Origin of the sequence: Sulfuricella sp. (assembly GCF_035531155.1) — a bacterium.
GTDB lineage: Bacteria > Pseudomonadota > Gammaproteobacteria > Burkholderiales > Sulfuricellaceae > Sulfuricella.
The window spans coordinates 57,672-114,819 of sequence record NZ_DATKTK010000055.1; the positions used below are offsets into that span (position 1 = coordinate 57,672).

Sequence of the window (57,148 nt, forward strand, 5' to 3'; positions counted from 1 at the left end):
CAGGATAAGAAAGCCGGAAAATCCAAAATTGAAGTTCATGATCATCCTCCTTTTGCTGCAATGGGTGTAACCACAAGAATCAGCCCGTCCCGACTGGCAACACGGACGCGCATCCCGGGCGCCAGAGGGGCCGCACTCCGCACCTGCCAGAGTTCGCTATGGACCTTGGCCCAGCAGTAGCCGCCGGTGCATTCGTGCACCTCGCCTTCGCTGCCGATCAGCTCCTCGCTGCCGCTTACCACGGGGCGCTTTCGCGACTTGAGCGCAAGCCCGCCGATGGCGGCAATCAGGATTGCGCTAAAAACGCCCAGGATGATGATCAGCGGAAGCGGCACGCCGAAACCCGGCACATCAGTATTGATCAGGATTAGCGCACCGATAACAAATGCGGCGATCCCGCCTAATCCTAATGCACCAAAACTGGGAACGAAGGCCTCGGCCACCATGAAAGCGATGCCGAGCAGGATCAGCCCGAGTCCGGCATAGTTCACCGGCAGCAGGTGCAGGGCATACATCCCCAGCAGCAGGCAGATGGCGCCGATCACCCCCGGCGCGATCAGGCCGGGGCTGGAAAACTCGAAGATCAGGCCATAAACGCCGATCATCATCAGGATCAGCGCCATGCCGGGATCGGTGATCACGGAAAGGATCCTGGAGCGCCAATCCGGCTCGTAGTTGATGTGCGGAACGGCGGTGGTGGCAAGGGTAACCTCGCCGACCTGCAGCTTGATTTTCTTGCCATCCAGCTGTTTCAGCAAGTGCGCCAGATCGTCTGCGACATAGTCCACCACCCCGAGTTTCAGCGCCTCGCTGGCAGACAGGCTGGCGGCCCCGCGCACCGCCTGCTCCGCCCATCCGGCATTGCGTCCGCGCAACTGGGCAAGGCCGCGGATGTAGGCGGAAGCATCGTTAACCACTTTCTCTTTCATCGCGTCCCTGGATTCTTCGGCAGGCGTGCCGGCTTTATCATTGCCAGGCTTTTGCGGCGTGGGCAGAATGCCGTCACCGCCGATGGAAACAGGCGTGGCAGCGCCAAGGTTGGTGCCGGGCGCCATCGCAGCGATATGGCTGGCGTAAAGGATATAGGTGCCGGCACTGGCGGCGCGCGCGCCGCCGGGCGCGACATAGCTTGCCACCGGCACCGGGGATGCCAGGATCGCCTTGATGATGTCGCGCATCGAAACATCCAGCCCGCCCGGCGTATCCATGCGCAGCACCACCAGTTGGGCGCCCTCCCTGGACGCGAGCTCGATGCCCCGCACCACATAGTCGGCGCTGGCCGGGCCGACTGCGCCGTCCAGCGTAAGCAGCAGGACCGGCGCGCCGAACCCCCTCGCCGGAACAAGCACCAGCGCCAGCAGCAATCCGAACAGGCAAACGGCTTTACCAGATCGCACAGAGAACCTCCCCATGAATGCCTGAATCACAGACCGCGGGAAACCCCGTGGCTCAACGGTAAGTAAAGCACAACAAAGGCCGGTCTGCTTCCGGTCATCCCGGGAACCACAGAATCAGGTTCATCTCCACCGGAATATGGGCTTCCGCATGCCAGGGAATGACGCGCGGAGTAAAATCGGACACGGGGCGAACGGTTACAATCGGGCAACTGAAGACATAGCCATGAGTAGCGCCAGGAATACCGGAACGGCATTCCATCACCTGCATTGCGGCCATATCGCCTTCAGCCGGTTCGGCATACAACTGCACCTGCACCGATTCTGGTGGAATCTCACCCAGGTAGACCTGCAGGGAAAACGACCAGCCGTCCGGCAGCTCATGAATTTCCAGATTCGACATGTGCACCTTGTGCCAATGCCGCCGGACAAAAGACGCCCAGTCGGCAAGCTCTTTTGCCAGGCGCCCGCCTTCGGCAGTGCGCCGCCTGAACGCCGCAGAAGCCGGCAGATAGGCATCATGCACATATTCCTGCAACATGCGGTTGCTGCTGAACTGCGGCGCGAGCCGGGACATGCTGGCGCGCATGCGGACCACCCACTCGCGCGGTATGCCTTGCGCGTCGCGGCGGTAAAACATCGGCACGATTTCCTGCTCCAGCAGGCGGTAAAGCTGCTCGGCTTCAATCTCATCCCAGCCGGGCTCGGCATGTTCCTGACCGTCGCCCAGCGACCAGCCCACCTCTGGAGCACAGTTACAGGCCTCAGCCCACCAGCCGTCCCGTTCGGAAAGGTTGAGGCCGCCGTTGACCAGCACCTTCATGCCGGAAGTGCCGCTGGCCTCCCACGGGCGGCGCGGGGTGTTGATCCACACATCGACGCCCTGCACCAGTTCCTGTGCAAGCACCATGTCGTAATCCTCCAGGAACACGGCATGAGCGCGCACATCCGGACGGCTCACGAACTCTGCCCACGCCTGGATGAAACGTTTGCCGTTTTCATCCTGAGGGTGGGCTTTGCCTGCCACAATCAGCTGCACCGGGCGCGCCCGGTCGTTGAGCAGACGCGCCAGCCGGTCGGGATCGGTAAGCAGCAGGTTGGGCCGCTTGTATTCGGCAAAGCGCCGGGCAAAGCCCAGGGTCAGGGTATTCGGATCAAGAATGTTTTCCGCCTGGGCAAGCGTCTCCCGGCTGGCACCACGCTGCCCCATCTGGAGGGCGAACCGCCGGCGCGCATAGCGCACCAGATCATGGCGCTCCTCGCCGCAAAATGTCCACAAGGCCTCATCGCTCAAGTCCTGGATCGCTCCCGTCAGCGTTTCCAGCGACCCCCGCCAGCGCTCCTTGCCGCTGGCCGTGGTCCAGATCTCGTCTGCCCAGGGAGAATCCCACGAGGGTACGTGCACCCCGTTGGTGACATGGCCAACCGGCACCTCCCGCTCTGGCCAGCGCGGATACAGCCTCTGGAAAATCCGGCGGCTGACTTCGCCATGCAACCGGCTGACGCCGTTGATCATGCCGCAGGTGCGCGCCGCCAGGAAAGCCATGTTGAAGGGTTCGTTGCCGTCATCCGGATGCTCGCGCCCCAGCGCCAGCATCTCGCGCGGCGCAACGCCAAGATCGGCGGCATAATGGCTGCCATACTCCATCAGCAGGGCCGGCGGGAAAGTGTCGAAGGCGGCGGCCACCGGGGTATGGGTGGTAAACACATTGCCGGCACGCGTCGCCCAGATTGCCTGCCACAGATCGGTCTTGTTTTTCTGCATGTAACTGCGCGCCCGCTCCAGAGTCACCAGTGCGGCATGGCCCTCGTTGAGGTGACACACGTCAGGGCGCAAACCGAGCGTCTCCAGCGCCCGCCAGCCGCCAATCCCGAGCACGATTTCCTGCACCAGGCGCATCTCGACACCGCCGCCGTAGAGCTTGCCGGTGATGCCCCGGTCGGCCGGGCTGTTCATCGGATCATTGCTGTCCAGCAGGAACAGCGCCACCCGCCCCACCTGAACCTGCCACACGCGCAGCACCACCACCCGACCTGAAAGCTGGATCGGCACGCCCAGCCAGCCGCCGTTTTCATCGCGCACCGGCGCGATAGGCATGCTGGTTGGGGTGTTGCAGGGGTAAACTTCGAGCTGCCTGCCGCGAGCATCCAGCATCTGGCGGAAATAGCCCTCCTGGTACAGCAGGCCCACGGCGACAAGAGGAACGCCCAGGTCGCTTGCAGTCTTCAGATAGTCGCCCGCAAGCACGCCAAGGCCGCCGGAGTAAAGCGGCAGCGCCTCCGTCAGGCCGTATTCCATACTGAAATAAGCAATCAGGGTGTCATTGTCGGGATAGGTTGCGCCGAACCACTCCGTACCCGTGAGATAGTCGCGCCGCGCCTGGGTCAGACGCTCCAGCTCGGCACAAAAGTCCGGGTTCAGCGCCAACTGCTCCAGGCGCCGCTGGGAAACGCTCTGCAAGATCAGCCAAGGGTTCCCGGTGCGTGCCCAGACTGCCGGGTCGATCTCCTGCCACAGGTGATCCGCGGCATGGCTCCAAGCCCAGCGCAGGTCAAGTCCGAGATCGACCAGCGTCTCCACACCTTGGGGCAGCGACCTCAAAAACGGATGAATTGCAGGCATATCTATTTTCTATCCGAAGAAACTGAACCCACAAGCACCGCTGGTGCACGATGAATATTCGCAAACCCGGTTTCATCACGCACCCCGCCAAAAAACCGGCTTCCAGGCCTGATCGGAGTCAGCGTTGCAGGTCCTTGAGTTTCTCCTCATATTCCTCTTTGCCGATTTCGCTGCGCGCATAACGCTGCCGCAGCAATTCCACGGCCTTGTCCACGCGCGGCTCCCTAGCGCTGCCTTTTGAAGCCAATAGAAACAGCCAGCGCAGCAGAAAGAACACCCCGGCAATGATCAAACCCCACCACAGAATCATGAAGGCCCAGCCGAAGCCGTGGTATCCCCACCAGCCGAAATGGTCCATCATACCGGGGCCATATCCGTATCCGTAACCTTGTCCGCCCATTTCTCTGCTCCTGAATTTGCAAGTGCCTGGGTTTGGTCGAGCCGGCCAGCCTACAGCCAGCCCATTTCCTCATTCATCCATCATCCAGCCCGGACCGTAACTCCGCAGCCTTTCCTTCTGCTCCTTGGTGAGCACCGCCTCCATGCGGTTGCTGGCGTCAACCGACAATTCCACCATCTGGCGGCGCAGGTCGCTGATTTGCTTGTACTGGTTTCCGATGGCCGCCGGATCGCGCTTGTCCGCGGCGTAAAGTCCGCGTAGCGTGGCATACTCGCCCTGCATCTTGGTCATCAGATCCCAGCGCTTTTTGTGCGACTCTTCGTAAATTGCGGAGATTTTCTTCTGCTGATCCTCTTTCAGGTCGGGCAGCCACATTGGCCCATAGCCCCGCATCATTCCCGGACCTCTCATTCCATATCCGTGGCCCATCATGTCTGGCCCCATCATGCCCGGCCCCATCATGCCGGAGCCCCAATCCGGGCAGCCACCCTGCCATTTCCCTTTGTCGTCCGCGACGGCGACGAACGACGCAAGCGAGATCAAACCCGTCATCAACCATACAGTCAGCTTGTTCATCTTCATTTCGTGTCTCCTCAATGATTATTGCCCGGAAGGGGATTCGCAAAAACACTTGCGCCCCGCTTAACCGCCCGGCACGATACGTTGAAACCCGGCGCCTTACTGCAATATCCGGCTGCTTCCTGATCGCAGGAACGAATTTTCAGTATAGTCAAGATCAGCATGTCAGCAAGAAAGCAGCCCGGCATGCAACAGGCTCTTCCAACCCATGCGGTAGAATATGAGGTTTTCAGGGCAATCCATGACACCCATTTCGTGGCTTTCCAGACTCCCGGTCAGCTTTCAGGCCATTCTTCTGGCACTGGCGCCATACCCGGTGCTGGCCGGGAACGACGAGCCCAGCCTGTGTGCGGACAATCCGCCCGACATCACGGCGCTCGCACGGCACCCCGAGCTCTACAACTTCTACTTCGAAAACGATCTGTTCAACGGCACCGACAGCGGTTACACCAATGGCGTGAAGTTTTCCTGGGTCTCGGCCAACCTCAAGGACTACACCCGCGACCCCTGCCTGCCGCGCTGGATCAGGCAGCTGAACCGGCTCTTCGAAAACCTGCATCCGGGCAAATACACCTCGCGCAACATGGTGGTCACGGCCGGGCAGTCGATGTTCACCCCGCGCGACCCCAGCCATACCGACCTCATTCCCGGCGACCGCCCTTATGCCGGCTGGCTCTACCTGGGGCTCGGCTACAACGCCCGCGATGCACTGCGAATGGACACCGTCGAGGTCAACCTCGGCGTGGTCGGACCGGCCGCACACTGGCGCGGCAAACCCAGAACTTCGTCCACGACCTGCGCGGCATCCCCAGTTTCAAGGGCTGGAGCAACCAGCTCAACAACGAACTCGGTTTCCAGCTTGTCGCCGAGCGCAAGAACAGAGTCTGGAACGAAAGCAGGCCGGGCCTGCAGTTCGACGCCATCACTCATTACGGCGCCAGCCTCGGCAATATCCGCACCTACCTCAACACCGGCCTGGAGCTGCGCGCCGGCAACCGCATCCCGAACGATTTCGGCACCTCGCCGATACGCCCCGCCGGCGACAGCAACGCCCCGCTTGAAGGTCCGGTCGCCCGCCGTTTTGCCGATGGCGGGCTGCACGCCTTTATCTCAGCCGATGTCCGCGCCGTCGCCCATGATATTTTCCTCGACGGCAACACCTTCTCCGACAGCCACAGAGTCGATAAAAAACACTTCGTGGGCGACCTCGCCAGCGGCATCGCCTGGCAATGGCAGGGCGGGAAAATCACCTATGCGCGCTACGTCCGCAGCAAGGAATTCGAAACCCAGGAAAACGCGCACGTCTTCGGCTCAATCACGCTCAGCCTTGAGTATTGAGGGGTAATGTTCCATAAATGAGATAGGCGGCTTTATTATTGAATTGACTGGATTCTTGAAATCTTGCCCGGTGCAATAAAAGCCGGCGGCAAAAGGGTTGCGATGAGCATAGACATCTTTCGCATCATCAGATGGAAACCCGGCCCCTGGGGCCGGGCAGCATTGTATGTCTGCACCCTGGCCGCCGTCCTCGGCGCGATCTGGGTGCATTACCAACTTGGCCAGCACTACCAGATCTACATGTTCTTCCTGCTGCCGGTCATCATCGTGAGTTGGTTCGGGGGCGGAAAGGCAGGCAACCTGTTCAGCCTGCTCAGCGTGATCGGCTGGCTGGTGGCGGATTTGAGCATGCGGCGCGGCAATCCCTTCTGGGCGGAACTGTTCAACGACTTTGTCCGCCTCAGCGTGCTCCTGATCGTGGTCCTGATAGCCAGCCGCCTGCGCATCGCACTCGACCGTGAGCACGAAATGGCGCGGAAGGACACCCTCACCGGCCTCGCCAACAGGCGCGCCTTCTACGAGATGGGCGAGATCGAGGCGGAACGTTCCCGGCGCTACAACCGCCCTTTCACCGCCCTGTTCATCGACCTCGACAACTTCAAGGCCGTCAACGATACCAAGGGTCATGACGAAGGCGACCGCCTGCTGAAAACCGTCGCGAAGGTTCTCCATTCCCGCCTGCGCACCACCGACATCTGCGGGCGGCTGGGCGGCGACGAGTTCGTCGTGCTGCTACCGGAAACCGGCGAAAAGGCCGCCGCGATTTTTGCCGCCGAACTGCGTGCCCGCCTGATAGAGGCCATGGAAAAGCACGGCTGGCCGGTCACCTTCAGCATCGGCGTCGCCACCTTCCACACCACGCCCGAAAGCCTCGACCAGCTGATCGAGAGGGCCGACGCGCTGATGTACCTCGTCAAGCAGGGCGGCAAGAACGCCATCCGGCAAGAAGTGTATTGACGAAAAAATGACGGGCGGCTGGCCCCGAATTACTTTGCCATATCCTGCTTGGGCTTCCAAAGCGCAATGGCCGCACCGGCAGGGTCGACAATCACGCTGAACCAGCCGTAACCGCCCACTTCCGTGGCATCCCGCACCACCGTGGCTCCAAGCTCGCGCGCCTTTTTGGTGGAAGCCGCAATATCGTCCACAGCCACATAGGCCAGCCAGCCAGGCGGCACCGCCGGATCGGGGTTCGTAAACATCCCCCCTCCGGTGCCCTCGCCCACGTTGATCATCGTATAGGTGCCGCCACCCGCCATAGGCTCGTCGATCAGCTTCCAGTCAAAGAGCTTGGAATAAAAATCCTTGGACCTGGCAAGGTCCTTGGTTTGCAGTTCAATATGTACAAATGGGTTAGCCATGGCTGCACCTCCGTCAATCGAAACAGGTTGTCCAAATATCTGCGCTCCCTGAGCCTGAGTATAGTTCAGAATAAAAATCAGGCTGACGGAGCGGGAGTGCCTGTAACCATAGTGAAACTAAGGTTTGTTTCCCTGTTTATTGAACTGCCACATGATTTGCCTTGTATGCCATGTGGGAATCGGATAACCTGCATGACATCAAAAGGTTAACAAGACATATTGTGTGTCCGTATTATCAAGACAGTCCGGACAAATATGTCGTATGAATAACTGCCAGACCCACCCCGAAAACGTGATCACTACGAGACATATCGAAACATGATGAAAAAGCCTGAAGACATTGCAGAGAGACTTCTTGGCGTGCCCTATGAATCATTAGACGAGCGCACCAAGAAGGTTGCACGTCATGTTGCTGAACGAAAGCACATTGCAAGAAACACTGCAAAGGAATTTGATGCAAAGACAACTATGGGTCAGCAAGCAGCGGATGCGGTTGCGACTTTCGGGGGCTCCTGGACATTCATAACTATCTTTGCTGCAATCCTGGTCGTCTGGATTAGTTTGAATTCGTACATCCTTGTTAAGTACGACAAGAGTTTTGATGCCTACCCTTATATTTTACTCAACCTGTTTCTCTCAATGCTGGCAGCCATTCAGGCACCCATAATCTTGATGTCGCAAAACAGGCAGGCAGAAAAAGACCGGCTCAATGCGGAACATGATTATGAAGTCAATCTGAAGGCCGAACTCGAAATCATGCTGCTACACGAGAAAGTGGACTTGTTGAGAGAAGGCCAGTGGGGCGAACTATTGGCAATCCAGAAGGAACAGCTAGAGTTACTGGGGGATTTGATAGAGAAGAAAATCGTATAGGTTAGCTTGGACACATTGAATGTCCACTTCAGAACGTTTCCACCCCTAACAGCCCCCATCCTCTCTCACCCATAGCCCCTCGCCTCGCCTCCCATGTATAATTGCCGGTTTTGACCCACGAGCAACGATCATCATGGAAGCCGAACAACTCAACGCCATCGCCAACCGGCTCGAAAACCTTTCCGTACGGGCCACCGACCTGCGGAGGTATCTTTGACTACGATACCAAACAGGAGCGCCTGACTGAAGTCGTCCAGCTGCTGGAAAACCCGGCGGTCTGGGATGACGCCAAGCGCGCCCAGGAACTGGGCAAGGAGCGGCGCGTCCTGGAAGGGATCGTCGAGACGCTGACGAAGCTCGACCAGAGCCTGCGCGACAGCGCCGACCTGTTCGAGATGGCGAAGGAAGAAGGCGACGACGCCACGCTCGAGAGCGTCGCGGCGGACGCGGAAGCGCTGGAGAAAACCGTGGCGGAAATGGAATTCCGCCGCATGTTCTCCCACCCGATGGACCCCAACAACTGCTTCATCGACATCCAGTCCGGCTCCGGCGGCACCGAGGCGCAGGACTGGGCCTCGATGCTGATGCGGATGTACGTGCGCTACTGCGAGCGCAAGGGCTTCAAGGTGGAAATCCTGGAGGAATCCGCAGGCGAGGTGGCAGGACTCAAAAGCGCTACACTCAAAATCAGCGGCGACTACGCTTTCGGCTACCTGCGCACCGAAACCGGCGTCCACCGCCTCGTGCGCAAATCCCCGTTCGACTCCGGCAACCGCCGCCACACCTCGTTCTCCAGCGTGTTCGTCTACCCCGAGGTGGACGATTCCATCGAGGTCGAAATCAACCCGTCCGACCTGCGCATCGACACCTTCCGCGCATCTGGCGCGGGCGGCCAGCACATCAACAAGACCGACTCGGCGATCCGCATCACCCACCTGCCGACCAACGTCGTGGTGCAGTGCCAGAACGACCGCTCGCAGCACAAGAACCGCGCCGAAGCCATGTCCATGCTGAAGGCGCGCCTCTACGAGCTGGAACTGCGCAAGCGCAACGAGGAAAAGCAGGCGATGGAGGACACCAAGACCGATATCGGCTGGGGCCACCAGATCCGCTCCTATGTGCTGGACCAGTCGCGCATCAAGGATTTGCGCACCAATTACGAGGTCGGCAACACCCAGGGCGTGCTCGACGGCGACCTCCTCGACGACTTCATCAGCGCCAGTTTGAAACAGGGAGTTTGACCAAATGAATGAACAAGAAAACGCATCCCTCCCCCAGGATGAAAACCAGCTCATCGCCGAGCGCCGCGACAAGCTGAAGAAGCTGCGCGAGCAAGGCGTCGCCTTCCCCAACGACTTTGACCGCACGGATACGGCGGGTGAATTGCTGGCTACTCATGGCGACAAGGACAAAGAAGCGCTGGAAGCGGAAAACGTCAGCGTCGCCGTCGCCGGCCGCATGATGCTCAAGCGCGTGATGGGCAAGGCCAGCTTCGCCACGGTGCAGGACATGAGCGGCCGCATCCAGTTCTACATCAACGATGAAGGCGTCAGCGCCGCCACCCACGAGGCTTTCAAGCACTGGGACATGGGCGACATCATCGCCGCCAAAGGCACCCTGTTCAAGACCAACAAGGGCGAGTTGTCGGTGCGCGTATCCGAACTGCGCCTGCTGACCAAATCCCTGCGTCCGCTGCCGGAGAAATTCCACGGCCTCACCGACCAGGAAGCGAAATACCGCCAGCGCTACCTCGACCTGATCACCAACGAGGAAACCCGCAAGACCTTTCTGGTGCGCTCGAAAATCATCCAGACGATCCGCAACTTCCTGGTGGAGCGCGGCTATCTGGAAGTAGAAACACCGATGATGCACCCCATCCCCGGCGGCGCCTCGGCCAAGCCCTTCACCACCCACCATAACGCGCTGGACATGGAACTGTTCCTGCGCATCGCGCCGGAGCTTTACCTCAAGCGGCTGGTGGTGGGCGGTTTCGAGAAGGTGTTCGAGATCAACCGCAACTTCAGAAACGAGGGCCTCTCCACCCGCCACAATCCCGAATTCACCATGATCGAGTTCTACGAGGCGTACCGGGATTATCGCTACATGATGGACCTGACCGAGCAAATGTTCCGCGAGACGGCCAAGGCGGTGCTCGGCCACGCCGTGGTGCCCTATCAGGGCCATACCATCAACCTGGCCCAGCCCTTCGACCGCCTCACCATCACCCAGTCGATCCACAAGTACCATCCGGGGCGCTTCAGCGACGAGCAGCTCCATGACCGCGCCTTCCTCAAGGCGCAGTTGGAGAAAATGGGCGCCGACCATCACCCCACCGATGGCGTCGGCGGGCTGCAATTGAGCCTGTTCGAGGAGACCACCGAGCAACTGCTGATCCAGCCGACCTTCATCATCGACTATCCGGCCGAAGTCTCGCCACTGGCGCGCAGCAATGATGCCGCCCCCGGCATCACCGAACGCTTCGAACTGTTCATCGTCGGTCGCGAGATCGCCAACGGCTTCTCCGAGCTGAACGATCCGGAAGACCAGGCAGAGCGCTTCATGGCGCAGGTGCGCCAGAAGGAGGCGGGCGACGCCGAGGCGATGCACTACGACGCCGACTACATCCGCGCCCTGGAATTCGGCCTGCCGCCCACCGCCGGCGAGGGCATCGGCATCGACCGCCTGGTCATGCTGCTGACCGACAGCCCGAGCATCCGCGACGTCATCCTGTTCCCGCAGATGCGGCCGGAAGACTGATTTTAAGTCGCAACAGGCTATCAGGGCGTCCTTCTGGGCGCCCTTTTTATTACCGACATTTAATAGCCAGGCATCGCTAACAAACGTTATCTCCTTACAGCGCCAATAAAGCTGCTTGCTTGTCGACACCCATTCGACTATTCATAAATAGTCGGCGCACTGATATTTACTACTACCCGGAGAATTTCGTCATGTCAGAACCCACCAGCAAAACCAGTCCCTTCGTCATCGCCGCATCCATCGCGGTGATCATCGCCAGCATCGTAGGGGTCGGCGCCATGACCGGCCTGATTCCAGGCCGGGGATCAATGCCCGAAGTTCCCGCCGTGACTGCGACCAGCCAGACTGCGGGAATGGCCGCATCTCCGACTCAGCCAACGACCAGCCCTGAGACCAAGCCAATCGCGGAGGACAAAGCGGCTGTGTCACAACCAGAGCCTGCCGCCAAACCCGCCGCTAAAACCGTTGCTAAAAAACCCGCAGCAAAATCCACTTCGGCCCAACGCTCTGAAATGGCCGAGAATAAAGCCCCCGTGAACGTCTGCGGCAACTGCGGCGTCATTACCGCCATCCGCACTGTCGAGCAGGCTGGCGAAGGCAGCGGCCTGGGTGCGATTGCAGGCGGCGTAGTGGGTGGGCTACTGGGACACCAGGTCGGCGGAGGCACCGGAAAGGATATCGCCACTATCGCCGGCGCTGTTGGCGGCGGCTATGCCGGCCACCAGATCGAGAAGAAGGTCAAAACCACCAAGCACTACGAAATCACCGTACGCATGGATAATGGCAGCCACCGCACCATGGTGCAGGAAGCCGAACCGGCATTTGCCATCGGCGAAAAGGTGAAGATCATCGATGGCGCATTGGTGGGCAACTGATTTCTCATCAGAGAGGCGCGGCGGAATTTATTGGATAGGGTAGAATCCAATTGAAATGTCCGCCCCCTTCCCCCAGCATATTGAATTTCCGATCGTCGGCATGACCTGCGCCGCCTGCTCGGCGCGCCTCGAAAAGAACCTCAACAAACTTCCCGGCGTAAAAGCCGCGGTCAATCTCGCCAGCGAAAAAACCCGCATCGAATTCGACCCAGCGCTGGCCTCGCCCGCCGAACTGGTGAAAACCATCCAGAAAACCGGGTTTTCCGTGCCGGATCAAGAGCTGGTGCTGGAGTTGGAAGGCATGACCTGCGCCGCCTGCGCCGCTCGGATCGAAAAGGTGCTGAACAAGATCGACGGCGTCAGCGCCACGGTCAATTTCGCCACGGAAAAGGCCCGAATACGCGTCGCACCGGGCGCGGCCACGCTGGAAACGCTGGTCGCCGCAGTGGCCAAGGCCGGCTACGGCGCTCACGAATCGATCGGCACCCGCCGCGCGGAGGAAAAGCAGCGGCGTGCCGCCGCGTACCGGAAAGAACTGCGCGTATTCTGGATTGCCGCAGTGCTTACGCTACCGCTGGTGGCCCAGATGAGCGTGATGTTTCTCGGTTACCACGAAGATATTCTGCCGCGCTGGCTGCAATGGCTGCTCGCCACGCCGGTGCAGTTCTGGGCGGGCAAACGCTTCTACGTTGGTGCCTGGCACGCCTTGCGCGGCGGCGGCGCAAACATGGACGTGCTGGTGGCACTCGGCACCAGCATGGCGTACCTCCTCAGCGCCGTTGTCACCCTGTTCGGCCTGGATCAGCACGTGTATTTCGAGGCCGGTGCTGCCGTCATCACCCTGGTGCTGATGGGCAAGCTACTGGAGGCGCGCGCCAAGGCGGGCACCTCGGCGGCGATCGAGGAACTCGTCAAACTCCAGCCGAAAACCGCTCGAATCGAGCGCGATGGCGAAATCATCGAGGTCGATGCCGCCAGCCTCAAGGTCGACGATGTGTTCGTCGTCCGCTCCGGCGAGAACATCCCGGTCGACGGCGAGGTGATCGAAGGCCGCTCCAGCGTGGTGGAAGCCATGCTCACCGGCGAAAGCCTGCCGGTCGCCAAGGATATGGGCGCGAAAGTATTCGCCGCCACACAGAATCAGGAAGGCATGCTGAAGTGCCGAGCCACCGGCGTGGGCGCCCATACCGTGCTGGCCGGAATCATCCGCCTGGTGGAACAGGCACAGGGCTCCAAGGCGCCGATCCAACGCCTGGCGGACGTCATTTCCGGCGTTTTCGTGCCGGTTGTGGTGGTCATCAGCCTGTTTACCTTCGGCCTGTGGTGGAGCCTCTCCGGCGAATTCACCGCAGCGCTGATCAACGCCGTGGCAGTGCTGGTCATCGCCTGCCCCTGCGCCTTGGGACTTGCCACCCCCACCGCGATCATGGTGGGCACAGGAAACGGTGCGAAAGCGGGCATCCTGATCAGGAACGCTGGAGCGCTGGAACAAGCAGAGAAAATCCGCATTCTGGTCGTGGACAAAACCGGCACCCTGACCGAAGGCCGCCCCGTGGTCACCGACATCATTCCGGCAGGAAACACCAGTGTTGAAGAAGTACTCCGCCTCGCCGCCACCCTGGAACAGGGATCGGAGCATCCCCTGGCGAAGGCGGTAACCGACCGCGCCGCCGGGGCGGGAATTACGCCGGGAGCCATCACCGGATTCGCCGCCGTGACCGGCAAGGGCGTGCAGGGCGAGATCGACGGGCGGCTCTACTTGCTAGGCTCCCCCGCCTTCCTCATAGCTCAGGGGAGAATAACCAGCGAGGCCACTGTCGCTCGTCTACAGCAACAAGGCAAAACTGTGGTTGCCCTCAGCAACGAGCAAGATATCGTCGGCTATCTCGCTATCGCAGATACCCTGCGTGCAACCTCGGCCAGCGCCGTAGCACGATTAAAAGGTATGGGCATCGAGGTCGTCATGCTCACCGGCGACAATGCCGCCACCGCCCGCGCCATCGCCGCGCAGGCTGGAGTCGATCGCCATCTCGCAGAAGTCCTGCCGCAGGGCAAGGCAGCAGAAATCCAGAAGCTCAAAGCCCAGGGCAAAGTGGTCGGCATGGCCGGCGATGGCATCAACGATGCACCGGCACTGGCTGCGGCGGATGTGAGTTTCGCCGTCGGCAGCGGTACGGATATTGCCATCGAAACCGCCGACATCACGCTGATGCGCAACGACCTGACGAGCGTGGCCGACGCGATTGACCTCTCCCGCGCCACCCTGAAAAAAATTCGCCAGAACCTGTTCTTCGCTTTCATCTACAATGTACTAGGCATTCCGCTGGCAGCGCTGGGCATGTTGAATCCGGTGATCGCAGGTGCGGCGATGGCGATGAGCTCGGTGTCGGTGGTGAGCAACTCGCTGCTGCTGAAGCGCTGGAAATCGGGAAGCTAATTTTTTTGCCACAGCGTTACAGAGAGATGATCTCCATGATTTTTCTTTGCGCCTACTGTGTTCTCTGTGGCAAAGGCTTTTACAGAAGGAGTAAATGAAGTGGAAAAAATCACCCTCACCGTCAAAGGCATGACCTGCATGGGCTGCGTAAAGAGCGTCAAGAACGTGCTGGAACCGATCCCCGGCGTCGCCGGCGTGGACATCGCCCTGGACAACGGCCAGGTTGCGATCAGCTATGACGCCGCCAAGGCTGGCATCGACCAGTTCAAGGCCGCGATCCAGGATGCCGGCTATGAAGTTGTCGGTAATTGTTGAAAATTTGCACCGTATTCTTCATCATGAGTGCCGTGCGATTTAATGTCCTAAAATGAACCCATTCGACTTTGCTCCTCTGTTCGATCCCACCCAAGGCTTTTCCCCCGTGATGGCAGTCGGGGCTTTTTTTCCGTTCCTCAAAAAGGAAAAGGAAGCCGCCACCATCAGCCGGGACAAGCTCCAGGTTATTAACCAGGCTGCTTACCATTTCCTTGAGGTTCGAGGCATAGAGAATTTCAAGGTCTATACCATTGCCTATGACGAGCAAGCAGTGGTATTGATTCAGGTCGCACCGCAAAAGAAACTGCGTTTCTCCAATATTATCGAGATTCAAATCAGGAAGTTTATTCGGGACAACTTATCAATCGAGGTGCCTGCAGTATTCTGGCGCTTCAAAACTGACTACAGCGAAATCCCAGGGCCGGAACAGGCCGATTATGAATTCGACGAGCAGCCGCACTATCCGCAGGACCAGAATCAGAACCCGGCTACAGAACAGGAGCGTGCCGCTTTACTGAAACAGGCAAAAACCGTGGGGGAACCCCTGGAACAGGACAGTGTTTTTCACATTTCGCCGCACTTGGCAGTGCACGATATGCAAGTGGAGGAAATCTCCATGGGCGAGTTCGATGAATTCCTGAAGGTGCTTCCAACAACGAAAAAAGGATGAACAGCAATGACCAGCAACAATGAAACCTCAATGGAACAGCGCGTCCTGCGCGTAATGCGCAAAGTGCTGGCGAGTGTCGTCAAGGACACCACGCCACAACCCGGCATGCACCATGCCCTGTCCCAGCAGACCATCGAAGACATCAAGGCCTGCTTCGCGCTGATTTCGGCAAGGGAAATGGAGTTGGCCAAAGAGGCCGGCATCGCCGAGGAAAGGCCGCACTTCAGCGACGACCCGAAGAAAGCCAAGGTCGTGCCGATCACCCGGTCCAGCCTGAAGAGCATTAAACCAAAGGAATAAGCCGCTTCACTGGGTTACGCGGTGTTTCACACAGTACAGCTTGGTTTTGGTCTTGTCGAAGTCGATCAGGAAGCTGCCCTGTGCCGACCGTAGCACAGTGTCGCCCGAAAACGGGTGATAGCTGACCCCCCTGTTCTCCAGCATCTTCTTCCTGGCCGTGTCGAGTTTTTCCTTGAATATCACGCCCATAAAGGCGTAACGGCTGCTTTCCGTGCTGACGTAAATGTCTGTCAACTCCAGATCATAGAGCCTCTGCGCCGGGTCCGGCTTGAACCAGTAGGCCTCACCTTCGGTCTTGTAAGGGTACTTGTAGAAACGGATCAGGTAATCCTTGAAGTAAACGGGATCGATCTGGTCGTTGCACAGCAATGCGCTGCCGATCACCGGCTCGAAAGTGGTGGGCGCCGCGACCGAGATTGCCGGCACTGCTCCCAACAAGCCCCACAGAAGAATAAAAAATTTATTGGCCATTCGCCCCGCCGTTACAATCACACCCTGGTTAACCATAACAAACCAATTTCAAATCATTTGAGTCAGGGCGTATCGGATGGATGAATAAACCAGGGCGGACGCGCACCGTCCCGCTAACAACCCGCTCTCCGAACCCTGCTTTTCAAGGGGGCAGCCTCAAATCGGTCGAATACCTGCTGGAAGATTGCCTGATCCTGCTCGACGCGGGTGACCGTTGCAGCCCTGCCGTCATTTCAACTTAGTGTAGTGCTTCATTCTGTTTGGAACTGGTAGCGGGTGTTGTAGGTCGATCTTCAGACCGACATGTCGGGCTAAAGCCTGACCTACAAGGCTCAGCGCATAAGCAGCAATAATTCAAAAGCACTACACTAGTATTCGCTACTTGCCCACCGCCTTGCACCCGTCGAAAGAGATCGCAGGACCGTCAGCCAGCGTTGCCTCGTTGCCATTGATATCGAGTATGGCAATGCCGTTGCTGTAGCGCGTGCCTGTGGTGGAAGTAACCTTGTCGAGACGAAACTCGCGCTCGGGGAAGATAATCCACGCCGCGTCGCCGTTATCGAGATAGCGCAAATAGAAACGTTTGCCGCCAGTACACTGGTATTCCGTCGCATTGGACGGAGTTCGAAGCCGATCCTGATTCTTTTCCCCGCTGAACGGCCAAAGATTGACGCCACCGCAACCGGACAAAAGAAAGGATAGGCCGGTAAGCACCGGCAATGCCAAACGGACGAATTTATTATCCATGTGCGTGAGCCCTTGTTTCGGAGATGCCGATGTTACCATACTCAATAGTGGATTATGCTCGATGGCGGACGGTAAGGTTGTGCTGGCTGGATACTTCATTTTCCCGCAGAATAAACAGTCCCCAATAAATTTTCTCTGGTGACGGGAAGTCAATGACCTTTAGCGAGAATTCTGAAGCGCAAATCCAAACGGTCCCGCACTTGAAGCGCCCCGCCCAGAACCGAGAAGGGAATGATCCCAAAATCGGTTTGATTGAACATCATAAATCCGCTAATTACGATCCCGCCCGGAAGGGTTTCGATCTGCGCCGGAATCTCAAAGGCATGCATCGTGCCATGGAGCGTGATCGTGACGATCAACTTCGACCGATCGGCAACTGCGCGGGTTACGAGAATGAGTGCAAAGGGGAAGCGCCTGGAATCGATGACTTTCTCCAGCATATTGTGCCGCGTGCTTTCGACAGCCTCCTTCGAAAGTTGCGTGAGCCCAGCTTCCGAGCGCAACCAAGGCTCGTCTACGGCAAGCCGATCAAGTGGAACGTAGAGGTCCGCTCGACCACCGGCCATGTCGACATAGCCTCTCACGTCATGGCTTGCGACCACATGATCGTGCCCCAAGCGGGCAAGCGGTCCACCGCTGCGTACGTCGATAACCACGAGCGAACGGTCCGGATCGACGCGCAACACTTTCCGGCCAAGTGCTTCTGCTTGCCGGTAATAGGTCGCGGGAAAGTCCGCAGGCGCCTGCTCCACCGCAGCTTGCGGGGAAATGCGCGGAGCGCAGCCCGCCACCAAGCCTGCGAGGACTACCATAAGGCAGGCCCGGCGGATATCAGCCGCCCGTACGTACCTCATCTTGAGCTTCACTCTGACATCCTCACAGATGGCGTTCTTGGCCTTGATCGCGATGCGCTATAGCGATTGCAGCGCAGATCGAAGTATAGACCTTGCACAAGGCGCCAGACGCCATGTTCGACGGGGCTTACGGCCATGAACAGCCATTCAGCCACCTAAGCGCCCCCTGAAGAGCGACTGGAAAATTCAAATCCTTGAATTGGGTATACCGGTGGTCTATAGGTTAAACACTAGCGTCAAGAGTTTCCCCGGTGTTTAATGTCGCAATACAGTTTTCACCCCCAGGAAGGGAAAGGATGAATATGCGTACCAACAGAACCAATTTGCAGGTATGGCTACTAGCCGGGGGACTGACCCTCAGTGCACCACTTTGCAAGGCTGCGGAAGACATCGTGACGGCCGACCATGTAGTGACGGCCATCGAGAGTACTTTTGGCGTGGCGCCGGGAGAACGGCGCAACCATACAAAAGGCGTGTGTGCATTGGGTGAGTTTGTCGGAACACCTGAGGCAGCGGCATATTCTCGTTCGGTGATGTTTTCGGGGCGGCCCGTGCCCGTCATTGCGCGTTTCTCCCTGGCCGGCGGCAATCCCAAGGCGCCCGATACGGCAAAAAGCGCGCGAGGCATGGCCCTGGAGTTCAAACTACCCGATGGCGGCCTGCAGCACATGACGATGCTGAACACGCCAGTGTTCGGCGCGGCGCAGCCACGAACCTTTCTCGATATGATGATCGCCACAAAGCCGGACCCCGCAACGGGCAAGCCCGACCCGGAGAAAATCAAGGCATTCAAGGCCAGTCATCCCGACAACCTGGCGCAGGCAACCTTTCTGGCTGACAACAACCCGCCAAGAAGTTATGCCAACAGCGCCTATTTTGGCATTCACACCTTCAAGCAAGTTCATCAATCGCGATAACAAGACCACGCCTGTACGCTGGCGTTTCGTTCCACAGGACGGGGAAAAACGAATGTCGGACGGCGAACTCAAATCCTCGCCGCCGAATTTCCTTGAGCAGGCGTTGATTGTGCGAACGAAGCAGGGGCCGGTGCGTTGGGACATGCTGATTGCCCTTGGTGAACCAGGCGATACCGAAGACAACCCAACCATAGCATGGCCCGAAAACCGCAAGTCGGTTAAGGTTGGAACCCTGACGATTTCTTCGGCGATGCCGCAGAAGGGCGGCAAGTGCGAAAAGATCAACTTCGACCCTTTAGTGATGGGGGACGGCATTGCACCGACGAATGACCCGATTCTTCTCTTCCGCTCACCCGCATACGCGGTCTCGTTCGCCAAGCGGATGGGCGGGTTGTAAAAGTCGCACCGGTTTTTCGATACAAGACAATCTACTTGCGCCGTGCCCACAAATCGTGGGCATCGGCATCGGTGATTTCCACTTCGACGAAATCGCCGGGTTTCAAATCGCTTGATTCCTCTATGTAGACCAGGCCGTCGATTTCCGGCGCATCCGCCGCACTGCGGGCGACGGCGCCCTCCTCATCCACTTCGTCCACCAGCACGGTGAAGGTCTGGCCGACCTTGCGCTCCAGTTTGGCCGCGCTGATTTCTTCCTGCAGTTCCATCAGCCGCGCCACGCGCTCCTGTTTCACCTCTTCCGGCACCGCGCCGGGCAGCGCGTTGGCCGTCGCCCCTTCCACCGGCGAGTAGGCGAAACAGCCGACGCGGTCGAGTTCCGCCTCGCGCAGGAAATCCAGCAGCAGTTCGAAATCGGCCTCGGTCTCGCCCGGAAAGCCGGCGATGAAGGTGCTGCGGATCGTGATCTCCGGGCAAACCTCGCGCCAAGCGCGGACGCGCGCCAGCGTGCCTTCGATGTCGCCGGGCCGTTTCATCGCCTTGAGAATTTTGGGGCTGGCGTGCTGGAAAGGCACGTCGAGGTAAGGCAGGATCTTGCCTTCCGCCATCAGCGGAATCACCTCGTCCACATGGGGATAGGGATAGACGTAATGCAGCCTCACCCACACCCCCAGCTCGCCCAGTGCGCGGGTCAGCTCGGTCATTCGGGTGCGCAGCGGGCGGCCGCCCCAGAAGCCGCTGCGGTATTTGACATCGACGCCGTAGGCGCTGGTGTCCTGGGAAATCACCAGCAGTTCCTTGACGCCGGCCTTCACCAAGTTTTCCGCCTCCTGCATCACCTCGCCGATGGGCCGGCTGACCAGGTCGCCGCGCAGCGAGGGGATGATGCAGAAAGTGCAGCGGTGGTTGCAGCCCTCGGAAATCTTCAGGTAGGCGTAATGCTTCGGCGTCAGCTTGATGCCTTGGGGTGGAATCAGGCTTTCGAACGGATCATGCGGCTGAGGCAGGTGCTGGTGTATCGCCGCCATCACCTCTGCCGCGGCGTGCGGACCGGTCACCGCCAGTACCTGGGGATGCGCTTCCAGCACCACGCCGGACTTGGCGCCGAGGCAGCCGGTGACGATCACCTTGCCATTCTCCTTGAGCGCCTCGCCGATGGCGTCGAGCGACTCGGCCACGGCAGCGTCAATGAAGCCGCAGGTGTTGACCACCACCAGGTCAGCCCCTTCATAACTGGGCGAAATAGCGTAGCCTTCTGCCCGCAAACGGGTGAGGATTTGCTCGGAATCCACCAGCGCCTTGGGGCAACCCAAAGATACCATACCTATACTTTTCGGTTTAGTCATGAAAAACCAACTCGATGAAAAACGGTGAAGTATACAACTACTTATGCCCCTCTGATTCGGAACTACTGGGAATTTCCAATATTGCTAGAATATTTCCAATATCCCTGCTTCCCGTCTACTATGAAACTGCTAGCCTAAAAAATAAAAATACTAGTATTTTCCAACCGGCTTTGAGTCCGTGTAAAGGGTGCCGAGCGTATCTTAATAAGCCCCCCGGCGGACATGCAGCGCATTTAGAGTGAGTGCCATTCGAAGTGACGTTCAGACGGGACATCTTATCGGAGGCCATGCAGCATGCCTAAATGGGCAAGAGGCATAGGCATAGCTGCAACTCTGCTGTTGCTGGCTGGTGTGGCTTATTACGCGATCTACAGATACGAGCAGCCTGAACCCAGCGTGCGCACCTCGGGCATCATCGAGGGCCCGGAAGTTAACCTCGCACCAAAAGTTGCCGGCCGGATCTCCGAGATTTGCTGCGTCGAAGGAGACCACGTACAGAGGGGCCAGATCGTTATCCGACTCGAAAGCGAGGATCTCACCGCTGCAGTCGAGCAGGCGAAGGCGGGGGTCGAGCGTGCCCAAGCGAATATCGGTGTGGCGGAATCGTCGATACGATATGCAAGGGCAAGCATCGAGAGCGCTTCCGCCGAGATCAAGGCCGTTCGATCAGACGCGGAGAAAGCCAAGGCCCAGATGGACGATGCTGACAGGAAGCTCGCGAGGATGCGGGCACTCTTTCAGCAGAAATTCATCTCGCAGGATGCGCTCGACACTGCCGCAACGACACATGCCGCATCGGCGGCCGACTTTGCGTCCGCAAAGTCGAAACTCGCCGAGGCGCAGTTCAAGAGAGAGGCGGCTGTCGCGCAATTGAGCACCACTCAAAATCAGCTTCAGCTGGCCAATTCGGAACTCAAGCAGTCGCAAGCGAACCTGGCATACAACCAGGCCAAACTCGCCGACACGGTAATTACGGCACCTATATCCGGGGCCGTGGTGTTCAAGGCATTGGAGAAGGGTGAAACCGTCAGTCCCGGTGTGACGGTATTGACTGTGGTCGACCTCGCCAGCCTTTACGCGCGTGTGGACGTCGACGAGATGTTGGTAGACAAGATCGCTCTCGGTAGCGAGGCGACGATAGGAACCGAAGGCTCCCCGAGCAAACAATTCAAAGGAAAAGTTTCGGAGATCGGACGGTACGCCGAGTTCGCAACCCAAAGGGACGTGACGCGCGGCAGACAAGACATCAAAACGTTCCGGGTCAAGGTCGCCTTTCAGGATCCTGCCGGGGTGCTGAAGCCGGGGATGACCGTGGACGTGGAAATAGAAAAAAGACCGGAAAAATGAGCGCGGAGAGCAAAGCCGTCGAGGTGACAGGACTGACAAAGAGATTCGGTTCATTCACTGCGGTCGATAACGTGAGCTTCGATATGCCCGACGGCGAGGTCTTCGGCTATCTCGGCCCAAATGGCGCGGGAAAGACGACGCTGATGCGGATGCTGACAACGCTGATCATCCCTACCAGCGGCAGCGCCAAAGTAGCCGGCTTTGACATCGTAAAAAACCCCGCTGCCGTAAGGCGCCAAATCGGCGTGATTTCACAAGCGATGACGAGCGATCTGGATCTCACTGGCTACGAGAACATGGACGTCTACGGACGCTTCTACGGGGTTCCCGCGCGGGAAAGAAAAGAGCGGATCGGGTACCTCTTGGAAATGGTCGGGCTAAGCTCGCGGTCCGGCGAACTCGTCGCCACCTATTCAGGCGGCATGAGACGGCGGCTTGAAGTCGCGAGGGGTCTCGTGCACAGGCCAAAAATACTCTTTCTGGATGAGCCTTCGAGCGGTCTGGACCCGCAATCGAGGCGCGTAATGTGGGAACTGTTGCGGCAGATCAGACAGGAAAGCTCGACGACTATTTTTCTGACGACCCATTACATGGAGGAGGCAGACGCCTTGTGTAGCAGGATTGCCATTATCGACGATGGCAAGATCGTGGTTCTCGGAAATCCGGAGCAACTCAAGAGGGAGATTCCCGGCAGCGACATCGTGTCGCTCGTGGTCGAGGCGCCATCCGACCCACTTGTCGATTGCGTAAAGGCCTTGCCATTCGTGCGCAACCTGCATGTGGAGGACGAGACATTGCGCGTCTATGTCGATAACGGGGCAACGAGCCTCCCGGCACTGATGGATGCAATCAGATCTTATGGAGGAAGGGTCTTGTCCGCGGGCATTCACGAGCAGTCCCTCGAAGATGTGTTCATCCATTTCACCGGCAAGTCGATTCGAGAAGGAGAGGCGAAGAAAGTGAGCCTCCTGGTCGGCGCCGGGGTGCCTCAGAGGTGGGGAAGATGAACGACTTCTCGGAGACGATTCGAAGATTGTCCGCAGTGATAGACCGGGATCTCAAGAAATTCATGCGCAATCCGATCGTGATCGCCATGAGCTTTCTCATGCCGATCATCTATCTGGTGATCATGGGAAATTCGTTCCAGGGGAAACTGCAGTCGCTGCCCATCGTAATCATCAACCACGATTACGGAGAGCATGCGCGGAACCTCGTGAACAACCTCCGCGCCGTCGAATCCGGCCCGGCGACATTGGCCCTTTTCTACGCCGAGGATGAAAAAGCGGCGGTCGCCGGTGTCCGCAACGGTAAATACAAAGCGGCGCTCATTATTCCATCCGATTTCAGCAAGCGGATAGATCTCAAGACAAGGCCCGAAGTGGGTCTCTTTCTCGACAACACCGACGGCATATCTTCGGAGACGATAAGAGCTGTCGTGAATGGCGCCATGGCTGCGGTTCGTTCCGGCTACGTCGCCATCCGGGAAACGGCCGGCGAAATGCATGTCCGCGACACGAATCTGTACCGCAACGTGGATTATTTCCAGTCGCTGGTTCCCGGCGTGGTGGTCATGGCCATCTTCCTCGGAACCCTCACCACGGGTGTGTTTAACGTTGTCATGGACCGGTTCCTGGGCATCGAGGAAAGCTATCTGTTGACTCCCCTCACAAAGGCCGACATCGTGGGTGGACTCATATTGAGTGGACTTGCCATTACGACCACAGTATCAATTTCGGTGCTCGCGGTAGGCATCGTCATGACTGGCCTCCCGCTCCCCAAGGGCATAGGGACGCTTGCATCATTGCTCGTCATCATCGTCCTCACCACCCTCTCCCTGCAGAGCCTGATGTTCGTCCTGCTCGGAAGGGCTGACCATCCGAGGATCGTCGGGGTATTGAGCGGATTCATGAACGTGATATTGTTTTTCCCGAGCGGTGCTGTTTATCCCACTGCGAGCCTGCCCGGCTGGCTGAAAATCTTTGCCAAGGTAAACCCGGAAGCTTATGCCGTAGATGCGTTGAAGGCGTTGCTCTTCAAGAGCGCGGGGCTCGCCACTGTGTTGGAGGACATTGCCTTTCTTGCTGTATTCATGGTCGTGATGATGACGGCTGCGATAATACTCTTCAAGCGAACACTCTAGGGAAACGCTGATTAAATCCGTTCGCCCTGAGCAGGCGATTTTCGACTGAAGGGAAGCGCTGATTTATTCAACTTTTGGAATGGAAGCCGTAAAGTATCCGTTAAAAGCGTTAACCGCAGAGGACACGGGAGGAAAGCAAAACAAAAACCCTTAAGTTTGGTTTTCCACTGCGTCCTCCGCTTCCTCTGCGGTAAAATCAAGTTTTGCTTATACTATCGCCCATGTACCTTTACATCATCGCAATCGGCTGGGCCTACGTCGTACTCCTGATGGCCGTGACGGCAAAAAGTTTCGTCGCCGGCGCGCTGACTTTCATTTTTTACGGCCTGCTGCCTCTGGGCATCGTGTTCTATATCACCCTGAAACAGCTCAGGCGCTCACGCATGGCCGCCCAGGAGCGCCTTGGTCAGCCAGATCGAGCCGATACCCAACCCGATCAGGAGCGCCTGCTGTAGCGTGGCAAGCAACTCCGGGCGCTTGTGCAGGCCCGGAATCAGGTCCGCCACCGCGACATAAATCATGCTCGCCGCGGCGATGCCGAGGAAGAACGGGATCCACTCGTGCATCGATTGCAGCATGAAATAAGCCAGCACGCCGCCCACCACGGTCGCCAGACTGGACAGCAGATTGAGCAGGAACGCCTGCTTCTTGCTGTAGCCGGAGTGGAGGAGGATCAGGAAATCGCCCACCTCCTGCGGAATTTCGTGGGCGATAATGGCGAGCGAGGTCACCACGCCGATCTGGAAATCGGCCAGAAACGCGGCAGCAATGATGATGCCGTCGACGAAATTGTGGAAGGTGTCGCCCACCATGATCATCAGACCGCTGCGGCCATGATCGTGGCCGTGATTGTTGGCCGGGACGTGAGCCTCGCAATGGGCGACATGGCAATGCCGCCACAGCACCAGTTTCTCCAGCACAAAGAACATCAGGATACCGAACAGGATAGTGGCCGCGGTATTTTCGATACTTTTGGTCAACTCGAAAGCGTGCGGCAAAATTTCCAGGAAAGCCGCCCCGAGCAAGGCGCCAATAGCATAGCTGACCAGCATCGGTACCCATTCGGCGCGTGCCGACATGGCGAACAATGCCGCCACGGCAATGCTGAGAGTGCCGCCGAACAGGCTGGCAAGGATGATTCCGGTCAGAGTGGACATAAGCTCGCCATTATACGGGATAACATCAGGCAAGCCAGATTAACGATGCCATGCGCCCGGTGGCGCGGTCGCGCCGGTAGGAGTAAAAGCGCTCGGCATCGGTAAAGGTACACAGGCCGCCGCCGTACACCCGCTTCACCCCCAGTAGCGCCAAGCGCTGGCGTGCCAGGAGATAGATGTCCGCTAGCCATTTTGGGGTGCTGAATACCGAGTCCTGAGTGCTGAGTCCTGGAGAAGGCACGAAAGCCTTTGCGGCTTCCGGATCATGCGCCATGAACACCTGCCTGACCTCCTCGCCCACCTCAAAAGCCTGCGGCCCGATCGCCGGGCCGAGCCAGACTAGCAGTCGCTCCGGCGCGACGTTCATCGCCTGTACCGTCGCCTCCGTCACACCGCCCGCCAGCCCGCGCCATCCGGCATGAGCTGCGGCCACCACTGTGCCGGCTTCGTCGCACAACAGCAGGGGCAGGCAATCCGCCGTCATTACCGCGCAAACCTTGCCCGGTTGCCGGGCCAAGGCGGCATCGGCTTCGGGAACGCCAACCGTGCGGTCGGCATCCGCCACGATATTGCCGTGAACCTGCTTCAGCCAGACCGGGTCGCCGGGGAGAGTCGCACGGAGCAACGCCCGGTTCCGCGCCACGACAACCGGGTCATCGCCAACATGGTCACCCAGGTTGAGGGAAGCATAGGCGCCCACGCTCACCCCGCCATCACGGGTGGTTTGCAAGGCGCGCACATTGGCCGGCGCCGGCCAGTCAGGAATGATCCCGCTCTTATTCATGCCGCAGAACTTTCAGCAAATCAGCCATATCCTGTGGCAGGTCTGCCCGCCATTCCATCGCTTCGCCGCTGACCGGGTGGATCAGCCCGAGCCTTTCCGCATGCAAGGCCTGCCTCCCCAGGTTCTTGACCGCATCGCGCAAGAGCGGCGGCAAGTTCAGCGGCCGGCCGCCATAAACCGGGTCGCCCGCCAAGGGATGGCCGATGGACTGCATGTGCACCCGAATCTGGTGCGTGCGGCCGGTTTCCAGGCTGCAACGGATCAATGTGTGGTGATCGAAGTGCTCCAGCACGGCGTAATGCGTTACCGCCGGCTTGCCGTTGTGGACTATCGCCATTTTGATACGCTGACTGGGATGTCTGCCGAGCGGCGCTTCCACCTTGCCGTCATGAGCCACCAGCCCCTGCACCACAGCCAGGTAATCGCGCTTCACGCTGCGTGCCTGAAGCTGGCGCACCAGATCGGTCTGTGCGGTCAAGGTTTTGGCCACCACCAGCAGGCCGCTGGTGTCCTTGTCGAGGCGATGGACGATGCCGGCGCGGGGAATGCACGCAAGCTGCGGCGCATGATGCAGCAAGGCATTCAGCATGGTGCCCTGCCAGTTGCCGCTGCCGGGGTGGACCACCAGTCCGGCAGGCTTGTTGACCACCAGCAGCGCATCGTCTTCATACATGATGTCGAGGGCGATTTCTTCCGCTGCATACGGAGTTTCGGATGGATGCAATTCCGGCTCTACCCTCACCTTCCCGCCGCCCCATACCGCCTGTTTAGGCGCGACACACTGGCCATCGAGCGTGACGCGTTTCTCCTTGATCCAGGTTTGCAGGCGGCTGCGGGAATAATCCGGCAACAGCTGCTGCAAGGCCTGATCGAGGCGCAAACCGGTCATTTCTGGCGGAATCGTCAAGTTGATGGGGGCCGGATTTGGGTTATAATCGGGCGGATTACCACTTGCGCCCTGCTGGGCATCGGATATTGTCATGAGGCTTAGTTTAGCGTTAATTCTTGCATTGTTGATAACCGGCTGCGGCTTGCTGCCGGAAGTCCAGGATGAAACCAAGGGCTGGTCGGCCCAGAAACTCTACACCGAAGCCAAGGATCAAATGGCCGACGGTGGCTATGAAAAAGCCATTCAGTACTTTGAAAAGCTGGAGGCGCGCTACCCCTACGGCCGTTATGCGCAGCAAGCCCAAATCGAAATCGCCTACGCCTACTACAAGGCGAACGAACCGGCCTCCGCCCTCGCCGCCTGCGACCGCTTCATCAAACTCCACCCCAACCACCCCAACGTGGATTACATCTATTACCTGAGGGGTCTGGTGAACTTCAATGACGACCTGGGCTTCCTCGGCGCCCTGACGGAGAAGATCGCCGAAACCTCGGAAACCCTTGCCCCCCTCGCCAAACAGGACATGAGCGAACGCGACCCGAAGGCATCACGCGAAGCCTTTGAATCCTTCAAGGAGCTAACGACCCGCTTCCCCGACAGCAAATACACTCCGGACGCCATTGCCCGCATGAAGTACCTGGTCAACGCCCTCGCCTCGCATGAAGTTCACGTGGCTCGCTATTACTACAAACGCGGCGCTTACGTTGCCGCCGTCAACCGCGCCCAGTCCGCGATGCAGCAGTTTCCGCAGGCGCCCGCCACCGAGGAGGCTCTGACCATCATGGTGAAAGCCTACGATGCGCTCGGCATGAACGACCTTCGTGACGACACCCTGCGCATCATGCAAAAGAACTTCCCCAACAGCCGTTTCTTCGCCCTGCAGAAAAAGGCGGAAACGCCGTGGTGGAAAATCTGGTAACAGGAAACGCCTAGATCGCCGCTTCGTCGGTTTCGCCGGTGCGGATGCGCACCACCTGCTCCACGCTGGTGACGAAAATCTTGCCGTCGCCGATCTTGCCAGTGCGTGCCACCTTGATAATCGCATCGATGGCTGCCTCCACTTGGCTGGCTGCAATCACCAGCTCGATCTTGACCTTGGGCAGAAAGTCGACCACGTACTCGGCGCCGCGGTAGAGTTCGGTATGTCCCTTCTGCCGGCCGAAGCCTTTCACCTCGGTCACGGTCAGCCCGGTCACGCCAATTTCGTGCAATGCTTCGCGCACTTCATCAAGTTTGAACGGCTTGATAATCGCTTCAATCTTCTTCATTTGCCACTCCCGCTTATTATGACCCTAGAAACCTTTCTAGGATGATCCCTATTCCAGCCAGGGACGATACTTCGATGTAATCGGATAGCGCCGGTCCTTGCCGAATCCGCGCGGCGTGACCCGCACTCCGACTGGTGCTTGGCGCCGCTTGAACTCATTTTTGTCGATCAGCTTCACTACGCGGCGCACATCCTCTTCAGCGTAACCATGCGCAATGATGTCATGCGGACACAGGTCGTGCTCGACATAGGCTTCCATGATGGCATCCAGAATTTCATACGGCGGCAGGGCGTCCTGGTCGGTCTGGTTGTGGCGCAGCTCGGCGGACGGTGCGCGGGTGATGACCCGTTCCGGGATCACCTCGCCGAGACTGTTTCGATAGCGCGCCAGGCGATACACCAGCGTTTTCGGCACGTCCTTCAGTACCGCGAATCCGCCGGCCATGTCGCCGTACAGCGTGGCGTAGCCCACCGCCATTTCGCTCTTGTTGCCGGTGGTCAGGACAATCGAACCGTATTTGTTTGACAGTGCCATCAGCAAGGTTCCCCTGATCCGAGCCTGGATGTTCTCTTCGGTGGTGTCGAACGGCAAGTCGTCGAACTCTTCCGACAAGGTCCTGAGAAAAGAGTCGAACGCCAGCTTGATCGGCAACTCGCTGTAGCGAACCTGCATGCGATCAGCCATGATCTGCGCGTCCTGCAGGCTGATGTCAGCAGTGAATTCAGACGGCATCATCACCGCCTGCACCCGTTCCGCACCCACCGCATCCACCGCTATCGCCAGCGTCAGCGCGGAGTCGATGCCCCCGGACAGCCCCAGCACGACACCGGGAAACCCGTTTTTCATTACATAATCCTGCACGCCCAGACACAATGCCTTGTAAACGGATGCCTCGATCGGCAGCTGCGGAATGACCTCTCCCTGCTGCGGCTGATCCTTCTCTAGCTCAACGATGCGCAACATTTCCTCAAATGCCGGGAGCTGGTGCACCAGCGCACCCGCGCCGTCCATGACGAAAGAAGCACCGTCGAAGACCAGTTCGTCCTGACCGCCGACCAGATTGACGTAAAAAACCGGGAAACCGCACTCGCCGATCCGCTCGCGCACCGCCTGGTAGCGCGAAACCTGCTTGTTCATATGATAGGGCGAGGCGTTCAGCACCAGCAGCACGTCCGCATTGGCTTTGAGCGCACAGGCAGCGGCACCCTCTTCCCAGATATCGGCGCAGATGTTGATGCCGAATTTGATGCCGTCGGCTTCGAACACGCACGGCTCGGTACCGGGCGAGAAATAGCGCACTTCGTCAAAAACGGAATGGTTGGGCAATTTCTGCTTGTGATAGGAGCTGACGACCTTGCCGTCGCGCAGCACCGAGGCTGCATTGTAGCGCTGCCCATCCACCTGCTGTGGATGACCGATCACCAGGGTGATCCCTTGTATCTTTCGTGCCAAGCCGAATAGGGCCTGGTCGCAAGCTTCATAGAAACCCTCGCGCAGCAGCAGGTCTTCCGGCGGATACCCGGTCAGGGACAACTCCGGCGTCACCATCACCTGCGCGCCCGCTGCTTTGGCCTGCTCGGCATAATCTAGGATTTTTGCCGCATTGCCGGCGAGATCGCCGACCGTGCAGTTGATTTGCGCGATAGCGATCTTCATGTTTTATTGTTAATTGCCTCGACCACCGCCTCGCCCAAGCCAGCGGGCGATTTTGCCACCACCACGCCGGCCGCCTCCAGCGCAGCGATCTTGTCCGATGCCAGCCCCTTGCCGCCGGCGATGATCGCGCCGGCATGCCCCATGCGCTTGCCCTTGGGTGCGGTCTGACCGGCGATATAGGCCGCCACCGGTTTGGTGACGTGGGCCTTGATGTATTCCGCCGCCGCCTCCTCGCGGTTGCCGCCGATCTCGCCGACCATGATGATCGCTTCGGTCTGCGGGTCGTCCTGGAACATTTTCAGGCAATCGATGAAATCCAGCCCCTTGATCGGGTCGCCGCCGATGCCCACGCAGGTGGACTGGCCCAGCCCGAGTTTGGTGGTCTGGTAGACGGCTTCGTAGGTGAGCGTGCCGGAGCGCGACACCACGCCGACCTTGCCCTTCTTGTGGATGAAGCCGGGCATGATGCCGATCTTGCACTCTTCCGGGGTGATGATGCCGGGGCAGTTGGGGCCGATCAGCACGGCGTCGCCGGCCTTGAGCGCGGCCTTGACGTTGAGCATGTCGAGCACCGGGATACCCTCGGTGATGCAGACGATAACCTTGATGCCCGCGTCCGCAGCCTCCATGATCGAATCCGCCGCGAAGCCTGGAGGCACGTAGATCACCGAGGCCGTCGCCCCCGTCTCGCGCACCGCGTCGCGCACGGTGTTGAACACCGGGAGATGGAGATGGGTCTGCCCGCCCTTGCCCGGCGTCACGCCGCCGACCATCCGGGTGCCGTAGGCGATGGCCTGCTCGGAGTGGAAAGATCCCTGCTTGCCGGTGAAGCCCTGGCACAGGACCTTGGTGTTCTTGTTGACGAGAATGCTCATGAGGAAATCCTTAAAAATCTTTACCGCAGAGACGCGGAGGCGCAGAGAGTTCAACTTCTTGCTTTATCTCTGCGCCTCCGCGTCTCTGCGGTTCAAAAAATCACTTGACTGCCGCCACTGCGCGCTTGGCCGCATCGGTCAGGTCGCTGGCGGAAATCACGCCGACGCCGCTTTCCGCCAGCATCTTCTGCCCCAGTTCGACATTGGTGCCTTCCAGGCGCACGATCACCGGCACTTTCACGCCGACTTCCTTGACTGCGGCGATAATGCCCTCGGCGATGATGTCGCAGCGCATGATGCCGCCGAAGATATTGACCAGGATCGCCTTGACGTTGGCATCGGAAAGGATGATCTTGAATGCCTTGGCCACCGTATCCGCCGTGGCGCCGCCGCCGACGTCGAGGAAGTTGGCCGGCTGGCCGCCGTGCAGCTTGATCAGGTCCATGGTCGCCATGGCCAGGCCGGCGCCGTTGACCATGCAGCCGATGTTGCCGGCGAGAGCGATGTAATTGAGGTCGAACTCCTTGGCCGCCACCTCCTTCGGGTCGATCTGGGTCGGATCGCTCATCTCGGCCAGCTTCTTGCGCCGATAGAGGGCGTTGTCGTCGACACCAATCTTGCAGTCGAGTGCAACCAGGCTTCCGGTAGCAGTCACGATCAACGGGTTGATCTCCACCATAGCCAAATCACTTTCCTTGAACAGCTTGTACAAGCCTTTGGCCAGTTTGCCGAACTCGCCGATCTGCGTGCCTTCCAGCCCCAGACCGAAAGCCAGTGCGCGGCACTGGAAGTCCTGCAAACCCCACAGCGGATCGCAAGTCTCGCGCAGGATCTTTTCCGGCGAAGTCCGGGCGATCTCCTCGATCTCCATACCGCCGCTGCCGGAGGCAACCAGCACGATACGCTCGGATTCGCGATCCACCGTCAGGCTGAGGTAGAGCTCGCGCGCGATCGGCAGCGTCTCCTCGATCAACAGACGCGACACCATCTGCCCGTCGGGCGCATTCTGGTAGGTCACCAGTTGCTTGCCCAGCAGCGCATTGACCGCTTCCAGCAGCGCCTCGCGCGATTTCACCAGCCTCACCCCGCCGGCCTTGCCGCGGCCGCCGGCATGGATCTGCGCCTTCACCACCCAGGCGTCGCCGCCCAGCTCCGCAATCGCGCCATCCACCTGGGAAGCGCTGTCGATCGCCGTGCCGCGCGGCGTCGCGATGCCATAGTCACGCAACACCTGCTTCGCCTGATATTCATGCAAGTTCATATCTGTCCTCGATTTCTGGAGTATCCCCAGCCGATCCTGTTCACTCCGGCAATTCGTTCCAGCTAATTTTCATTCTGCAGCAACCACCCGCCATGGATAGTGATGGCCAGTTAAAATCGTTGGCGGAAGAGAGTGGGAGTCGAACCCACCAAGAACTGTCTGACAACCCTTGCCAGATTTGAAGTCTGGCCGCCCCACCGGGGAACGCTTCTCTTCCAATTGTAGCCAGGCAGTATAAAGCTTTGCAGCTATCCCCTCAACGCAGACGATGGGTATCGCCGGCACGGCGGGTGATGCCGCTACTGTCGAAAAACTCCAGAATCTGGATCGCCAGCTTGCGCCCGGTGCCGATCCGGTCGCGGAACTGCGCCACCGCAATCGCCCCATCCTGGCTTCCCGCCGCAAGCTCGCGCGCTATCCCCTCGAGCTGCGCCACCGATTGTGGAATAAAATAATGGTCGTGGGCCACCCGGTAAGTTTCTCCCATGGCCGCCAAACGTTGGAGCAGGAGGCGCATGCGCGCTTCCCCCACCTGCAGCGCAGCGGCCAGGTCGCGCACCCGGGGCGGCTGGAATGGCTGATCCAGCAGCAGCGGCGCCACCTTATGCCAGATCTCCTGATCACCGGCGGAAAGCGTGATGCGGTGATCCGGCAGGTGCAGCCAGAGCCCGCTCTGGGCGATCAGCCCGTCCGCGCGCAGTTGCGCCAGCAGGCTGTCGAAAACTGCACGCGCCAGGCGCGGCGCCACCTGCAAGCGCAGCTGATTGGCCCCCGGCCCCAAGAAATCCGGAGACTGTCGATGCGCCTCCGCCAGGCGCTCCAGCACGGCCTGACGCAATCCTTGCCAAACGCTTTGCGCGAAAGCCATGCCGTCGGCGGCGGCCAGCGGCACTTGCCGCTGCAAGGCTTCGGCTTCGGCGGAACTCAGGTTGCAGGTGAGCGCAAAGCGCGCCAGGTCGACGCCGCCTGGGGACGCCTCCAGCACGCCGCTCAGCACCGCTTCCAGCTGCGTTTGCGCGAGTGCCGCCAGTATCGCCAAGCGCTCCGGCGTGCGCCGCTTGCGCGCCGGCGGGAAAGGGTCGAGCACGGCGCCGCCGCCCAGGGTGCGACTGGCGGATTGGTCGCGAATGATGAAGCGGTCACCGCGCAGGGCGCCGATGGATCGGTCGAGCACAATCTGCGCCCAAGCGCTTGCACCCGGCTCGAGCGCATCGCCTTCCAGCAACGCCACCCGCGCGGTGACATCGACCGCACCGAGGTGAAAATGCACCGGCGACCAGTGGCGCAATGCCTTGTCGGCACTGGGCAGCAGATGCAAGCGCACATCCAGGCGCTGCGTCGGCCCATGCGCTGTCCCGGCCAGCACCCAATCGCCGCGGCGCACGTCGTCTTTATTGAAACCGGTGCCCGCCAGGTTGAGGGCGCAGCGTTGCCCGGTTACGCCAAGCTCGGCAGGTCGGTTCTGGGCGTGGATGCCGCGCACCCTGACAGCGATGCCGGCAGGCGAGAGCAGCAGTTGGTCGCCCACCTGCACCGTGCCGGAAAACACCGTGCCGGTCACCACTGTGCCGGTGCCGGCCAGGGTAAAGCAGCGATCGACTGCCAGACGGAAATTGCCAGTCGCGGCACGCGGCGGCAGAGCCGCAGCGACCGCCTCGAGATGTTCGCGCAGCGCCTCCACTCCTGCTCCGCTCACGGCGGAAAGCGGAAAAACCGGACAGTCTGCAAGCGGGGTCCCCTGCAACAGCGATTCCACCTCCGCCCGGGCTTGCGCCACTCGTTCTTCCGGCACGCGGTCGATCTTGGTCAAAGCGACGGCGCCGCGCGACAGTCCAAGCAGGTTAAGAATGGCGAGATGCTCGCGAGTCTGCGGCATGGGACCGTCGTCGGCGGCCACCACCAACAGCACGAAATCGATGCCGGTGGCACCGGCCAGCATGTTGTGCACCAGCTTTTCGTGCCCCGGCACATCGATAAAACCCAACATCTCGCCGCCAGGCAGGGGCGAATAGGCGTAGCCCAGGTCCAGGGTGATGCCGCGCGCCTTTTCTTCCTTGAGGCGGTCGGCGTCGACGCCGGTGAGTGCCTTCACCAGAGAGGTCTTGCCGTGGTCGATGTGGCCTGCGGTGCCGATGATCATGTTTTAAAACAAAAAGCTCATGAAACAGCCAAGTGGTTTAATTGGGCCACAAACCCCGCCTCATCCTCCAGGCAGCGCAGGTCGAGCACCAGCGCGCCTTCCTCGATGCGACCGATCACCGGAATCGGTAAGGCGCGGAAGGCGACGGCAAGTTTTTCCAGGGCAGTTCCCTCGCCACGCCCCTTTCTGGCGGGGCGAATGGCGATGCCGCGGCTGGCCAGACGCTCCACTGGCAGCGAGCCGCTGCCAATCTGGCTGGAGCAGTCGCAAAGCGACACGCTGTGGCTTCCCGCAAGCTTCTCCTGCAGTGGCGGAAGCACCCGTCCAGCGGCAAAGCCGATGTCTTCTGCCGTCCGCGTCAGCAGCCGGAGAGTGGGCAGGCGCTGGGCCAAGCGATCGGGGTCGCGATAAAGCCGCAGGATGGCTTCGAGCGCCGCGAGCGTCATTTTGTCCAGACGCAGGGCGCGCTTGAGCGGATTTTTCTTGATCTTGTCGATCAGGTCGCGCCGACCGACCAGGATGCCCGCCTGGGGGCCGCCCAGCAGCTTGTCGCCGCTGAAAGTGACGAGGTCGGCGCCGGCCGCCAAAGCCTGTTGGGGAGTAGGTTCGGCAGGCAAGCCCCAGCGGGAAAGGTCGACCAGGGTGCCGCTGCCCAAGTCGATCACGAACGGCAGGCCGTGCTCATGAGAGAGCTGCGCCAGCTCCCGCTCCGGCACCGCGGCGGTGAAGCCGACGACGGCGTAGTTGCTGGTGTGCACCTTGAGCAGCAAGCCGGTTTTGGCGGAAATAACCGCCTCGAAGTCCCGCAGATGGGTACGGTTGGTGGTACCCACCTCTACCAGGCGGCAGCCGGCGCGGGCCATGATGTCGGGGATGCGGAAGGAGCCGCCGATCTCGATCAGCTCGCCGCGGGAAACGATGACCTCCTTGCGTCCGGCAAGCGCGTTGAGCGCCAGGAATACTGCCGCCGCATTGTTGTTGACCACGGTTGCGGCTTCGGCGCCGGTCAGCTGGCGCAGCAGCTCTTCCACGTGCACATCGCGGTCGCCGCGCCGGCCGCTGTCCAGGTCAAATTCAAGATTGGAGGGCTTGGTCAGCACGTCCATCACCGCCTGCACCGCCTCGGCCGGAAACAAGGCACGCCCCAGGTTGGTGTGCAGCACCGTGCCGGTGAGATTGAACACCGGACGCAAGGAGGGCTGCTCGCTGGCTTCCAGAAGTTCGGCGCAGCGCGCTACCGCCTCCTCCTCGCTCAACGAGCCCCCAGCCGAGCCGACGCGCCAAGCCGCCCGCGCCTCATCCAGCACGGCGCGCACGGTTTCGACCGAGCGCGCCCGGCCGAAACGGGCTATCACCACCTGCATGGCGGGCAGATTGAGAACACGGTCCACTGAAGGGAAAGGTGATTGGCGGCTCAAGGTTTGGCTCGGTGTTCGGTTAGAAACGGAAATCGAGCTTTATTATGGATGTTGAACAGAATCCCGGCAACAGGCCCTCAGCCTAAAAACGGCCATTAGCCACAGATGAACACGGATTTACACAGATAACGCAATGCGCTGTAGCGACAAGCCATTCGCCCGAAAGGTGCTCAAGGTGAGAAAGGCAAATCATTGGTAATCTGTGTGCATCTGTGATAATCCGTGGCTGAACTGCTTTTTTATAGGCTCAAACGCTGCCGGGGTGAAAAAACAGGTTGGGACCGCCGCGCGCCTTGCCCGCCTCGTCCATCAGCACGTCCAGGGCAAGGGTGGCCAGGTCGTCAGCCACCGCTTCCACCTGATTGTCCTTTTCCATGTACAACAACTTCAGGTACGAGTTGCAGTCATCGCAGCTTTCCGCCTTGACCGCGCCGTTCGAGCCCTCTAGCTGGTAGTAGTTGATCCCGTGGGTGGACTCGCAACTGCTGCACTTGATCCGCACCATGTGCCACTCCGTGGCGCACAGAGAGCAGGAAAGATAGCGCAACCCCTGCTCCGTCCCGCCTATGCGCACGATGCCGGCGACCGGGTGTGAACCGCATGCCGGGCACAGCCCGCCCTGCTCCAGGCGGCCGAAGGCATGCTCCCCCAAGGCTGCCGCCATGTGGGCCCAACAAACCTGCAAGGCGGCGGCGACGAACGGCATGTCCTGCGCCCCGACACCGGCCAGATCGCCCGCCAGAAGCTTGCTCGCGATCTCCTCCAGTTCGGCATCGCCCGTCTGCATCAGGCGGACGACAGCCTCGCTTGCGGGGCCCGGAAGGGATGCCGCGGCCATGTGCCGCAACAACGCCTTCAATCCTGCCCGCCAGGCAGCATCCCTGAGCCAGGACTGGGCACCGAGTACCGGCATGCCGTGTTCGCGGCATAGCGCCTGCTGTTCGGCCCCGGGCAGCGGCACCCTTGGAAAATGGGCCAGCGCTTCCTGCTGCGCCTGCGCCAGGGTCGCTAAAAAAACCAGGTAGCCCCCCAGGGAATTCCCCTGGGAAAGTTGCCGGAACCGCTCCGCCCGTTGCTTGAAAACATCCGGCCCGGCCAGGCGGAGAAAGGGAATCTGCCCGGCCGGGGCTTCGATCTGACCCGGTTCGATAATGCGTGCCTGGATATTCATTTTCCTCCACCGGTAATCTGCCGGAACCACGCCGGATGGTGCTGCTTCGCCCAAGCGCGGCTGACCGTGCCGTACACCATGGCACGGATGGTGCCCTTAGTCCAGATGGCGGCGTAAACGTGGACGATGATCAGGGCGATCATGCCCGCCGCCGCTGTCGCATGCACGACAGAGGAAAGGCGGATCAGGCCGATCGGGAACAGGGCCGAGAAATAGGCGCGCCAGATGACGATACCGGACACGGCAAGCAGCGCCATGCAGCCCGCCAGCAGCCAGAACAGCAGCTTTTGGCCACCGTTGTACTTGCCCGCTTCCGGCATGTTGTGGTCATCGCCGTCCACCATTTCGCGGATACGGCTCAGCCATTCCTTGTCTGTCGGTGTCATGATGTTCAGCTTCCAGAAGCGGAAGAACATGGCGACAAAGGACAGCGCCATCACCACCCCGATGAAGGGATGGAGAATGCGCGCCCAGACGCCGCCGCCGAAGAGCTGATTCAGGGGATAGAACGCCGGATGGAAGAAAGCCAGGCCGGACAGCGCCAGAAGGATGAAGGTCATCCCGACCGCCCAGTGATTGGCGCGCTCGGGAGCCGTATAGCGGACTAGGTCCTTGGGATCGCGTATCATTCTTCGAACTCCTTCTCGATGTCTTTCGAGACCTCATTGGGGCCCTTCATGACGTAGTGGAACAGGCTGCCCAGGGCGACCAGGCCGATGGCGAAGGAGGCCAGCGGCTTGGTGACGCCCTTCCACAGACCGACCATCGGACTGATCGAAGGGTTATTGGGCAGACCACTGTACAGCTCCGGCTTGTCGGCATGCTGCAGCACGTACATCACGTGCGTGCCGCCCACCCCTTGCGGGTTGTACAGCCCGGCATTCGCGTAGCCGCGGCTCTTGAGGTCGGTGACGCGCCCCTCAGCATGCTGGATCATGTCCTCCTTGGCGCCGAACACGATCGCACCGGTGGGGCAGGTCTTGACGCAGGCCGGTTCCAGCCCCACCCCCACACGGTCTGAACACAGGGTGCACTTGTACGCCTTGCTGTCGTGAGCCGAGATGCGCGGCACGTTGAACGGGCAGCCGGTGATGCAATAGCCGCAGCCGATGCAATTCTCCTCGTGGAAATCGACGATGCCGTTGCTGTACTGGATGATCGCGCCGGGCGCCGGGCAGGCTTTAAGGCAGCCCGGATCGGCACAGTGCATGCAGCCGTCCTTGCGGATCAGCCATTCCAGCTTGCCGGCTTCCACTTCCACTTCCGAAAAACGCATCAGCGTCCAGGACTTGGCGCTGAGATCGGCGGGGTTGTCGTACACGCCGACATTGGTACCGACCTCGTCGCGCAAATCGTTCCACTCCATGCAGGCTACCTGGCATGCCTTGCAGCCGATGCATTTGGAGATGTCGATGAGTTTCGCCACCGGCATCGTTTCCCGCACGGAGGGAGAAGGCGTCGTCGTGGCGGAACGGGCTTTGATGTCTAATGATTGCAGTGCCATGTCGCCCCCTATACCTTCTCAACGTCCACGAGGAACGATTTGAATTCAGGCGTCTGAGTGTTAGCGTCGCCCACGAAAGGGGTCAAGGTGTTGGTGATGTAGCCGTTCTTGGCCAACCCCATAAAGCCCCAGTGGATCGGAATACCCACGGTATGCACCTTCTTGCCTGTGACGGTGAGCGTCTTCAGGCGCTTGGTGACAACGGCCACGGCAATGATGAATCCGCGCTTGGATTTCACCCGTACGTGGTCACCGGCCTTGATGCCTTTGTCCTTGGCCAGCTCTTCGCCGATTTCCACGAACTGTTCCGGTTGCATGATGGCATTCAGCTTCACATGCTTGGTCCAGAAGTGGAAGTGCTCGGTGAGCCGATAGGTGGTCGCCACATACGGGAACTTGTCCGGCTTGCCGAACGTATCCCAATCTCCTTTGAACACCCGCGCCGCCGGATTGGCCCGCGCCATGGGATTGGCCGGATGCAGCGGATTGCTGGCCAGCGGCGATTCCATCGGTTCATAGTGTTCCGGGAAAGGGCCTTCCGCCATCTTGTCGATGGCGAAGAAGCGCGCCACGCCTTCCGGGTTCATAATGAACGGATTGATGCCTTCTTCAGGTGCGGAATCGGCCTTGATATCCGGAATGTCCGAGCCGGTCCACTTGCCTGCTACGGCGTCCCAACCGATCAGTTTGCGTTTCGCATCGTAGGGTTTGCCGGTGAGATCGCAGGATGCACGGTTATACAGAATGCGCCGGTTCGCCGGCCAGGCATATGCCCAGTTGAGCGTTTGCCCTATGCCGAACGGATCGGAGTTGTCACGCCGCGCCATCAGGTTGCCCTTCTCCGACCAACTGCCCGCGAAGATCCAGCAACCGCACGATGTGGAACCGTCGTCGCGCAATTCCGCGAAACCGTTCAGCTGCTCGCCGGCTTTTACCAGCACCTTGGTCGGATCCTTGGGGTCGGTTACTTCCTTCAAGGCTTTGCCGGAAAACTCCTTCGCCAGTTCCTCAGGGGCAGGAGAATTCGGCTGGCGATGTTTCCAGGTCAGGTTCAGGATAGGATCGGGGAAAGCCCCGCCTTCTTTTTTGTACATCTCCTTCAGCTTGAGGAAAATGCCCGCCATGATTTCAGGATCGGGTTTCGCCTCGCCGGGCGCATCGGTGGCCTTCCAGTGCCATTGCAGCACCCGGCTGGAACTGACCAGAGAGCCGTCTTCTTCCGCGAAGCAGGTGGAAGGCAGGCGGAACACTTCGGTTTGAATCTTGGCCGGATCCACGTCGTTGTACTCGCCGTGGTTCTGCCAGAACTCAGAGGTTTCGGTCGCCAGCGGATCGATCACGACGAGGTACTTGAGTTTCGCCAGAGAGCCGGAGATCTTCACCTTGCACGGCGCCGAAGCGAGCGGGTTGAAGCCCTGGCAGAAGTAGCCGTTGACCATGCCCTGGCTCATGTTCTCGAACACCTGCAGGATGTCGTAGCCCTTGTCGAGCTTGGGCAGCCAGTCGTAGCACCAGTTGTTGTCATTGGTCGCGGCGTCGCCGAACCAGGCTTTCATATTGCTGACGAAAAATTTGTTGTAGTTCTGCCAGTAACTCATCTGGCCGGGTCGCAAGGGCTTGAAGGCGCGCTTCTCGATATAACCCTTGTAATCCTGCTCCGCGTCGCTGGGCAGCGTCATGTAACCCGGCAACAGATTGGACAGCAAGCCCAGGTCGGTCAGGCCCTGGATGTTGGAGTGGCCTCTGAGGGCATTCATGCCGCCGCCCGCCACGCCGATATTGCCCAGCAACAACTGCACCATGGCGCCGGTGCGGATCATCTGCGACCCCTGCGAGTGCTGCGTCCAGCCCAGGGCGTACATGATGGTCATGGTTTTGTCGGACTTGGAGGTCTCCGCAATCATCTCGCAGACTTTGAGGAAGGCATCCTTGGGCGTGCCGCAGATGTTGGACACCATTTCCGGCGTGTAGCGGGAGTAGTGCGCCTTCATCAACTGATACACGCAACGCGGATTCTGCAGCGTCGGGTCGGTGACCACGAAGCCATCCTTGCCGATCTGGTAGCCCCAGGTGGATTTGTCGTACTTGCGCTTCTCCGGGTCATAGCCGGAGTAAATGCCGTTCTCGAATTTGAACTCGTCCTTCACCAGGAAACTGAAGTCGGTGTAATTCTTCACATACTCATGGTGAACCTTGTCATTGCTGAGCAGGTAATTGATCAGACCGCCCAGAAAGGCGATGTCGGATCCGGCGCGTATCGGTGCGTAAAAATCCGACACCGCGGCGGAGCGCGTGTAGCGGGGATCCACCACGATGAGCTTGGCTTTGCGCTGGACCTTGGCCTCGGTTACCCATTTGAAACCGCAAGGGTGGGCCTCGGCGGCATTGCCGCCCATGATGAGAATGAGATCGGCATTCTTGATGTCGACCCAATGATTGGTCATGGCACCGCGGCCGAACGTAGGGGCAAGACTTGCCACCGTAGGTCCGTGTCAAACGCGTGCTTGATTATCGAATGCGAGCATCCCCAGGCTGCGCACCACTTTGTGGGTGAGGTAGCCTGATTCGTTGCTGGAAGCGGAAGCGGCCAGGAAACCCGTGGTCACCCAGCGGTTCACGGTGGCGCCGTCCTTGTTCTTGGCGATGAAATTCTTGTCCCTGTCTTCCTTCATCAATTTGCCGATGCGGGTGAAGGCCTCGTCCCAGGAAATGCGTGTCCATTCCTTGCTGCCAGGGGCGCGGTATTCGGGATGCTTGAGGCGGTTGGGGCTGTGCACGAAATCCAGCAGGCCGACGCCTTTGGGGCAGAGCGTGCCGCGATTAACCGGGTGATCCGGGTCGCCTTCGATATGGACAACTTTCGCATGGACGTTCTTGGCTTTATCGCCCAGGCTGTAGATCAGGATGCCGCAGCCCACCGAGCAGTACGGGCAGGTATTGCGGGTTTCGGTAGTGCGCGCCAGCTTGAAACTGCGCACCTCCGCCAGCGCATCGCCGGGCGCGAATCCCAGCATCGCCAGGCTGGAACTACCCAACCCGCCGGCGCAAACTTTGAAGAACTGCCTCCGTGTGACTTGCATCTCCACTCCTCCTTAGTATTATACGATCGAATAATTGTCGATAATTTTTTATAGCCGCATAAAATTAATTGATAAGCCGGCTATTGTCAACTTCTATATGTGCATTTCTATTTAGCGTCGACAGCCGGCCAGGTGCATGAAACCATGGCGGCAGATGAAATCGTTTGCCGCTACAAGCGGGGGAAAGCGGGAAATTTCAGTGGGCTGGTCGGGGATACCCGACCGGAGGGGAAAAACGGCAGATGTTTAACTGCGCATTCTCATGAATTGATTTCTTCGGCCCAGATCAGCGCCTTGACCTGGGCGATATTGACCGCATCGGCATCCACTCCGCAGGCGGCCGCGCATTGGGCGAGCCCTCCTGATCCGCTTCTTCGCAGGCCACGGCGAGTGCGAGAAAGGGTGCATATATGCCTTCGCGGCGCACCAGCGCCGTTACCACCTGGTTGGGCAATTTCAGCCTCTTCAGACGCCACCCGTATTTCGTCCATCACATTCCACGCGGTCTCGACGACGTATGGCCGACCGAAACGGGCAATCATCGACTGCATTGTCGGCAGGCTGAGCACCCGGTCCACGGCGGGAAGAGGGGATGGTCGACTCATAAAGTGATTGGTTTTATTCCCTCATGAAGCAACGCGCCATCAAACACTGCCCGGATGAAAAAACAGGTTGGGGCCGCTGCGCTCTTTTCCTGCCTGATTCATCAGCAAGTCAAGGCCAAGCGTTGCCAGGTCGTCGGCCACCGGCTCCACCCCGGTGTCTTTTTCCACGTACATGATTTTCAGGTAGGCGTTGCAATCGTCGCAGCTCTCTGCCTTGACGGCTCCGCTCGAGCCTTCCTGAACATAATAGCCGATATCGCGGGTGGATTCGCAACTGCTGCACTTGATGCGTACCATGTGCCATTCCGTGGCGCACAGGGAACAGGAAAGATAGCGCAACCCCTGCTCCGCGCCGCCGATGCGGACCAGGCTGGAGACCGGCGGCGAGCCGCACACCGGGCAAAGATTGGGCTGCTCGATCCGGCCGAAGGCCTGCTCGCCGAGCAATGTTGCCATGTGCGCCCAATAGACCTGCAATGCGGCAGCCACAAAGGGCGAGGCTTCCGGCGGCACGGCAGAGTATGCCCCGGCGAGAACCGCCTCGGCGAGGAGCTCCAGTTCATCGACCCCGGCGCGGGACAGGTGCTCCACCGCGTCACAGGCTTGAGGAGAAAGCGGCTCGGTTCCCAGCAGCGCGAAGATTTGCTGCAAACCGGCATGCCAGGACCAATCGCGAGACCAGCTCTGTACGCTGAGGGGTGGCAGCCCGTAGCGGCGGGAAAGCGCCAACTGTTCGGCCGAGGGTAGCGGCACTAGGGGGAAGGCCTCCAGCACGGCCTGTTGCGCCCGGGAAAGCCGCGCCATGAAAGCCAGGTAGTCGCCCAGCACATGGTTGCGGGCAAGCGTGTCGAAGCGGCTGGCCCGCTGTGCGAATACCTCGCCCCGTGTGGGCAGGCGGATAAAAGGGATATCGCCCTTCGGGATTTCGACTTCCCCAGGCTGTAGAATTGCGCTCATTTTTATTCGTTACCTCCCTTGATTTGCCTCAACCAGGCGGGATGGTGCTTCTTCGCCCAGGCGCGTGTCACTGTGCCGCGGGTCATTGCCCCGATCGAGCCCTTGGTCCAGATCGCCGCATAGATGTGGACGATGATGCCGGCGATGAGGACAAAGGCGCCGATGGCGTGCACCACCACCGCCATGCGGATCAGGACAACCGGAAAGTAGGGTGCAAACCAGGGCTGCCAGAAAATAACGCCAGAGATCAGCAGCAGCGGGATGGTCACCACCATGGCCCAGAACAGGTATTTTTGGCCGGCATTGTAACGACCCACCTCCGGCAGCCTTTCTTCGCGATTTCGGATCACGTCGCCGATCTGCCTGACCCATTGGCGGTCGGCATCGGTGATGCGGTTGTAAGCCCAAAAGCGTGCCATCAGCCCCAAAAACGACAGGAACATGATCACGCCGATAAACGGATGCAGTATCCGATTCCATGTGCCGCTTCCAAACAGATTGGCAAGCCAGAAGAAATAGGGGTGGAACAGGGCCAGACCGCCAAGGGCGGCGAGAATAAAGGCAACCGCCACTACCCAGTGGTTGAGGCGCTCCGCCGTGGTGTAGCGCCGGATCAGACTGGATGGGACGCTCATGATTGCTTCTCCTTGCTCTTGCCGCCCTCTTCCTCCACCTCGTTCGGCCCCACCGTCACATAATGGAAGAAGCCGACCAGCGCCATCAAGCCCAAACCCAGACTGGCGATCGGCTTGGCGCCCCCTTTCCACAGGGAAACCAGCGGGCTGATGTGCGGGTCTCTGGGCAGGCCGTGATAGATTTCCGGCATGTCGGCGTGCTGCAGCACGTACATCACATGGCTGCCGCCCACGCCGGACGGGTCGTACAGGCCGGCATTCTTGAAGCCCCGCTCGTTCAGGTCGACGATGCGCTCCTCGGCATGGCGGACCATGTCCTCCTTGCTGCCGAACACCAGCGCACCGGTCGGGCAGGCCTTGATGCAGGCCGGCTCCATCCCCACCGCCACACGGTCGGAACACAGCGTGCACTTGTAGACCTTGCCGTCCTTCTTCGAGATGCGCGGGATGTTGAACGGGCAGCCGGTAATGCAGTAGCCGCAGCCGATGCAGTTCTCCTCGTGGAAATCGACGATCCCATTGCTGTACTGCACGATCGCGCCGGGTGCCGGACAGGCCTTGAGGCAGCCCGGATCGGCGCAGTGCATGCAGCCGTCCTTGCGGATCAGCCATTCCAGCTTGTTGGGCTCCAGCTCCACTTCCGAATAGCGCATCACCGTCCAGGAAGCCTCGGTCAGGTCGCGCGGGTTGTCGTAGACGCCGGTGTTGGTGCCGATCTGGTCGCGGGTGTCGTTCCACTCCATGCATGCCACCTGGCAGGCCTTGCAGCCGATGCACTTGGAGATGTCGATCAGCTTGGCCACTTCCAGGGTCTGGCGCTGGCTCGGAGAAGGCGTCGTGGTGGCGGAGCGCCGGGTGATGTCCAATGATTGCAGTGGCATGATCGGCTCTCCTTATATCTTCTCGATGTCGACCAGGAAGGACTTGAATTCCGGCGTTTGGGAATTCGCGTCGCCGACCACCGGCGTCAGGGTGTTGGTGAGGTAGCCGTTCTTGGCGATCCCCTTGAAACCCCAGTGGATCGGGATGCCGACGTGGCGAATCTTTTTGCCCCCCGAGTCGAGCGCCTTGATCCGCTTGGTCACCACCGCCACTGCCTTGATATGGCCGCGGTTGGAGCTGACCTTGACGCGGTCGCCCGCCTTGATGCCCTTTTCCTTCGCCAGCTCCTCCCCGATCTCGACGAACTGCTCGGGCTGAAGGATAGCGGACATATTCACGTGCTTGGTCCAATAGTGGAAATGCTCGGTCAGCCGATAGGTAGTGCCTGCGTAGGGGAAATCCTTCATCTTGCCGAAGGCCTCCATATCGCCCTTGAACACCCTGGCCGCCGGGTTGCTGATCACCTTGGGATGGAGCGGGTTGGTGCCGATGGGCGTCTCGAACGGCTCGTAATGCTCGGGGAACGGGCCTTCCGCCATCTTGTCCAGGGCAAACAGCCGCGCCACGCCCTCGGGCTGCATGATGAACGGGTTCATCCCTTCCTCGGGAGCGGAGTCCATCTTGATGTCCGGCACATCTGCCCCGGTCCACTTGGCGCCGTCCCAGAAGATCAGCTTGCGGTTCGGGTCCCACGGCTTGCCGGCGGGATCGCACGAGGCGCGGTTATACAGGATGCGCCGGTTGGCCGGCCAGGCGAATGCCCAGTTCAGGGTATTGCCGAGGCCGGACGGATCGGAGTTATCGCGTCGCGCCATCAGGTTGCCCTTCTCGGTCCAGGCACCCGAGAACAGCCAGCAGCCGCTGGTGGTGCTGCCGTCGTCCTTGAGCTGGGCGAAACCGTCGAGCTGCTGCCCTTTTTTCAGGATGATCTTGGTCGGATCCTTCGGGTCAACCAGGTCCGCCAGCGCGCGACCGTTGTATTCCATCGCCAGCTCTTCCGGCGTCGGCGCGCGGGAAATCTTGTAATCCCAGGTCAGGTTCAGGATCGGGTCGGGGAAAGCACCGCCCTCCTTGCGGTACAGCTCGCGCAGACTGAGGAACAGGCCGGCTATGATCTCGGCATCGGCCCTTGGCCTCGCCCGGCGGTTCGGCGCCCTTCCAGTGCCATTGCAGCCAGCGCCCGCTATTGGTGAGCGACCCGTTCTCCTCGGCGAAGCAGGAGGAAGGCAGGCGGAATACCTCGGTCTGGATCTTGGCGGGATCCACGTCGTTGAACTCGCCGTGATTCTCCCAGAAGCAGGAGGTATCCGTCGCCAGCGGATCGATCACGACCAGGTATTTCAGCTTGGACAAGGCGCCAGTCATCTTCGCCTTGTTCGGGATCGCCGCCAGCGGGTTGAAGCCCTGGCAGAAATAGCCGTTCACCTTGCCCTGGTGCATCAGCTCGAACACCCGCAGCACGTCGTATTCCATGTCCAGCTTGGGCAGCCAGTCAAAGCACCAGTTGTTCTCCCTGGTCGCCGCACTCCCCCACCACGCCTTCATCAGGCTGACGTGGAACTTGGGGTAGTTCTGCCAGTAGGACAACTGTCCCGGCCGCAGCGGCTTCAGAGTGCGCTTGTCGACATAGGCCTGGTAGTCGGTTTCCTTCTCGCCGGGCAGGGTCAGGTAGCCCGGCAGCGGGTTGGACAGCAGCCCGAGGTCGGTCAGGCCCTGGATATTGGAATGACCTCTCAGGGCATTCAAGCCTCCGCCCGCCATGCCGATATTGCCCAGCAGCAGTTGCAGCATCGCCGCGGTGCGGATCATCTGCGAGCCGGTGGAATGCTGCGTCCAGCCGAGGGCATAGAGAATGGTGAGGGTGCGGTTCGGCACCGACGTGGTGGCGATGATCTCGCAAACCTTGAGAAACTGGTCCTTGGGCGTGCCGGTGATATTGCTTACCATCTCCGGCGTGTAGCGGGCATAGTGTCCCTTGAGCAACTGGAACACACAGCGCGGATGCTGCAGCGTTTCGTCCGCCAGGGCGTAGCCGTCCGGCCCCATCTCGTAGGCCCAGCCGGATTTGTCGTATTTGCGCCCCGCCTCGTCGTAACCGGAGAACAGGCCTGCGTCGAAGCGGTAACCCTCGCCGACAATCAAGGCGGCATTGGTATATGCCTTGACGTATTCATGCTGGATCTTGTCGCGGCCGAGCAGGTAATTGATCACCCCGCCGAGGAAAGCGATATCGGTGCCGGTGCGGATCGGCGCATAAAGGTCCGCCAGCGCCGCCGAGCGCGTGAAGCGCGGGTCAACGACGATGAACTTGGCGTGGTTGTGGGCCTTCGCCTCGGTCACCCACTTGAAGCCGCAGGGGTGCGCCTCGGCGGCATTGCCGCCCATCACCATGACCACATTCGCGTTCTTGATATCGACCCAGTGATTGGTCATCGCGCCGCGACCGAACGTAGGGGCAAGACTTGCCACCGTAGGTCCGTGTCAGACGCGCGCTTGGTTGTCGAACGCCAGCATCCCCGTACTTCGGACCGCCTTGTGGGTAATGTAGCCGGTCTCGTTGCTCGATGCGGAGGCCGCCAGGAAGCCGGTGGTGACCCAGCGATTGACTGTGGCTCCTTGCAGCGTTCTTGGCGATGAAATTCTTGTCGCGGTCGTTCTTCATCAGCCGGGCGATGCGGCTGAACGCCTCATCCCAGGAAATGCGCTTCCACTCGTTGGAGCCGGGGGCGCGGTATTCCGGGTATTTCAGCCGGTTGGGGCTGTGCACGAAATCCAGCAGGCCCGCGCCTTTCGGGCATAGAGTGCCGCGGTTGACCGGGTGATCGGGGTCGCCCTCGATATGGATGATGCTGCGCTCGGCGTTCTTGGCGCTGTCGCCGAGGCTGTACATGATCAGGCCGCAACTGACCGAGCAGTACGGACAGGTGTTGCGCGCCTCGGTGGTGCGCAGCAGCTTGAACTCGCGCACTTCTGCCAGCGCCTCGCCGGGAGAGAAGCCCAGCGCCGCCAGGGTGGAAGTGCCCAGCCCGCCAGCGCAAACCCTGAAGAATTGCCTCCTTGTGACGTGCATTTCGCTCTCTCCTTCACAAATGTATTGCATAACAGGGCAATGACATTCTTTTTATAGAGCCCATGCGATTTTTGTCAAGCCGGCGAAACGAGCGAATGCATGGAGGCGGCAGAGATATCGGCTGCGCCGCGACCAGGAGGAAGCAAAATATTTCAGCGGGCTGGTCGGGGCCCCACGACTAGCTAGGGAAAAAGGGAAAAGTGGCCGCTATTTAGCGGCGCATCTCATAAGTTGATTTCTTCGGCCCAGATCAGCGCCTTGACTTGGGCAGTATTGACCTCATTGGCATCCAGCCCGCAAGCGGCGGCATGCTCAATGATCGCCTCCTGGTCTGCCTCCTCGCACGCCACAGAAAGCGCCAGGAAAGGGGCATAGACGCCTTCGCGACGGGCCAGCGCCGCCATAACCGGGTCGGGCAGTTGCAGCTGCTCCAGCGCCTGTTCCATCGGCACGTTCAGCAACACGTCCAGCAAGGAAAATATCCCAACAATGAACAAGCCTTCGCGCTCGGCCAGCGGCAGCTTGCCCTGGCCCAGCAGTTCCGTCATGCGCGCACGCACCAACGCATTCTGCAACAGCGCCTTGCTACGCGGATCCGCCTTGCCGCTGGTAAACAGCAGCAACGTCAGCCAGCGATACAGTTGTTTGTAGCCGAGAATCACCAACGCATGGGCGATGGAGCGGATTTGCTGCTGAAAGCCGTTGACCGGCGCGTTGATGTAACGCAGCAGCTTGTAGGAAAGCATCGCATCGTGCTTGAATCCTTCCTCCAGCTGCGAGATTTCTCCCTCGCTCTTCACCATGCTGAGCAGTTCCAGAACCCTGATGCGGTCGCTATCTACATGGGGCGGCATGGAAGGGCGCAGGCGGGTGAAGTAATTGCCCTCGAAGCAATGAAAATGCATCTTGTAACAGGCCTCGAAATCGTCATCCGTCTCCACGTTTTTCGCCAGCAGCTGCGGCGTAGGCTTATCCAGGAAGCGATCCGCCAGCTTGCCGAGTTCAATGGCGTTGAAGCGGGCAACGTCCACCCTGATGAAGCTCGCCAGCGTAACAAATTGCCCCAGACCCTGTTTCAACTCAAAATCATCGAGCGCAATCTGGTAGCCCAGGCTCCTTAATTCGCGGCAGCGCAGCAGGTTATCCTCCAGCATGTCCTGGTCCGGGCACACGACCAGCACCACCCCCTTGCCGGGTAATTTCCGCAGCAGAGGGCTTTCCAGCATGACAGGGGAAATTCCGACAAAGGCCAGCTTGTCCTCAAGCAGACGGTTGACATCGAGGCCCACCAGACAGCGAATCAGGGCCTCGTCCTGCATCCGCCTCAGCGCTGCGTCTGGCGCCTTGACCGTGGGCAGGACTTTACTGCGCAGCAGCAATTCGTAGCCGATGATCTGCTGGGAGCGATTCAGAACCGGCTGGCGACCGATGATTTTCTGCCGCAGCTCTTCCGCATTGGTCCGATGGCCGCTCGTTTCGATTTCCGGAATGCTGGCTACCACGTTATCCGCCGCGATATGGCCGGTGTCGATCGACTCTTCAGCCGCCACTGACGGAAGAGCGTCGAGCAAGGGAATGGAGCCGCCGGAAAAGGAAGTCGTTGCCACGGGCTTGGAAGCGGGCGGCACGGCATTGGGCTTGTCACTGCCGGATTTCCCGCTCCTGAGGAATTTCAGATATTTCCCTAGCAATTAATGGACTCCATGAAAGCTTGGCCGATTCTAGCACGCAACCACCTACGCGGATAAACCCTGCGTTCGGAAACTTATATTGCGGTAACGGCCTCTTTTGCTTTATGCTCACACTGTAAACGCACAAGAAAATCGATACACAAATAATCATGAGGCACTGCCTGCGCAATCTCATCCTCGGCTTTCTGCTGCTGTGGCTCCCACTGCAGGGGTTCGCCGCGGCCGGGATGTCATCCTGCCGTCACGACCACACCCCGCCGCCAGCAATGCAGGCCGGGATGCAAGACCAGCATGGTGGCCATGATTGCGGCCATGATCAGAACACCCCCTCCGCCACACCCCAAACGCAGTGCGACGATTGCGGCTATTGCCACCTGGGCGGCGCGCCCGCTCTCCTGCCCACACCCACCGGCTTAAGCGATAACGCCAGCTTCTCTTTCAAATTCGCTTCTGGCACACACTTCCCGCTGTTCTTTCCTGAACAACCTCAACGCCCCCCTCACGCGCTTTTTTCCTGAGTTCTGCCGAATTTTGAATTGTATGCAGGACTATGGGCTATTTTGCCCATGGCCCGCCGCATGCACGACTTTAATTTAAGGAGCAAATCATGAAAAAAGCATTGATCACCCTCTTCGCTGCCGCCACTATGCTGACGGCGGTTTCCGCCGTCCAAGCCGCAGATGCGGCGAGCGGCAAGGGCACTGTCAACAAAATCGACGCCGCGACGGCTACCGTGAACATCTCTCACGAGGCCATCCCCTCTATCCAATGGCCCGCCATGACGATGGACTTCAAAGTGGCCAACAAGAAGGTTCTGTCGGGCATCAAAGCCGGCCAGGTGGTAACTTTCGGCCTTACCAAGGAAGCTAAAACCGGTTACGTGATTTCGCACATCGAACCAGCGAAATAAGCCGGCTGACAGGAAGCCGCAAGGCTTCCCGTTGCTGATATCGATTTTCTCTTCTTCAAGGACAGAGGCAAATGAAACCTCATCGCTATCCAATCAAGCTTGGAAAGCTGCATACGATTGCGCTCATTTTGGCACTGGCTAGCGCGTCGGCGCTGGCCGAACCCGCAGCAGCCCCGCCCGGATCCAGTTTGGAAAGCTTACTGGAACTGGCACGCAGCCAAAACCCCGAACTCGCCGCCTCGCTTTACGAGGCAGAAGCCGCTGCCGAGCGGGTCTATCCTGCAGGTGCCCTGCCCGACCCTACCCTGCGCACTGAACTGCGCAACATCACCAACCAGGGCATGGACGCCAGCCCCAACCTGCTGCCTGGCCGCATCGGCAGTACCAAGTACACCCTGATCCAGCCCGTGCCATTCTGGGGCAAGCGCGATCTCAAGCGCGAAGTCGCCGAAGCCGAGGCCGACCAAGCACGAGGCCGCGCCACGACCAACTGGACAGAACTGGCGGCGCGCCTCAAGGCCGCCTATGCCCAATATTACGTGCTGTCGCACTCCGAAAACGTGACCCGTGAGTTGCTCGACCTGGCTGGCAGCCTGGAAAAAATCACCCAGGCTCGCTATGCCAGCGGCCTGGTGCCACAGCAAGACGTGATCCGCGCCCAGATCGAGCAGACCGGCATGCGCAGCGAACTGGTGGCGATCAGCAACGAACGCCACCACGCCCAGGTCAAGATCAATGCCCTGCTGAAGCGGCCGACCATGGCGCCGCTTGCCGAACCCGAACGGCTGCGGACTATCCCCTCGCCGGCCCGGCTCGACCATGCCGCGCTGGAAGAACGGTTGCGCGCCCGCAACCCACAGCTGTTCGTCGAGGAAGCGCGCGTCGCCGCTGCTGCCAAGAACCGCGAGCTGGTCTACAAAAACCGCTACCCCGATTTTAACCTGGGCCTATCGCCGATCCAGACCGGCAGCCGCGTCAACGAATGGGAGCTGATGATCGAGCTCAACATTCCATTGCAGCAGGAAAGCCGCCGCTCCCAGGAGCGCGAAGCGCAGGCCATGCTGGCTGCGGCTGAGTCGCGCAAGGAGGCCACCCTGAACCAGTTGACTGCCGACCTGGCCGAAAACGTCTCGGCTCTCGACAACGCGCGCTATACCGAAAACCTCACTCGCACCAGTCTGCTTCCTCAATCGGAGTTGAACTTCAAAGCCGCGCTGGCGAGCTATGAAATCGCCAAGGTGGATTTCGCCACTCTGCTCGATGCCCAGCGCCAGATCCGCACTACCAAACTCAGCCTGCTCAAAACCCAGGGCGAAATGCAGTTCCGGCTGGCCGAAATCGAACGACTGTTGGGAGAAGACCTATGAACAAGACCACAGCCATTGCAATGAGTGCGGTCATCGCCGCCGCACTGGGCGCCGGCTACTGGCTGGGCAACCAGGGCGCGTTCGGACCCGGCGGCGCGCCGACAGCGCCTGTAGCCAGCAGAGCACCGGCCAAGAAAGAGCCCAAGCTCCTGTTCTACCGTAACCCGATGGGCCTGCCCGACACTTCGCCGGTACCGAAAAAGGACGAAATGGGGATGGACTACATCCCGGTCTATGAAGGCGACGAGGACGGCAGCCCCCATGCGGCCAAACAGGTCAGGATCAGCCCCGAAAAAATCCAGAAACTGGGCGTGCGCACCGAGGCCGCCAGCCTGCGCGATCTGGCACGCAGCATTCGTGTTGTCGGCCGGGTCGAAGCCGATGAACGCCTGACCTACACCGTGGCCCCCAAATTCGAGGGCTGGATCGAAAAGCTGCACGTCAACACCACCGGCCAGACAGTGGGGAAAGGCCAGCCCCTGCTTGAGGTATACAGCCCGGAACTGGTATCGGCGCAGAAAGAATACGCCATTGCCCAACAAGGCCAGCGTGACCTGAAGAACGCGAGTTCAGAAGCACAGGCAGGCATGAAACAACTCGCCGAATCCAGTCTGACCCGTCTGAAAAACTGGGATATCTCCGACGAGCAGATCCTGGCCTTAAGCAAAAGCGGCGACAGCAAACGCACCCTCACCTACCGCTCGCCGGCCAACGGCATCGTGATGGAGAAGAAAGCGGTGCAGGGCATGCGCTTCATGCCCGGCGATGTGCTGTACCAGATCGCCGACTTGTCTTCGGTGTGGATCATCGCCGATGTGTTCGAGCAGGATCTGGCCCTGGTCAAGCCGGGGCAGAATGCCAGGATCAAGGTCAACGCCTACCCCGGCAGGGAATTTTCCGCCAAGGTGGTCTATGTCTATCCCACCCTCAACGCCCAGACCCGCACCGTGCCGGTGCGACTCGAACTCGCCAATCCGGGTGGCCTGCTCAAGCCGGCAATGTATGCCGATGTCGAGCTGGCTGCGACTAGCCGGGGAAAAGTACTGACCGTTCCGGCTTCGGCGGTGCTCCATGGCGGCTCCCGTCAGACCGTACTGGTGGAACTGGCCGAAGGCCGCTTCGAGCCGCGCGAAGTGAAGCTCGGCGTGCAGGGAAACGACTACGTCGAGGTGCTGGAAGGGGTGGGCGAAGGCGAAAAGGTCGTAGTCACGGCCAACTTCCTGATCGACTCGGAAAGCAATCTCAAGGCAGCTTTCAGCAGCATGGGCAGCAGCCAGACCAAACCCGCGGCGACACCAGCCACCGCTCACGAGGGGCACTGACATGCTCAATCGCCTCATCGAGTGGTCGGCGCGCAACGTCTTCCTGGTCCTGCTGGCCACCCTCGCCATTATCGGCGGCGGTATCTATGCCGTGCTGAAGACGCCGCTCGATGCCCTGCCCGACCTATCCGACGCCCAGGTCATCATCTACACGGAGTATTCCGGACAGGCCCCGCAGGTGGTGGAAGACCAGGTCACCTACCCGCTCACCACCGCCATGCTGTCGGTGCCGAAATCGAAAGTCGTGCGCGGCTTCTCCTTCTTCGGCGCCTCCTTCGTCTACGTGATTTTCGAGGACGGCACCGATATCTACTGGGCGCGCTCGCGCGTGCTGGAATACCTCACCTCCCTTGCCGGCCGCCTGCCGCAAGGCGTCTCGCCCCAACTCGGGCCGGATGCCACCGGCGTGGGCTGGGTCTACCAGTACGCGGTGCTGGCGAAGAACAAATCCCTGGCCGAGCTGCGCACCATCCAGGATTGGTATCTGCGCTACCAGCTAACCAAGGCGCACGGAGTGGCCGAAGTCGCCAGCATCGGCGGCTTCGTCCAGCAATACCAGGTGGTGGTCGACCCGCGCCGGTTGCAGGCTTACGACGTACCGCTGTCCAGGGTTTCCCAGGTGATCCGCGACTCCAACCGCGATGTCGGCGGGCGTGTGATAGAAATGGCCGAAACCGAGTACATGGTGCGCGGCAAGGGCTATTTGCGCGGCAAGAGCGACCTGGAGCAGCTCGTGGTCAAGAGCGAAAAAGGCGTGCCGGTGCTGCTGCGCGACATCGCCCGGGTCGAGCTCGGCCCGGACGAGCGGCGTGGACTGACCGAACTCAACGGCGAGGGCGAGGTGGTATCGGGCATCGTCATGGCGCGCTACGGCCAGAATGCGCTGGAAGTGATCGCCAACATCAAGGAGAAAATCAGGGAAGTCGCCAGCGGCCTGCCCGAAGGCGTCAGTATAACAACGGTATACGACCGCTCCGACCTGATCCTGCGCGCCATCGCCAACCTCAAGACCACGCTGCTGGAAGAAAGCGCCATCGTCGCTCTGGTCTGCATCGTATTCCTGCTCCATGTGCGCAGCGCCCTGGTCGCCATCATCATGCTGCCGGTAGGGGTGCTGATCGCCTTCATCGCCATGCGGCTGTTGGGCATGAACTCCAACATCATGAGCCTGGGCGGCATCGCCATCGCCATCGGCGCGATGGTGGACGCGGCCATCGTCATGATCGAGAACGCCCACAAGCACATTGAGCGGCTCAAGCCCGGCGAATCGCGAGCCCAGGCGATGATAGACGCGTGCAAGGAGGTCGGCCCAGCGCTGTTTTTCTCGCTGCTGATCATCACCGTCTCCTTCCTGCCGGTGTTCACGCTGGAAGCGCAGGAAGGACGGCTATTCTCGCCGCTCGCCTACACCAAGACCTTCGCCATGGCCGGCGCGGCTCTGCTCTCCGTGACCCTGGTACCGGTGCTGATGATGCTGTTCATCCGCGGACATATCATTCCCGAGGCGAAGAACCCGGTGAACCGCTTCCTGATCTGGCTGTACCGGCCGGTGATCGCCTGGGTGATGCAGTGGAAGAAGCTGACTATCGTTCTGGCGCTGGCGGCGCTGGCAGTGAGCCTGTATCCGGCCTCAAAGCTGGGCAGCGAATTCATGCCCACCCTCAACGAAGGCACGCTGTTCTACATGCCCACCGGGCTGCCCGGCATGTCGGTGACCAAGGCGGCGGAGCTGCTGCAAACCCAGAACAAAATTATCAAGGGCTTCCCCGAAGTGGCCTCGGTCTACGGCAAGGCCGGGCGCGCGCAAACCGCCACCGACCCGGCGCCGCTGGAGATGTTCGAGACCATCATCAACCTCAAGCCGGAAGCCGAATGGCGACCGGGCATGAAGATCGACAAGCTGATTGCCGAACTGGATAAGGCGCTGCAGATCCCCGGCGTCGCCAATTCCTGGACCATGCCGATCAAGGCGCGCATCGACATGCTCTCCACCGGCATCCGCACCCCTATCGGCATCAAGGTGTTCGGCAAGGATCTGGACGGCATGGAAAAACTGGCCAAGGAGATCGAGGCCGTGGTGAAGCAGGTGCCGGGCACCACCAGCGCCTACGCCGAGCGCCTCACCGGCGGGCTGTATCTCAACATTGAGCCGCAGCGCGATCAGCTGGCCCGCTACGGCATCACCGTGGGCGGACTGCAGGACGTGATCGCCACCGCCCTCGGCGGGGAAATGGTCACCACCACGGTGGAAGGCCGCGAGCGTTTCGGCGTCAGCGTGCGCTACCCGCGCGAGTTGCGCAGCGACCCGCAGATGATCGCCACGCAAGTGCTGGTGCCGGTCGGCGGCGAAATGGGCGGCCCGCCCGCGATGTTACCGCTGGGCCAGCTGGCGAAAATCGAGATCGCCAGGGGCGCGCCGGCGATCCGCACCGAGAACGCCCTGCTCTCGGCCTACATCTACGTCGACATCCGCGACCGCGATATTGGCGGTTACGTGCGCGAGGCGCAACAGGCGGTGCGCGACAAGGTCAAGTTCCCGTCCGGCTACTACGCCACCTGGAGCGGCCAGTTCGAGTACATGGAGCGCGCCACCGAGAAGATGAAAATCGTCATCCCGGTAACGCTGGCGATCATCTTCTTGTTGCTCTACCTCAACTTCCGCCGCCTCACCGAAACCCTGATCGTGATGCTGTCGGTACCCTTCGCCCTGGTCGGCGGAGTGTGGCTGATGTGGGCGCTGGGCTACAATCTCTCGGTTGCCGTGGCGGTGGGCTTCATCGCACTGGCCGGAGTGGCGGCAGAGACCGGGGTGGTGATGCTGATCTACCTCGACCACGCGCTGAATGAGATTAAAGCCAAACGTGAAGCAGAAAATGGGAAACTGGCCCCGGCCGATCTCTACGCCGCAGTGATGGAAGGCGCGGTCGAGCGGGTACGGCCGAAAATGATGACGGTGGTGGCGATCATGGCCGGCCTCCTGCCGATCATGTGGAGCAGCGGCACCGGCTCCGAGGTAATGAGCCGCATCGCCGCGCCGATGGTGGGCGGCATGATTTCATCGACGATTTTGACGCTGGTAGTGATCCCGGCGCTGTATGCACTGGTCAAGGAATGGACACTTTTCAGAAGGAGTTGATGTGAACAACAAACTCATCATTGCCACACTCTGCACGGCCCTGCTAGCCGGCTGCGGCGAAGGCGACAAACAGCCGGAAGTTCAGGGCAAGGGCCTGCGCCAGTACGACAAGAACGTGCTGGCGCGCGGCGAGCGGGTATTTCTGACCAATTGCGCGGTGTGCCACGGCAACGGCGGCGAAGGCAAACCCGGCTGGCAGCAGCCAGGCCCGGACGGCAAGCTTCTGCCCCCGCCGCTGGACGGCAACGGCCGGGTCTGGCGCCTCACCAGCAGCCAGATGAAACAGTTCGTTCACCAGGGCAGTCCTGATGGACGGGCCAACATGCCAGCCTGGCAAGGCAAGCTGTCGGACCAGGAAATCGACGAGGTGATCACCTGGATCACCTCGCTGTGGTCGGATGCCATTTACCTGCAGTGGGTTACCAAGGTGGGGCAGGCTCAAAATTAATTGAGCGGCAACCCTTTCGCCTGGGACGCACTGAGGGGAACTTGCAATTCAGGAAGACTGTCTATAATAGGAATTACTCCCATTACCGCCCAATATTTTATCCGCATCTTGCAAGAATGTAAGGAAGCTTGGATCGGCTGAAGCGAATGCGTGACAGCCCCAACGGCTAGGCCGATTTTCCGAGGCAACGAAGGGCACCACACATGATGTACGGCTACGACCATGGCGCTTGGATGTTCGGGGGCTGGCTCGGCATGCTGCTGATCTGGCTGGTTCCAATTATTCTGCTGTTGGCAGCCATCAAATATCTGGCAACCGGCTCCAAATCAGGCAGGCAAAGCAAAACCCCGCTTGAAACACTGGAAGAGGCATATGCGCGGGGTGAAATCAGTCGCGACGAATTTTTGCAGAAGCGCGACGATTTGAAGACGCAGCAAGAACAACCATGAAGACGCGCCATCAACATTAACCAGTAAGGAGAAAAAGCCATGAAGACGATCAATACCTTAGTGTTCGCAACCCTCACTGCACTTGCCTTGAGCGCGCCCTATGCCATTGCCGACGACGCGCACCATCCCGATCAACCGAAAACCCAATCCGCCACCACTGCGGCGCCTGTTGCTCCGGCTAGCGTGGACAAATCCGTGCAAACCATGAAAGAAAATACCAAGAAGATGCAGACGCAACTGGACAAAATCGTTCGCGCAAAAAATCCCCAGGAGCGGCAAAGGCTGTTGCAGGAGCACATGCAGACCATGCGGGAAAACATGATGCTCGGCAAG

The 57,148-nt window shown here is 60.0% G+C and carries 53 protein-coding genes, 1 tRNA gene and 2 pseudogenes (2 of these 56 only partly in view); 26 read left to right on the top strand and 30 right to left on the bottom strand.

All coding sequences use genetic code 11. The features are described 5' to 3' along the window. The 5 genes from VMV64_RS11875 to VMV64_RS11895 form a co-directional block, all read right to left on the bottom strand. Window positions 1-39, bottom strand: the 5' end (the start) of a protein-coding gene (locus VMV64_RS11875) for a slipin family protein (RefSeq protein WP_325330556.1). Its footprint begins 726 nt before the window's first position; only the first 39 of its 765 coding nucleotides appear in the window; its start codon is at window positions 37-39; its stop codon lies beyond the left edge, outside the window. 2 nt (window positions 40-41) lie between these two features. After that, window positions 42-1,397, bottom strand: coding sequence for a nodulation protein NfeD (locus VMV64_RS11880; RefSeq protein WP_325330558.1), 1,356 nt, complete (start codon window positions 1,395-1,397; stop codon window positions 42-44). Window positions 1,398-1,491: 94 nt separating this feature from the next. Further along, window positions 1,492-4,017 carry an alpha-glucan family phosphorylase gene (glgP, locus tag VMV64_RS11885; protein WP_325330560.1) on the bottom strand — a complete coding sequence of 842 codons (2,526 nt, stop codon included), beginning with the start codon at window positions 4,015-4,017 and terminating at the stop codon, window positions 1,492-1,494. 118 nt (window positions 4,018-4,135) lie between these two features. Beyond that, window positions 4,136-4,417, bottom strand: a complete 282-nt coding sequence (locus VMV64_RS11890; RefSeq protein ID WP_325330562.1) for an SHOCT domain-containing protein — start codon at window positions 4,415-4,417, stop codon at window positions 4,136-4,138. Window positions 4,418-4,486: 69 nt separating this feature from the next. Further along, window positions 4,487-4,999 carry a Spy/CpxP family protein refolding chaperone gene (locus VMV64_RS11895; RefSeq protein WP_325330564.1) on the bottom strand — a complete coding sequence of 171 codons (513 nt, stop codon included), beginning with the start codon at window positions 4,997-4,999 and terminating at the stop codon, window positions 4,487-4,489. 238 nt (window positions 5,000-5,237) lie between these two features. Here VMV64_RS11895 and VMV64_RS17415 point away from each other — a divergent pair. The 3 genes and pseudogenes from VMV64_RS17415 to VMV64_RS11905 form a co-directional block, all read left to right on the top strand. After that, a pseudogene (locus tag VMV64_RS17415) lies at window positions 5,238-5,693 on the top strand (lipid A-modifier LpxR family protein); the annotation flags it as partial. Window positions 5,694-5,758: 65 nt separating this feature from the next. Beyond that, on the top strand, window positions 5,759-6,334 hold the full coding sequence (locus VMV64_RS17420) for a lipid A deacylase LpxR family protein (RefSeq protein WP_414718890.1): 576 nt from the start codon (window positions 5,759-5,761) through the stop codon (window positions 6,332-6,334). A gap of 102 nt (window positions 6,335-6,436) precedes the next feature. Then, complete coding sequence (locus tag VMV64_RS11905; RefSeq protein WP_325330568.1) at window positions 6,437-7,291, top strand: diguanylate cyclase; 855 nt, start codon at window positions 6,437-6,439, stop codon at window positions 7,289-7,291. 29 nt (window positions 7,292-7,320) lie between these two features. On the opposite strand, the gene VMV64_RS11910 is transcribed toward VMV64_RS11905, so the two are convergent. Beyond that, window positions 7,321-7,695, bottom strand: a complete 375-nt coding sequence (locus tag VMV64_RS11910) for a VOC family protein (protein WP_325330570.1) — start codon at window positions 7,693-7,695, stop codon at window positions 7,321-7,323. Between the two features lie 318 nt (window positions 7,696-8,013). On the opposite strand from VMV64_RS11910, the gene VMV64_RS11915 reads away from it, so the two are divergent. The 8 genes from VMV64_RS11915 (at window position 8,014) to VMV64_RS11950 (ending at window position 15,922) form a co-directional block, all read left to right on the top strand. Then, window positions 8,014-8,568, top strand: a complete 555-nt coding sequence (locus tag VMV64_RS11915) for a DUF1003 domain-containing protein (RefSeq protein ID WP_325330572.1) — start codon at window positions 8,014-8,016, stop codon at window positions 8,566-8,568. 133 nt (window positions 8,569-8,701) lie between these two features. Next, a protein-coding gene (gene prfB / locus VMV64_RS11920; protein WP_325330574.1) for a peptide chain release factor 2 occupies window positions 8,702-9,809 on the top strand; the annotation gives its coding sequence in 2 pieces (ribosomal slippage) (window positions 8,702-8,782 and window positions 8,784-9,809; 1,107 coding nt in all). Window positions 9,810-9,813: 4 nt separating this feature from the next. After that, window positions 9,814-11,325, top strand: coding sequence for a lysine--tRNA ligase (gene lysS / locus VMV64_RS11925; protein WP_325330576.1), 1,512 nt, complete (start codon window positions 9,814-9,816; stop codon window positions 11,323-11,325). A gap of 191 nt (window positions 11,326-11,516) precedes the next feature. Continuing rightward, the gene (locus tag VMV64_RS11930) at window positions 11,517-12,200 is read left to right on the top strand and encodes a glycine zipper 2TM domain-containing protein (protein ID WP_325330578.1); all 684 of its coding nucleotides are present in this window, start codon (window positions 11,517-11,519) and stop codon (window positions 12,198-12,200) included. 55 nt (window positions 12,201-12,255) lie between these two features. After that, complete coding sequence (locus tag VMV64_RS11935; protein ID WP_325330580.1) at window positions 12,256-14,637, top strand: heavy metal translocating P-type ATPase; 2,382 nt, start codon at window positions 12,256-12,258, stop codon at window positions 14,635-14,637. 99 nt (window positions 14,638-14,736) lie between these two features. Next, a complete protein-coding gene (locus VMV64_RS11940; protein ID WP_325330582.1) occupies window positions 14,737-14,952 on the top strand; it encodes a heavy-metal-associated domain-containing protein in 216 nt (71 codons plus the stop codon). 52 nt (window positions 14,953-15,004) lie between these two features. After that, window positions 15,005-15,622, top strand: a complete 618-nt coding sequence (locus VMV64_RS11945; protein WP_325330584.1) for a hypothetical protein — start codon at window positions 15,005-15,007, stop codon at window positions 15,620-15,622. A 6-nt stretch (window positions 15,623-15,628) separates the two neighbouring features. After that, window positions 15,629-15,922, top strand: coding sequence for a segregation and condensation protein A (locus VMV64_RS11950; protein WP_325330586.1), 294 nt, complete (start codon window positions 15,629-15,631; stop codon window positions 15,920-15,922). 6 nt (window positions 15,923-15,928) lie between these two features. On the opposite strand, the gene VMV64_RS11955 is transcribed toward VMV64_RS11950, so the two are convergent. From VMV64_RS11955 to VMV64_RS11965, 3 genes are all read right to left on the bottom strand, one after another. Further along, on the bottom strand, window positions 15,929-16,393 hold the full coding sequence (locus VMV64_RS11955; RefSeq protein WP_325330588.1) for a hypothetical protein: 465 nt from the start codon (window positions 16,391-16,393) through the stop codon (window positions 15,929-15,931). Between the two features lie 378 nt (window positions 16,394-16,771). Continuing rightward, window positions 16,772-17,140 (bottom strand): MliC family protein, encoded by a 369-nt coding sequence (locus VMV64_RS11960; RefSeq protein WP_325330590.1) that lies wholly within the window; start codon window positions 17,138-17,140, stop codon window positions 16,772-16,774. A gap of 149 nt (window positions 17,141-17,289) precedes the next feature. Next, window positions 17,290-18,006: a YceI family protein gene (locus tag VMV64_RS11965; protein WP_325330592.1), complete on the bottom strand. Its 717-nt coding sequence runs from the start codon at window positions 18,004-18,006 to the stop codon at window positions 17,290-17,292. A gap of 290 nt (window positions 18,007-18,296) precedes the next feature. Between VMV64_RS11965 and VMV64_RS11970 the strand changes: the two genes are divergently transcribed. Both VMV64_RS11970 and VMV64_RS11975 read left to right on the top strand, forming a co-directional pair. Beyond that, a complete protein-coding gene (locus VMV64_RS11970) occupies window positions 18,297-18,911 on the top strand; it encodes a catalase (protein ID WP_325330594.1) in 615 nt (204 codons plus the stop codon). Then, window positions 18,853-19,308 (top strand): catalase, encoded by a 456-nt coding sequence (locus tag VMV64_RS11975; protein ID WP_325330596.1) that lies wholly within the window; start codon window positions 18,853-18,855, stop codon window positions 19,306-19,308. Before VMV64_RS11970 ends, VMV64_RS11975 begins: the two co-directional genes overlap by 59 nt. A gap of 31 nt (window positions 19,309-19,339) precedes the next feature. Here the strand turns inward: VMV64_RS11975 and rimO are convergent, their stop codons facing one another. Continuing rightward, complete coding sequence (rimO, locus tag VMV64_RS11980) at window positions 19,340-20,653, bottom strand: 30S ribosomal protein S12 methylthiotransferase RimO (RefSeq protein WP_325330598.1); 1,314 nt, start codon at window positions 20,651-20,653, stop codon at window positions 19,340-19,342. A 294-nt stretch (window positions 20,654-20,947) separates the two neighbouring features. Between rimO and VMV64_RS11985 the strand changes: the two genes are divergently transcribed. The 4 genes from VMV64_RS11985 (at window position 20,948) to VMV64_RS12000 (ending at window position 24,595) form a co-directional block, all read left to right on the top strand. Continuing rightward, a complete protein-coding gene (locus tag VMV64_RS11985; RefSeq protein ID WP_325330600.1) occupies window positions 20,948-22,000 on the top strand; it encodes an HlyD family secretion protein in 1,053 nt (350 codons plus the stop codon). Further along, window positions 21,997-23,007: an ATP-binding cassette domain-containing protein gene (locus tag VMV64_RS11990; protein WP_325330602.1), complete on the top strand. Its 1,011-nt coding sequence runs from the start codon at window positions 21,997-21,999 to the stop codon at window positions 23,005-23,007. Before VMV64_RS11985 ends, VMV64_RS11990 begins: the two co-directional genes overlap by 4 nt. Further along, the gene (locus VMV64_RS11995; RefSeq protein ID WP_325330604.1) at window positions 23,004-24,140 is read left to right on the top strand and encodes an ABC transporter permease; all 1,137 of its coding nucleotides are present in this window, start codon (window positions 23,004-23,006) and stop codon (window positions 24,138-24,140) included. The genes VMV64_RS11990 and VMV64_RS11995 overlap by 4 nt, the downstream gene beginning before the upstream one ends. Before the next feature lie 221 nt (window positions 24,141-24,361). Beyond that, the gene (locus VMV64_RS12000) at window positions 24,362-24,595 is read left to right on the top strand and encodes a hypothetical protein (protein ID WP_325330606.1); all 234 of its coding nucleotides are present in this window, start codon (window positions 24,362-24,364) and stop codon (window positions 24,593-24,595) included. Here the strand turns inward: VMV64_RS12000 and VMV64_RS12005 are convergent. The 3 genes from VMV64_RS12005 to rluD are packed head-to-tail and all read right to left on the bottom strand — an operon-like array spanning window position 24,518 to window position 26,970. Beyond that, entirely contained in the window at window positions 24,518-25,297 is a 780-nt protein-coding gene (locus VMV64_RS12005; RefSeq protein WP_325330608.1) for a ZIP family metal transporter, read from the bottom strand. The two genes, VMV64_RS12000 and VMV64_RS12005, sit on opposite strands and share 78 nt — an antisense overlap. Before the next feature lie 25 nt (window positions 25,298-25,322). Continuing rightward, window positions 25,323-26,081, bottom strand: a complete 759-nt coding sequence (gene pgeF, locus VMV64_RS12010) for a peptidoglycan editing factor PgeF (protein WP_325330610.1) — start codon at window positions 26,079-26,081, stop codon at window positions 25,323-25,325. Further along, on the bottom strand, window positions 26,074-26,970 hold the full coding sequence (gene rluD / locus VMV64_RS12015) for a 23S rRNA pseudouridine(1911/1915/1917) synthase RluD (RefSeq protein WP_325330612.1): 897 nt from the start codon (window positions 26,968-26,970) through the stop codon (window positions 26,074-26,076). Before rluD ends, pgeF begins: the two co-directional genes overlap by 8 nt. 91 nt (window positions 26,971-27,061) lie before the next feature. Here rluD and VMV64_RS12020 point away from each other — a divergent pair, with 91 nt between their 5' ends. Beyond that, the gene (locus VMV64_RS12020) at window positions 27,062-27,889 is read left to right on the top strand and encodes an outer membrane protein assembly factor BamD (RefSeq protein WP_325330614.1); all 828 of its coding nucleotides are present in this window, start codon (window positions 27,062-27,064) and stop codon (window positions 27,887-27,889) included. Between the two features lie 10 nt (window positions 27,890-27,899). Here VMV64_RS12020 and VMV64_RS12025 read toward each other — a convergent pair whose 3' ends face one another. From VMV64_RS12025 to VMV64_RS12105, 17 genes and pseudogenes are all read right to left on the bottom strand, one after another. After that, window positions 27,900-28,238 carry a P-II family nitrogen regulator gene (locus tag VMV64_RS12025; protein ID WP_325330616.1) on the bottom strand — a complete coding sequence of 113 codons (339 nt, stop codon included), beginning with the start codon at window positions 28,236-28,238 and terminating at the stop codon, window positions 27,900-27,902. A gap of 48 nt (window positions 28,239-28,286) precedes the next feature. After that, window positions 28,287-29,894: an NAD+ synthase gene (locus VMV64_RS12030; protein ID WP_325330618.1), complete on the bottom strand. Its 1,608-nt coding sequence runs from the start codon at window positions 29,892-29,894 to the stop codon at window positions 28,287-28,289. Then, window positions 29,891-30,769, bottom strand: coding sequence for a succinate--CoA ligase subunit alpha (gene sucD / locus VMV64_RS12035; RefSeq protein WP_325330620.1), 879 nt, complete (start codon window positions 30,767-30,769; stop codon window positions 29,891-29,893). Before sucD ends, VMV64_RS12030 begins: the two co-directional genes overlap by 4 nt. A 100-nt stretch (window positions 30,770-30,869) precedes the next feature. Then, the gene (gene sucC, locus VMV64_RS12040) at window positions 30,870-32,030 is read right to left on the bottom strand and encodes an ADP-forming succinate--CoA ligase subunit beta (protein ID WP_325330622.1); all 1,161 of its coding nucleotides are present in this window, start codon (window positions 32,028-32,030) and stop codon (window positions 30,870-30,872) included. Window positions 32,031-32,150: 120 nt separating this feature from the next. Further along, window positions 32,151-32,247, bottom strand: a tRNA-Sec gene (locus VMV64_RS12045). A gap of 39 nt (window positions 32,248-32,286) precedes the next feature. Next, window positions 32,287-34,170 (bottom strand): selenocysteine-specific translation elongation factor, encoded by a 1,884-nt coding sequence (gene selB / locus VMV64_RS12050; RefSeq protein WP_325330624.1) that lies wholly within the window; start codon window positions 34,168-34,170, stop codon window positions 32,287-32,289. Window positions 34,171-34,187: 17 nt separating this feature from the next. Next, a complete protein-coding gene (selA, locus tag VMV64_RS12055) occupies window positions 34,188-35,588 on the bottom strand; it encodes an L-seryl-tRNA(Sec) selenium transferase (RefSeq protein ID WP_325330626.1) in 1,401 nt (466 codons plus the stop codon). A 247-nt stretch (window positions 35,589-35,835) separates the two neighbouring features. Then, entirely contained in the window at window positions 35,836-36,759 is a 924-nt protein-coding gene (fdhE, locus tag VMV64_RS12060) for a formate dehydrogenase accessory protein FdhE (RefSeq protein ID WP_325330628.1), read from the bottom strand. After that, window positions 36,756-37,388 (bottom strand): formate dehydrogenase subunit gamma, encoded by a 633-nt coding sequence (locus VMV64_RS12065; RefSeq protein WP_325330630.1) that lies wholly within the window; start codon window positions 37,386-37,388, stop codon window positions 36,756-36,758. The genes fdhE (VMV64_RS12060) and VMV64_RS12065 overlap by 4 nt, the downstream gene beginning before the upstream one ends. Continuing rightward, window positions 37,385-38,263 (bottom strand): formate dehydrogenase subunit beta, encoded by an 879-nt coding sequence (gene fdxH, locus VMV64_RS12070; protein WP_325330633.1) that lies wholly within the window; start codon window positions 38,261-38,263, stop codon window positions 37,385-37,387. Before fdxH (VMV64_RS12070) ends, VMV64_RS12065 begins: the two co-directional genes overlap by 4 nt. An 8-nt stretch (window positions 38,264-38,271) precedes the next feature. Then, a complete protein-coding gene (gene fdnG / locus VMV64_RS12075; RefSeq protein ID WP_325330635.1) occupies window positions 38,272-41,343 on the bottom strand; it encodes a formate dehydrogenase-N subunit alpha in 3,072 nt (1,023 codons plus the stop codon). A gap of 260 nt (window positions 41,344-41,603) precedes the next feature. Further along, window positions 41,604-41,948, bottom strand: a complete 345-nt coding sequence (locus tag VMV64_RS12080; RefSeq protein ID WP_325330636.1) for a hypothetical protein — start codon at window positions 41,946-41,948, stop codon at window positions 41,604-41,606. Between the two features lie 39 nt (window positions 41,949-41,987). Further along, window positions 41,988-42,905, bottom strand: a complete 918-nt coding sequence (fdhE, locus tag VMV64_RS12085) for a formate dehydrogenase accessory protein FdhE (RefSeq protein ID WP_325330638.1) — start codon at window positions 42,903-42,905, stop codon at window positions 41,988-41,990. A 2-nt stretch (window positions 42,906-42,907) separates the two neighbouring features. After that, the gene (locus tag VMV64_RS12090; protein WP_325330640.1) at window positions 42,908-43,540 is read right to left on the bottom strand and encodes a formate dehydrogenase subunit gamma; all 633 of its coding nucleotides are present in this window, start codon (window positions 43,538-43,540) and stop codon (window positions 42,908-42,910) included. Then, entirely contained in the window at window positions 43,537-44,421 is an 885-nt protein-coding gene (gene fdxH, locus VMV64_RS12095; protein ID WP_325330642.1) for a formate dehydrogenase subunit beta, read from the bottom strand. The genes VMV64_RS12090 and fdxH (VMV64_RS12095) overlap by 4 nt, the downstream gene beginning before the upstream one ends. 12 nt (window positions 44,422-44,433) lie before the next feature. Continuing rightward, window positions 44,434-47,492 (bottom strand): annotated as a pseudogene (gene fdnG / locus VMV64_RS12100) (formate dehydrogenase-N subunit alpha). Between the two features lie 224 nt (window positions 47,493-47,716). Further along, window positions 47,717-49,183, bottom strand: coding sequence for an EAL and HDOD domain-containing protein (locus VMV64_RS12105; protein WP_325330644.1), 1,467 nt, complete (start codon window positions 49,181-49,183; stop codon window positions 47,717-47,719). A gap of 149 nt (window positions 49,184-49,332) precedes the next feature. Between VMV64_RS12105 and VMV64_RS12110 the strand changes: the two genes are divergently transcribed. From VMV64_RS12110 to VMV64_RS12145, 8 genes are all read left to right on the top strand, one after another. Next, entirely contained in the window at window positions 49,333-49,701 is a 369-nt protein-coding gene (locus VMV64_RS12110; RefSeq protein WP_325330646.1) for a hypothetical protein, read from the top strand. Between the two features lie 89 nt (window positions 49,702-49,790). After that, entirely contained in the window at window positions 49,791-50,093 is a 303-nt protein-coding gene (locus VMV64_RS12115; protein WP_325330648.1) for a copper-binding protein, read from the top strand. Window positions 50,094-50,164: 71 nt separating this feature from the next. Continuing rightward, a complete protein-coding gene (locus VMV64_RS12120; protein ID WP_325330650.1) occupies window positions 50,165-51,460 on the top strand; it encodes a TolC family protein in 1,296 nt (431 codons plus the stop codon). Then, a complete protein-coding gene (locus tag VMV64_RS12125; RefSeq protein WP_325330652.1) occupies window positions 51,457-52,782 on the top strand; it encodes an efflux RND transporter periplasmic adaptor subunit in 1,326 nt (441 codons plus the stop codon). Before VMV64_RS12120 ends, VMV64_RS12125 begins: the two co-directional genes overlap by 4 nt. 1 nt (window position 52,783) lies before the next feature. Then, entirely contained in the window at window positions 52,784-55,918 is a 3,135-nt protein-coding gene (locus tag VMV64_RS12130; RefSeq protein ID WP_325330654.1) for an efflux RND transporter permease subunit, read from the top strand. 1 nt (window position 55,919) lies between these two features. After that, window positions 55,920-56,366 (top strand): cytochrome c, encoded by a 447-nt coding sequence (locus tag VMV64_RS12135; protein WP_325330656.1) that lies wholly within the window; start codon window positions 55,920-55,922, stop codon window positions 56,364-56,366. Window positions 56,367-56,572: 206 nt separating this feature from the next. Further along, window positions 56,573-56,815 (top strand): SHOCT domain-containing protein, encoded by a 243-nt coding sequence (locus VMV64_RS12140; RefSeq protein ID WP_325330658.1) that lies wholly within the window; start codon window positions 56,573-56,575, stop codon window positions 56,813-56,815. A gap of 39 nt (window positions 56,816-56,854) precedes the next feature. Further along, window positions 56,855-57,148: the 5' portion of a hypothetical protein gene (locus VMV64_RS12145; protein WP_325330660.1), read on the top strand. It continues 198 nt past the right edge of the window; only the first 294 of its 492 coding nucleotides appear in the window; it begins with the start codon at window positions 56,855-56,857; the stop codon falls past the right edge of the window.

What these genes read in the sequence shown, in the direction of transcription:
- VMV64_RS12115 (WP_325330648.1), top strand. Translation starts at nt 49,791, where the DNA reads ATGAAAAAAGCATTGATCACCCTCTTCGCTGCCGCCACTATGCTGACG.
- pgeF (WP_325330610.1), bottom strand. Translation starts at nt 26,081, where the DNA reads ATGAATAAGAGCGGGATCATTCCTGACTGGCCGGCGCCGGCCAATGTG.
- VMV64_RS12090 (WP_325330640.1), bottom strand. Translation starts at nt 43,540, where the DNA reads ATGAGCGTCCCATCCAGTCTGATCCGGCGCTACACCACGGCGGAGCGC.
- VMV64_RS12065 (WP_325330630.1), bottom strand. Translation starts at nt 37,388, where the DNA reads ATGATACGCGATCCCAAGGACCTAGTCCGCTATACGGCTCCCGAGCGC.
- VMV64_RS11955 (WP_325330588.1), bottom strand. Translation starts at nt 16,393, where the DNA reads ATGGCCAATAAATTTTTTATTCTTCTGTGGGGCTTGTTGGGAGCAGTG.
- fdxH (WP_325330642.1), bottom strand. Translation starts at nt 44,421, where the DNA reads ATGCCACTGCAATCATTGGACATCACCCGGCGCTCCGCCACCACGACG.
- VMV64_RS11960 (WP_325330590.1), bottom strand. Translation starts at nt 17,140, where the DNA reads ATGGATAATAAATTCGTCCGTTTGGCATTGCCGGTGCTTACCGGCCTA.
- VMV64_RS12005 (WP_325330608.1), bottom strand. Translation starts at nt 25,297, where the DNA reads ATGTCCACTCTGACCGGAATCATCCTTGCCAGCCTGTTCGGCGGCACT.
- VMV64_RS12130 (WP_325330654.1), top strand. Translation starts at nt 52,784, where the DNA reads ATGCTCAATCGCCTCATCGAGTGGTCGGCGCGCAACGTCTTCCTGGTC.
- VMV64_RS12030 (WP_325330618.1), bottom strand. Translation starts at nt 29,894, where the DNA reads ATGAAGATCGCTATCGCGCAAATCAACTGCACGGTCGGCGATCTCGCC.
- VMV64_RS11910 (WP_325330570.1), bottom strand. Translation starts at nt 7,695, where the DNA reads ATGGCTAACCCATTTGTACATATTGAACTGCAAACCAAGGACCTTGCC.
- fdhE (WP_325330628.1), bottom strand. Translation starts at nt 36,759, where the DNA reads ATGAATATCCAGGCACGCATTATCGAACCGGGTCAGATCGAAGCCCCG.
- VMV64_RS11945 (WP_325330584.1), top strand. Translation starts at nt 15,005, where the DNA reads ATGAACCCATTCGACTTTGCTCCTCTGTTCGATCCCACCCAAGGCTTT.
- sucC (WP_325330622.1), bottom strand. Translation starts at nt 32,030, where the DNA reads ATGAACTTGCATGAATATCAGGCGAAGCAGGTGTTGCGTGACTATGGC.
- VMV64_RS12000 (WP_325330606.1), top strand. Translation starts at nt 24,362, where the DNA reads ATGTACCTTTACATCATCGCAATCGGCTGGGCCTACGTCGTACTCCTG.
- VMV64_RS12110 (WP_325330646.1), top strand. Translation starts at nt 49,333, where the DNA reads ATGAGGCACTGCCTGCGCAATCTCATCCTCGGCTTTCTGCTGCTGTGG.
- VMV64_RS12080 (WP_325330636.1), bottom strand. Translation starts at nt 41,948, where the DNA reads ATGAGTCGACCATCCCCTCTTCCCGCCGTGGACCGGGTGCTCAGCCTG.
- VMV64_RS11935 (WP_325330580.1), top strand. Translation starts at nt 12,256, where the DNA reads ATGTCCGCCCCCTTCCCCCAGCATATTGAATTTCCGATCGTCGGCATG.
- VMV64_RS11905 (WP_325330568.1), top strand. Translation starts at nt 6,437, where the DNA reads ATGAGCATAGACATCTTTCGCATCATCAGATGGAAACCCGGCCCCTGG.
- VMV64_RS11895 (WP_325330564.1), bottom strand. Translation starts at nt 4,999, where the DNA reads ATGAAGATGAACAAGCTGACTGTATGGTTGATGACGGGTTTGATCTCG.
- VMV64_RS12020 (WP_325330614.1), top strand. Translation starts at nt 27,062, where the DNA reads ATGAGGCTTAGTTTAGCGTTAATTCTTGCATTGTTGATAACCGGCTGC.
- fdxH (WP_325330633.1), bottom strand. Translation starts at nt 38,263, where the DNA reads ATGGCACTGCAATCATTAGACATCAAAGCCCGTTCCGCCACGACGACG.
- VMV64_RS11995 (WP_325330604.1), top strand. Translation starts at nt 23,004, where the DNA reads ATGAACGACTTCTCGGAGACGATTCGAAGATTGTCCGCAGTGATAGAC.
- VMV64_RS11970 (WP_325330594.1), top strand. Translation starts at nt 18,297, where the DNA reads ATGCGTACCAACAGAACCAATTTGCAGGTATGGCTACTAGCCGGGGGA.
- VMV64_RS11930 (WP_325330578.1), top strand. Translation starts at nt 11,517, where the DNA reads ATGTCAGAACCCACCAGCAAAACCAGTCCCTTCGTCATCGCCGCATCC.
- lysS (WP_325330576.1), top strand. Translation starts at nt 9,814, where the DNA reads ATGAATGAACAAGAAAACGCATCCCTCCCCCAGGATGAAAACCAGCTC.
- VMV64_RS11990 (WP_325330602.1), top strand. Translation starts at nt 21,997, where the DNA reads ATGAGCGCGGAGAGCAAAGCCGTCGAGGTGACAGGACTGACAAAGAGA.
- VMV64_RS11975 (WP_325330596.1), top strand. Translation starts at nt 18,853, where the DNA reads ATGCCAACAGCGCCTATTTTGGCATTCACACCTTCAAGCAAGTTCATC.
- VMV64_RS12120 (WP_325330650.1), top strand. Translation starts at nt 50,165, where the DNA reads ATGAAACCTCATCGCTATCCAATCAAGCTTGGAAAGCTGCATACGATT.
- glgP (WP_325330560.1), bottom strand. Translation starts at nt 4,017, where the DNA reads ATGCCTGCAATTCATCCGTTTTTGAGGTCGCTGCCCCAAGGTGTGGAG.
- rluD (WP_325330612.1), bottom strand. Translation starts at nt 26,970, where the DNA reads ATGACCGGTTTGCGCCTCGATCAGGCCTTGCAGCAGCTGTTGCCGGAT.
- VMV64_RS11985 (WP_325330600.1), top strand. Translation starts at nt 20,948, where the DNA reads ATGCCTAAATGGGCAAGAGGCATAGGCATAGCTGCAACTCTGCTGTTG.
- selB (WP_325330624.1), bottom strand. Translation starts at nt 34,170, where the DNA reads ATGATCATCGGCACCGCAGGCCACATCGACCACGGCAAGACCTCTCTG.
- VMV64_RS11950 (WP_325330586.1), top strand. Translation starts at nt 15,629, where the DNA reads ATGACCAGCAACAATGAAACCTCAATGGAACAGCGCGTCCTGCGCGTA.
- sucD (WP_325330620.1), bottom strand. Translation starts at nt 30,769, where the DNA reads ATGAGCATTCTCGTCAACAAGAACACCAAGGTCCTGTGCCAGGGCTTC.
- VMV64_RS11915 (WP_325330572.1), top strand. Translation starts at nt 8,014, where the DNA reads ATGATGAAAAAGCCTGAAGACATTGCAGAGAGACTTCTTGGCGTGCCC.
- VMV64_RS12140 (WP_325330658.1), top strand. Translation starts at nt 56,573, where the DNA reads ATGTACGGCTACGACCATGGCGCTTGGATGTTCGGGGGCTGGCTCGGC.
- VMV64_RS11890 (WP_325330562.1), bottom strand. Translation starts at nt 4,417, where the DNA reads ATGGGCGGACAAGGTTACGGATACGGATATGGCCCCGGTATGATGGAC.
- VMV64_RS12125 (WP_325330652.1), top strand. Translation starts at nt 51,457, where the DNA reads ATGAACAAGACCACAGCCATTGCAATGAGTGCGGTCATCGCCGCCGCA.
- fdhE (WP_325330638.1), bottom strand. Translation starts at nt 42,905, where the DNA reads ATGAGCGCAATTCTACAGCCTGGGGAAGTCGAAATCCCGAAGGGCGAT.
- rimO (WP_325330598.1), bottom strand. Translation starts at nt 20,653, where the DNA reads ATGACTAAACCGAAAAGTATAGGTATGGTATCTTTGGGTTGCCCCAAG.
- VMV64_RS12025 (WP_325330616.1), bottom strand. Translation starts at nt 28,238, where the DNA reads ATGAAGAAGATTGAAGCGATTATCAAGCCGTTCAAACTTGATGAAGTG.